Source organism: Comamonadaceae bacterium OTU4NAUVB1 (assembly GCA_024372625.1).
Classification (GTDB): domain Bacteria; phylum Pseudomonadota; class Gammaproteobacteria; order Burkholderiales; family Burkholderiaceae_C; genus Variovorax.
On the sequence record CP099605.1, the window covers coordinates 2,102,634 to 2,158,467 of the forward strand.

Annotated in this window: 57 protein-coding genes (2 of these 57 only partly in view); 37 read left to right on the plus strand and 20 right to left on the minus strand. The window is 69.9% G+C overall.

The features are described 5' to 3' along the window. On the plus strand, nt 1-3 hold the end of the coding sequence (locus NF681_13345; GenBank protein ID UST53303.1) for an OBAP family protein. 900 nt of this gene lie to the left of the window's left edge; 3 of the gene's 903 nt are visible here — the last part of the coding sequence; its start codon lies beyond the left edge, outside the window; it ends in the stop codon at nt 1-3. Between the two features lie 450 nt (nt 4-453). Beyond that, entirely contained in the window at nt 454-1,722 is a 1,269-nt protein-coding gene (locus NF681_13350) for a DUF6402 family protein (protein UST53304.1), read from the plus strand. A gap of 917 nt (nt 1,723-2,639) precedes the next feature. On the opposite strand, the gene NF681_13355 is transcribed toward NF681_13350, so the two are convergent. The 4 genes from NF681_13355 to NF681_13370 all read right to left on the minus strand — a co-directional run bounded on the left by NF681_13355 (nt 2,640) and on the right by NF681_13370 (nt 6,485). Continuing rightward, nucleotides 2,640-3,038, minus strand: coding sequence for a hypothetical protein (locus NF681_13355; GenBank protein ID UST53305.1), 399 nt, complete (start codon nt 3,036-3,038; stop codon nt 2,640-2,642). Between the two features lie 847 nt (nt 3,039-3,885). Continuing rightward, the gene (locus NF681_13360) at nt 3,886-4,293 is read right to left on the minus strand and encodes a hypothetical protein (GenBank protein UST53306.1); all 408 of its coding nucleotides are present in this window, start codon (nt 4,291-4,293) and stop codon (nt 3,886-3,888) included. Nucleotides 4,294-4,653: 360 nt separating this feature from the next. Further along, nucleotides 4,654-5,799 carry a glycosyltransferase gene (locus NF681_13365; GenBank protein UST53307.1) on the minus strand — a complete coding sequence of 382 codons (1,146 nt, stop codon included), beginning with the start codon at nt 5,797-5,799 and terminating at the stop codon, nt 4,654-4,656. Further along, nucleotides 5,799-6,485, minus strand: coding sequence for a sugar transferase (locus NF681_13370; GenBank protein ID UST53308.1), 687 nt, complete (start codon nt 6,483-6,485; stop codon nt 5,799-5,801). The genes NF681_13365 and NF681_13370 overlap by 1 nt, the downstream gene beginning before the upstream one ends. 219 nt (nt 6,486-6,704) lie before the next feature. Between NF681_13370 and NF681_13375 the strand changes: the two genes are divergently transcribed. The 3 genes from NF681_13375 to NF681_13385 are packed head-to-tail and all read left to right on the plus strand — an operon-like array spanning nt 6,705 to nt 8,818. Continuing rightward, complete coding sequence (locus NF681_13375) at nt 6,705-7,859, plus strand: glutathione-dependent formaldehyde dehydrogenase (GenBank protein UST53309.1); 1,155 nt, start codon at nt 6,705-6,707, stop codon at nt 7,857-7,859. An 18-nt stretch (nt 7,860-7,877) separates the two neighbouring features. Next, a complete protein-coding gene (locus NF681_13380) occupies nt 7,878-8,372 on the plus strand; it encodes a hypothetical protein (protein UST53310.1) in 495 nt (164 codons plus the stop codon). 47 nt (nt 8,373-8,419) lie between these two features. Beyond that, nucleotides 8,420-8,818, plus strand: coding sequence for a hypothetical protein (locus NF681_13385; GenBank protein UST53311.1), 399 nt, complete (start codon nt 8,420-8,422; stop codon nt 8,816-8,818). A gap of 65 nt (nt 8,819-8,883) precedes the next feature. Here NF681_13385 and NF681_13390 read toward each other — a convergent pair whose 3' ends face one another. From NF681_13390 to NF681_13405, 4 genes are all read right to left on the minus strand, one after another. Further along, nucleotides 8,884-9,609 (minus strand): RNA polymerase sigma factor FliA, encoded by a 726-nt coding sequence (locus NF681_13390; protein ID UST55773.1) that lies wholly within the window; start codon nt 9,607-9,609, stop codon nt 8,884-8,886. Between the two features lie 65 nt (nt 9,610-9,674). Further along, on the minus strand, nt 9,675-11,519 hold the full coding sequence (locus NF681_13395) for a flagellar biosynthesis protein FlhF (protein UST53312.1): 1,845 nt from the start codon (nt 11,517-11,519) through the stop codon (nt 9,675-9,677). Beyond that, complete coding sequence (gene flhA / locus NF681_13400) at nt 11,516-13,597, minus strand: flagellar biosynthesis protein FlhA (GenBank protein ID UST53313.1); 2,082 nt, start codon at nt 13,595-13,597, stop codon at nt 11,516-11,518. The genes NF681_13395 and flhA overlap by 4 nt, the downstream gene beginning before the upstream one ends. After that, on the minus strand, nt 13,594-14,742 hold the full coding sequence (locus NF681_13405) for an EscU/YscU/HrcU family type III secretion system export apparatus switch protein (protein ID UST53314.1): 1,149 nt from the start codon (nt 14,740-14,742) through the stop codon (nt 13,594-13,596). The genes flhA and NF681_13405 overlap by 4 nt, the downstream gene beginning before the upstream one ends. 220 nt (nt 14,743-14,962) lie before the next feature. Between NF681_13405 and NF681_13410 the strand changes: the two genes are divergently transcribed. After that, a complete protein-coding gene (locus tag NF681_13410; protein UST53315.1) occupies nt 14,963-15,535 on the plus strand; it encodes a PAAR domain-containing protein in 573 nt (190 codons plus the stop codon). 74 nt (nt 15,536-15,609) lie between these two features. Here the strand turns inward: NF681_13410 and motB are convergent, their stop codons facing one another. The 4 genes from motB to flhD form a co-directional block, all read right to left on the minus strand. Next, nucleotides 15,610-16,644: a flagellar motor protein MotB gene (motB, locus tag NF681_13415; protein ID UST53316.1), complete on the minus strand. Its 1,035-nt coding sequence runs from the start codon at nt 16,642-16,644 to the stop codon at nt 15,610-15,612. 15 nt (nt 16,645-16,659) lie between these two features. After that, nucleotides 16,660-17,517 (minus strand): flagellar motor stator protein MotA, encoded by an 858-nt coding sequence (motA, locus tag NF681_13420; GenBank protein UST53317.1) that lies wholly within the window; start codon nt 17,515-17,517, stop codon nt 16,660-16,662. 143 nt (nt 17,518-17,660) lie between these two features. After that, on the minus strand, nt 17,661-18,200 hold the full coding sequence (flhC, locus tag NF681_13425) for a flagellar transcriptional regulator FlhC (protein UST53318.1): 540 nt from the start codon (nt 18,198-18,200) through the stop codon (nt 17,661-17,663). 40 nt (nt 18,201-18,240) lie between these two features. Then, a complete protein-coding gene (flhD, locus tag NF681_13430) occupies nt 18,241-18,573 on the minus strand; it encodes a flagellar transcriptional regulator FlhD (protein UST53319.1) in 333 nt (110 codons plus the stop codon). Between the two features lie 611 nt (nt 18,574-19,184). Between flhD and NF681_13435 the strand changes: the two genes are divergently transcribed. From NF681_13435 to NF681_13450, 4 genes are all read left to right on the plus strand, one after another. Further along, nucleotides 19,185-20,345, plus strand: coding sequence for a flagellin (locus NF681_13435; GenBank protein ID UST53320.1), 1,161 nt, complete (start codon nt 19,185-19,187; stop codon nt 20,343-20,345). Nucleotides 20,346-20,499: 154 nt separating this feature from the next. Continuing rightward, nucleotides 20,500-21,996 (plus strand): flagellar filament capping protein FliD, encoded by a 1,497-nt coding sequence (fliD, locus tag NF681_13440; GenBank protein ID UST53321.1) that lies wholly within the window; start codon nt 20,500-20,502, stop codon nt 21,994-21,996. Between the two features lie 65 nt (nt 21,997-22,061). Beyond that, complete coding sequence (gene fliS, locus NF681_13445; GenBank protein UST53322.1) at nt 22,062-22,475, plus strand: flagellar export chaperone FliS; 414 nt, start codon at nt 22,062-22,064, stop codon at nt 22,473-22,475. A 44-nt stretch (nt 22,476-22,519) separates the two neighbouring features. Beyond that, nucleotides 22,520-22,819 (plus strand): flagellar protein FliT, encoded by a 300-nt coding sequence (locus NF681_13450; protein UST53323.1) that lies wholly within the window; start codon nt 22,520-22,522, stop codon nt 22,817-22,819. A 40-nt stretch (nt 22,820-22,859) separates the two neighbouring features. Here NF681_13450 and NF681_13455 read toward each other — a convergent pair whose 3' ends face one another. After that, nucleotides 22,860-23,936, minus strand: a complete 1,077-nt coding sequence (locus tag NF681_13455) for a tartrate dehydrogenase (GenBank protein UST53324.1) — start codon at nt 23,934-23,936, stop codon at nt 22,860-22,862. 119 nt (nt 23,937-24,055) lie between these two features. On the opposite strand from NF681_13455, the gene NF681_13460 reads away from it, so the two are divergent. After that, nucleotides 24,056-24,979, plus strand: a complete 924-nt coding sequence (locus NF681_13460; GenBank protein UST53325.1) for a LysR substrate-binding domain-containing protein — start codon at nt 24,056-24,058, stop codon at nt 24,977-24,979. Nucleotides 24,980-24,986: 7 nt separating this feature from the next. Here the strand turns inward: NF681_13460 and fliE are convergent, their stop codons facing one another. Continuing rightward, a complete protein-coding gene (gene fliE / locus NF681_13465) occupies nt 24,987-25,292 on the minus strand; it encodes a flagellar hook-basal body complex protein FliE (GenBank protein ID UST53326.1) in 306 nt (101 codons plus the stop codon). A gap of 152 nt (nt 25,293-25,444) precedes the next feature. Between fliE and fliF the strand changes: the two genes are divergently transcribed. The 13 genes from fliF (at nt 25,445) to fliR (ending at nt 37,030) form a co-directional block, all read left to right on the plus strand. Then, nucleotides 25,445-27,283 (plus strand): flagellar M-ring protein FliF, encoded by a 1,839-nt coding sequence (fliF, locus tag NF681_13470; GenBank protein ID UST53327.1) that lies wholly within the window; start codon nt 25,445-25,447, stop codon nt 27,281-27,283. Nucleotides 27,284-27,295: 12 nt separating this feature from the next. Continuing rightward, nucleotides 27,296-28,288 (plus strand): flagellar motor switch protein FliG, encoded by a 993-nt coding sequence (gene fliG / locus NF681_13475; GenBank protein UST53328.1) that lies wholly within the window; start codon nt 27,296-27,298, stop codon nt 28,286-28,288. A 10-nt stretch (nt 28,289-28,298) separates the two neighbouring features. Then, nucleotides 28,299-29,036, plus strand: coding sequence for a flagellar assembly protein FliH (locus tag NF681_13480; GenBank protein ID UST53329.1), 738 nt, complete (start codon nt 28,299-28,301; stop codon nt 29,034-29,036). Continuing rightward, on the plus strand, nt 29,026-30,417 hold the full coding sequence (gene fliI, locus NF681_13485) for a flagellar protein export ATPase FliI (protein ID UST53330.1): 1,392 nt from the start codon (nt 29,026-29,028) through the stop codon (nt 30,415-30,417). The genes NF681_13480 and fliI overlap by 11 nt, the downstream gene beginning before the upstream one ends. 41 nt (nt 30,418-30,458) lie before the next feature. Next, entirely contained in the window at nt 30,459-30,923 is a 465-nt protein-coding gene (locus tag NF681_13490; protein ID UST53331.1) for a flagellar export protein FliJ, read from the plus strand. Then, nucleotides 30,920-32,551 carry a flagellar hook-length control protein FliK gene (locus tag NF681_13495; GenBank protein UST53332.1) on the plus strand — a complete coding sequence of 544 codons (1,632 nt, stop codon included), beginning with the start codon at nt 30,920-30,922 and terminating at the stop codon, nt 32,549-32,551. Before NF681_13490 ends, NF681_13495 begins: the two co-directional genes overlap by 4 nt. A gap of 197 nt (nt 32,552-32,748) precedes the next feature. Beyond that, the gene (locus NF681_13500) at nt 32,749-33,360 is read left to right on the plus strand and encodes a flagellar basal body-associated FliL family protein (GenBank protein ID UST53333.1); all 612 of its coding nucleotides are present in this window, start codon (nt 32,749-32,751) and stop codon (nt 33,358-33,360) included. Continuing rightward, nucleotides 33,357-34,361 (plus strand): flagellar motor switch protein FliM, encoded by a 1,005-nt coding sequence (fliM, locus tag NF681_13505; GenBank protein ID UST53334.1) that lies wholly within the window; start codon nt 33,357-33,359, stop codon nt 34,359-34,361. The genes NF681_13500 and fliM overlap by 4 nt, the downstream gene beginning before the upstream one ends. Further along, nucleotides 34,351-34,737: a flagellar motor switch protein FliN gene (fliN, locus tag NF681_13510; protein UST53335.1), complete on the plus strand. Its 387-nt coding sequence runs from the start codon at nt 34,351-34,353 to the stop codon at nt 34,735-34,737. Before fliM ends, fliN begins: the two co-directional genes overlap by 11 nt. A gap of 132 nt (nt 34,738-34,869) precedes the next feature. Continuing rightward, complete coding sequence (locus tag NF681_13515; GenBank protein ID UST53336.1) at nt 34,870-35,193, plus strand: flagellar biosynthetic protein FliO; 324 nt, start codon at nt 34,870-34,872, stop codon at nt 35,191-35,193. Nucleotides 35,194-35,269: 76 nt separating this feature from the next. Beyond that, on the plus strand, nt 35,270-35,980 hold the full coding sequence (fliP, locus tag NF681_13520; GenBank protein ID UST55774.1) for a flagellar type III secretion system pore protein FliP: 711 nt from the start codon (nt 35,270-35,272) through the stop codon (nt 35,978-35,980). Then, nucleotides 35,977-36,246 carry a flagellar biosynthesis protein FliQ gene (gene fliQ, locus NF681_13525; GenBank protein UST53337.1) on the plus strand — a complete coding sequence of 90 codons (270 nt, stop codon included), beginning with the start codon at nt 35,977-35,979 and terminating at the stop codon, nt 36,244-36,246. The genes fliP and fliQ overlap by 4 nt, the downstream gene beginning before the upstream one ends. Before the next feature lie 13 nt (nt 36,247-36,259). Continuing rightward, on the plus strand, nt 36,260-37,030 hold the full coding sequence (gene fliR / locus NF681_13530; protein UST53338.1) for a flagellar biosynthetic protein FliR: 771 nt from the start codon (nt 36,260-36,262) through the stop codon (nt 37,028-37,030). Here the strand turns inward: fliR and NF681_13535 are convergent. The 3 genes from NF681_13535 to NF681_13545 all read right to left on the minus strand — a co-directional run bounded on the left by NF681_13535 (nt 37,014) and on the right by NF681_13545 (nt 39,252). After that, on the minus strand, nt 37,014-37,253 hold the full coding sequence (locus NF681_13535; GenBank protein UST53339.1) for a hypothetical protein: 240 nt from the start codon (nt 37,251-37,253) through the stop codon (nt 37,014-37,016). The two genes, fliR and NF681_13535, sit on opposite strands and share 17 nt — an antisense overlap. A 120-nt stretch (nt 37,254-37,373) precedes the next feature. Continuing rightward, nucleotides 37,374-37,760 (minus strand): VOC family protein, encoded by a 387-nt coding sequence (locus tag NF681_13540; GenBank protein ID UST53340.1) that lies wholly within the window; start codon nt 37,758-37,760, stop codon nt 37,374-37,376. A gap of 118 nt (nt 37,761-37,878) precedes the next feature. Beyond that, nucleotides 37,879-39,252, minus strand: a complete 1,374-nt coding sequence (locus NF681_13545; protein ID UST53341.1) for a PLP-dependent aminotransferase family protein — start codon at nt 39,250-39,252, stop codon at nt 37,879-37,881. 256 nt (nt 39,253-39,508) lie between these two features. Between NF681_13545 and NF681_13550 the strand changes: the two genes are divergently transcribed. The 5 genes from NF681_13550 to NF681_13570 are packed head-to-tail and all read left to right on the plus strand — an operon-like array spanning nt 39,509 to nt 42,875. After that, nucleotides 39,509-39,883 (plus strand): RidA family protein, encoded by a 375-nt coding sequence (locus tag NF681_13550; GenBank protein ID UST55775.1) that lies wholly within the window; start codon nt 39,509-39,511, stop codon nt 39,881-39,883. A 47-nt stretch (nt 39,884-39,930) separates the two neighbouring features. After that, nucleotides 39,931-40,770: a transporter substrate-binding domain-containing protein gene (locus tag NF681_13555; protein UST53342.1), complete on the plus strand. Its 840-nt coding sequence runs from the start codon at nt 39,931-39,933 to the stop codon at nt 40,768-40,770. 24 nt (nt 40,771-40,794) lie between these two features. Further along, nucleotides 40,795-41,448, plus strand: a complete 654-nt coding sequence (locus NF681_13560; protein UST53343.1) for an amino acid ABC transporter permease — start codon at nt 40,795-40,797, stop codon at nt 41,446-41,448. Then, a complete protein-coding gene (locus NF681_13565) occupies nt 41,445-42,092 on the plus strand; it encodes an ABC transporter permease subunit (protein UST53344.1) in 648 nt (215 codons plus the stop codon). Before NF681_13560 ends, NF681_13565 begins: the two co-directional genes overlap by 4 nt. A 3-nt stretch (nt 42,093-42,095) precedes the next feature. Further along, nucleotides 42,096-42,875: an amino acid ABC transporter ATP-binding protein gene (locus NF681_13570; protein UST53345.1), complete on the plus strand. Its 780-nt coding sequence runs from the start codon at nt 42,096-42,098 to the stop codon at nt 42,873-42,875. A 76-nt stretch (nt 42,876-42,951) separates the two neighbouring features. Here the strand turns inward: NF681_13570 and NF681_13575 are convergent, their stop codons facing one another. Together NF681_13575 and NF681_13580 are read right to left on the minus strand one after the other, a co-directional pair. Continuing rightward, complete coding sequence (locus NF681_13575) at nt 42,952-43,587, minus strand: response regulator transcription factor (protein ID UST53346.1); 636 nt, start codon at nt 43,585-43,587, stop codon at nt 42,952-42,954. Further along, entirely contained in the window at nt 43,584-44,381 is a 798-nt protein-coding gene (locus NF681_13580; GenBank protein ID UST53347.1) for a histidine kinase, read from the minus strand. The genes NF681_13575 and NF681_13580 overlap by 4 nt, the downstream gene beginning before the upstream one ends. Nucleotides 44,382-44,679: 298 nt before the next feature. On the opposite strand from NF681_13580, the gene NF681_13585 reads away from it, so the two are divergent. The 6 genes from NF681_13585 (at nt 44,680) to NF681_13610 (ending at nt 52,037) form a co-directional block, all read left to right on the plus strand. Next, nucleotides 44,680-46,155, plus strand: coding sequence for a HAMP domain-containing histidine kinase (locus NF681_13585; protein ID UST53348.1), 1,476 nt, complete (start codon nt 44,680-44,682; stop codon nt 46,153-46,155). Next, nucleotides 46,140-47,522, plus strand: coding sequence for a sigma-54 dependent transcriptional regulator (locus NF681_13590; GenBank protein UST53349.1), 1,383 nt, complete (start codon nt 46,140-46,142; stop codon nt 47,520-47,522). The genes NF681_13585 and NF681_13590 overlap by 16 nt, the downstream gene beginning before the upstream one ends. A 151-nt stretch (nt 47,523-47,673) precedes the next feature. After that, nucleotides 47,674-48,852, plus strand: coding sequence for an SLC13 family permease (locus tag NF681_13595; GenBank protein UST53350.1), 1,179 nt, complete (start codon nt 47,674-47,676; stop codon nt 48,850-48,852). Between the two features lie 202 nt (nt 48,853-49,054). Further along, the gene (locus tag NF681_13600) at nt 49,055-49,993 is read left to right on the plus strand and encodes a hypothetical protein (protein UST53351.1); all 939 of its coding nucleotides are present in this window, start codon (nt 49,055-49,057) and stop codon (nt 49,991-49,993) included. Between the two features lie 117 nt (nt 49,994-50,110). Beyond that, a complete protein-coding gene (locus NF681_13605) occupies nt 50,111-50,749 on the plus strand; it encodes a hypothetical protein (protein ID UST53352.1) in 639 nt (212 codons plus the stop codon). Nucleotides 50,750-50,765: 16 nt separating this feature from the next. Further along, nucleotides 50,766-52,037: an MFS transporter gene (locus NF681_13610; GenBank protein UST53353.1), complete on the plus strand. Its 1,272-nt coding sequence runs from the start codon at nt 50,766-50,768 to the stop codon at nt 52,035-52,037. Here the strand turns inward: NF681_13610 and NF681_13615 are convergent. Then, nucleotides 52,028-54,211: an EAL domain-containing protein gene (locus NF681_13615; GenBank protein ID UST53354.1), complete on the minus strand. Its 2,184-nt coding sequence runs from the start codon at nt 54,209-54,211 to the stop codon at nt 52,028-52,030. The genes NF681_13610 and NF681_13615 overlap by 10 nt on opposite strands. Before the next feature lie 164 nt (nt 54,212-54,375). Between NF681_13615 and NF681_13620 the strand changes: the two genes are divergently transcribed. Beyond that, nucleotides 54,376-55,368: a tripartite tricarboxylate transporter substrate binding protein gene (locus NF681_13620; GenBank protein UST53355.1), complete on the plus strand. Its 993-nt coding sequence runs from the start codon at nt 54,376-54,378 to the stop codon at nt 55,366-55,368. 86 nt (nt 55,369-55,454) lie between these two features. Continuing rightward, on the plus strand, nt 55,455-55,834 hold the 5' end (the start) of the coding sequence (locus tag NF681_13625) for an FAD-dependent oxidoreductase (protein ID UST53356.1). It continues 973 nt past the right edge of the window; 380 of the gene's 1,353 nt are visible here — the first part of the coding sequence; the start codon lies at nt 55,455-55,457; the stop codon falls past the right edge of the window.

A 55,834-nucleotide genomic window follows, 5' to 3' on the forward strand; every position in this document is an offset into this window, starting at 1 on the left:
TGACACGCCTGCGGGTGTCTTGACGCCCGGCACCCGGTGGGGCACCGGGATCGGCACGGCCACCCGCCCTCGCCATCGCCATCCCCATCGCGAGCAGGTGCGCGGCGGCGCATCTGAAGAACGCCAACCGCATCGGACGCATCGACGCCGATCCGTCGGGCCCGCGGTTCGGCTCGACCCCGCGAAGTCGCCGGTGCGGCGTTCATTTGCTCCTGGCATCGGATCGTCGGGCGACGTCGCTTCCTGATCGGTCGGATCCGGAATCGATCGTTCGGCCCGAGCGGCTGAAAGCCGAGTTTTTGAACAATCACGTCATCCGGCCGGGGCCCGGGTCCTGCGCTTGGCAAACTCGTTCGGCCGAACCGGACTCGCCTGCGCACCGTTTTGCCGAACGCCAGCGGTGATGCCTTCGCCACCCGGACGGCTTCCGATAACACCCCATCAAACCGCCCCATGACCGAACGCATCCCTTACGCCAGGAAAGAATTCAAAGGCAATTTCTCGATTCATCAGGAATGGAGGATCTTCGATGGCCCGCAGGGTTGCACGCCCTTGGCCATCGATGGCTTCGGTCTGCGGATGGACCGGCTTCCCCCGCCCCTGCCGGTTTCCGTGCCCCCGCCCGATCCGACGATGGCGCCGCCGAGTCACTCCGAGCATCCGGCGCACGTCGAAGCATCGAAGGGATTCAAGGGTTGGCTGGAAAAAGCCGCAGCCAGACCCGCGCCACCCTCCACGCCCGAAAAAGGTCCCGTATTGGTCGAGGCCTTCAAGGAGATCAAGGAATGGGTGAATGCGTCCAACGCGAACGACAAGCCGAAGGCGCAACCGTTCGACATGCTGGACATTCCTCAGGGAATGGCGGCGATGGGCTTTTCAAAGGGAAGGATCCTTGCGGAGCGCTGGTTCAACGGACGGGCGTTCTTTGGGCCGACGAAGGCAGAAGAATTGAATGGAGCTATTTATCCAGAAGATATGATCGACAACAAAACGATCAAAACCTCTTGGTTACTCGGTTTCAAAGATATGGAAGAAAAATACGATGACTTGGAAAAAATCCTGATCTATTCACCAGCCGCAAGAAAAATTGCCAAAAAATGTCTCGCAGGATTCATTTTAAACAATCCTAGATTTAATGGGACTTTGCTCACGAAACAGTACTGCAATGGAGATATACAAAAACTGCATCATCAATTTCAATTTCAAAGAAACATGATTACCGATCTGGATACACTGAAGAATCTTGCACCCACCGATTTGACGGCATCACTTGGAAGTTTTAGTTTTCTTGCCGCAATTGCAAGCGCAGATATAGCGACAAAGGTCTACAACAGATACATATCTCCTTCAAACACACTTCACTGCACTCAATCAACAGCCACAATAACTCATATATGGATTTATGCGAAGGACAGCTATTCTTTTCAAGACGACGACAACACATCGCAATATCTTGGCCACTGGAATAAAAGCGGCCTGATTGTCCTGCCGGCAGCAGCAGCCACCGCAAAAATAGGCAATCTTTTGAAAAATTATACGAAGCTTGGAAGAAAACTCAGCTTTGAGGCTGGCGACGCAGACATCGTGTCAATCCGACCGACTCTAGAGATACGCCGACTGATGGAAACAGAAATTTATACCTCGATAAGAAACAAAAATTATATTGATTGGAGAAAGAAGCACAACCGCGGAGGAGACTTCGTCATCTATTCAGACCTTTAAAAAATAGAACTTGACGAACCCATTTCGATCTCCTTGGACGAAATATGCATTTGAACTTTTTCTTTAGATATAAATTATCAGCAATACTAGTTGTTATTGCTTGCATGGCCGCGCTGTGTTATTTATTTATTCCGATAGACTACAAATATAGCCAATGCAAAGAATGTACAAAGAGATTTCAAGGCGGAGTCCGCTATTTTCACGGCATTGAGTATTACCTAGAAGTGTGCAATGTCGGGTCCTTTGAAAATGCAAACTTCATGATTTTGAAAGTCTTCGATGCAGAAAGAAAACTCTTGGCTCGCAAAGCATTCACCGACGATTCGCACATCCCCTTTCCAATGGAGTTTGAATTTTCGGATGATGGATTTACATACTTCACCTCAAAGGACCTGAGAACCTATGACTTCGATGAGTTGTTTGTCTCCTTTCCACCCACACAGTGGGACAAGTTCAAAGCCAATTACACGAATTTGGATTGAACGTCTCTTGTCAGGAAGATCGCGCCCGACGTGAAATTTGCGAGTGAGATGTCGATCACGCTCGATCACCTGCAAATTGAATGAACCGACAGAAAGAGAACTAAATACATCCATAAGAAATAAATAATCATGTTGAATGGCGCAGCAAGCAAGATCTGGACGGTTATTTGGTTATTTATTCTTATTTGAAAAGAATCGAACTCGATACTTAAATTCACGTTCAGTTGGACGAAACATGTCGCTGAAATTGGCCTTGATCATCAAGATGGTGATCTTCTTTCCTATTCTCAACGGCGTGCTGTCTTTCTTTTTTACCTCTAAGAAGTTTGAGCCCGTTCAGTACGAAGCACATACAAAACAATGCAAAGGCGGAAAGCATGTTTTCAAGGGCACCGAGTACTTCATGGAAGCGTGCACCATGGGCTCATAAGACGTTCAAGAATTCTTGCTTTTCAGAGTTTTGATTGTCGAAAAGAAAATCTTTTGATTTGAAGAGAATTCAGCATCAATCTTTATATCTACATGCCGTTTAAAATCAAGATCTCGGAAAACGGGTTCAGCCGTTTCAATTCTCCGGATTTCACCACCGTGGAATTCGAGGAGATATTTATCGAAATGCCACCCACATGGCGGGATCAATTCCAAGCCAATCACACGAGCCTGAACTGATCTGCCATGATCGGGTTGACTCAAGGATAAAGCAGGAAAATTTATGTTTGGTGAATCAATCATTGCAAACCAGAGTTTGCTTTCGAAGTCGCCCTGACGCCGGCGGTGACAACGGAACTGATTGGTTCGTGAGAATTTTTCTCGAGTGGAGGCTTTTGGTAACATTGCTCTTTGAATTTCTACAAAAGTTGAACTCGACCGCCCGATCCACCTCGATTTGGAAGAAGCATGTTTTTGAAATCTTCATCTTTTCTCAAATTGGCAATCTTCTTTTCTGCATTTTTTATGCTGGTGTCTCTTTTATTTCCCCAAAATCTGAAACCTAGAAAATGTCAAGAATACACCAAGGAATTCAGTGGGGGAAATCATTCTTTCAAAGGAATTGATTATTTCATAGAAATTTGCAACATAGGAATGTACGAAAACGCGGATTTTTTGCTTCTCAGCGTTTACGACTCAAACAGAAATGATCTTTTGGTTCAGAGAAAATTCAACGACAATTTGTATGCCCAATCCATCTTTAAAATCAAATTTTTTGACAATGGATTCAAATACTACAACGCTTCAGACCTCACCAAAGTTCAATATGATGAAATATTCGTCGAGGTTCCACCGAATTGGTGGGAAAAGTTCAAAGCGAATCACATGAATCCAAATTGAACCATCAAGATTGACTTTTTGAGGATCGGGGCTGGATTGAAGTGTCACATTATTTTTTCATCAAGACACGAATGGACTGGCGATCCCGCTCGTCGTGCAGAAAAATTTGAATTCTGCAAGGCGGCATGAAGCAAGAGTTAGTTTAAAGATGGCATCAAGAAACATTTTTCTTTTCGAACTTTTGCAAAGATGCAGCGATTGAAAAACAGGTATCTGCACCACCAGCAAAAACTACGCCAAATGCCTCAAAGAGTATGACGGGTGCAGAAATCCAGTCATTTATTTCAATCTGGAGATAATATGGCTTGACAATCCAATTGATGCCGAATCGAGAACAATGTAATTGAAATTTTCACCATTTACTAAAAAAGCAACGGTCCTGCTTTTCTTGCTCTACGGGCTGCTGCCGTTCTTTTTCAACTATATAAAATCTGAGCCCGATCGATGCGAAGAATATACAAAGAAATACAATGGTGGAAAGCATTCTTTCAAGGGCTCTGAGTATTTTATAGAAGTGTGCAACATGGGCACATATGAAAATCAAAAATTCTTGATCTTCAGAATCTTCGATTTTCAGAAACAAAATCTTTTGATCTGAAGAGAATTCAGCATCAATCTTTATATCTACATTTCGTTCGAAATCAAGATCTTCAAAAACGGTTTCAGCTATTTCGATTCTTCGGATTTCACCACTGCGCAGTTCGAAGAAATATTTGTCGAAATGCCACCCACATGGTGGGACAAGTTCGAAGCCAATCACACGAATCTGGATTCAATGCTTTTTGTCAGCGGAATCGCGTCCGATTCGATCGCGCGAGCGATGTCCCGGCAGCGGTGCACAGACGACAGGATCGATGCGGTGTCCAACGCCGCCGGACACCGCGGCCTGCCACATCCCGCCACCCTGGGAGGCACGTCGAGCCGCTGGCCGACGATGCGCAGTCCCGCCGGAGCGACGGCAGCGTTCGGGGCGATTGGCGAGTCCGGCACCGGCCTCGCGCTGGGGACTGCGGTCTTCAGCCAGGGATCGTGCCGGCGCAGTCGCCAAGTACGGTCGTGGCGGGTCTTGGCACGACGTGACGTGACGTGACGTCCGATGCGGCTGCGGCTGCGCGAGAACTCACCCGGGCCGCGCCGGCTGCGCGGACGATGGCTGCGGTCCGGACGGGACGTACGCGTCCAGCAGGCTGGCGCGGAAGCGCGCCGGCCCGAAGCGCGCGCGGGCCTGGTCGCGGGCCGCGTCGCCCATCGCCTTGCGCAGCGCCGGCTCGTCGATCAGCCGCGCCACCGCGCCGACCATCTCTCCGACCGAGCGGCACAGCAGGCCGGTCCTGCCGTGCTCGACCACCTGGCGATGGCGCGGGCAGTCCAGGACGACGCCGGGCAGGCCCGCCGCCATGGCCTGGATCAGGGACATCGGGTGGCCGCGCGGTCGCCACGGAGCGACGTACAGCCAGCCCCGCGCCAGCGCGTCGACGTGGTGCTCCGGCCCGATGCCGGTGCTGCGGATGCCGGCGGCCTCGAAGCGGCTCGCCAGGCACCGCCCCATGTCGCCGATCCAGGTGAACGCGATGTTCAGTTCCCGGGCGCCCAGCAGCACCGCGATCTGCGAGAGCACCTCGACCGGCGGCGTGCCGCGGTGCGCGCCGCCGCTGAGCACCAGTGGGTGGGACGCCTCCTCGCGCGGGACCTCCAGGAAGCGGCCGTTCACCGGACGCTCGACCAGGTGGCGGCTGCCGCCCCAGCCCCCCGGGACGGCGGACTCGGCGCGGGAGGTGAGGATGGCGACGCTGCGGACCGGGTGGATCAGGGCGCGCGCCATGGCGAGGACCAGCCAGTCCACCGCGCGCGCCGCTCCCGGGACGCCGCAGCCGGGCGACGCGCCACCGCCGTGCGGCGAATAGAAGACCGTGGCGCGCGGCGCGCACCGCCGCAGGGCCACGGCGCCGATGGCGCAGGACGCGAGACCGTGGAAATGGAGCGTGGCCGGACGGCGCTCGACGATCTCCCTGCGGCAGGCCTCGTAGAACGCCCGGTGCCGCGTCCGGCCGTCTCCTTCGCCGTCGCCGTCGCCGTCGCCCCGCACCAGCACCACGCGGGCATGCCGCTGAAGCCCCGGCAGGTGCCCGCGGGCCGCCGCGTCGTCGAGCAGGATCACCGACTGGGACTGCCCCAGCGACGCGAGTTCCCGCGTCGCGGGGCCCAGGAAGCCGTGCACCGCGTCGTTCGACGCGAACACCACGTGCAGCACGCCGGCGGGCGTCATCAGCGGGCCCCCTTCCTGCGCAGCACGATCCCGACCGTCCTGAACAGGATGGCCAGGTCGCGGACCATCGACCGGCTCTCGACATAGCGCCGGTCCAGCGCGACGCGCTCCTCGTAGGAGGTGTCGTTGCGGCCGCTGACCTGCCACAGGCCGGTCATGCCGGGCCGGACGCTGACGTAGTGCCAGCGGCTGCCGCCGTACTTCTCGAGTTCGGCCACCGTCACCGGACGCGGACCGACCAGGCGCATGTCGCCCCGGACGACGTTGAACAGCTGGGGCAGTTCGTCCAGGCTGGTGCGGCGCAGGAAGTCGCCCACCGCCGTGACGCGCGGGTCGCGGGTCAGCTTGCGGTCGCGTTCCCACTCCATCGCGGCGTGCGGATCGCGCGCGAGCAGCGCGGCCAGCACCGCGTCCGCGTCCCGGCGCATGGATCGGAACTTCAGGCAACGGAAGAGCCCGCCGTTCCTGCCGACGCGGTAATGGCCGAAGAGGATCGGCGCGCCGTCCGCGCGCCAGACCAGGGCCGCGACGGTCACCAGCACCGGCGTCAGCAGCACCAGCAGGACGCCGGCGAGCAGCCGGTCGAACCCCGCGCCGAGCGCGTCCGCGACGACCTCCGTTCGCCGCCCCGACCTGCCCGCGCCGACCCGCGCCTGCGCGGAGATGAAAAGCGCCACGTTCGACATGCTGACCTTCCCTTCGTTGAGTCCGATGGCTGCGACCGGAATCCAGTTTGGCGTCGGGGTCGGGCGACGCCTGCGCGCCATCGTCTGAAAGCCGGTTACGTCATGCCGCGCGGCGCCGTAGCGTCACGACTGACAGAGACAGCACGCCTCGACGCACGCCAGGGGTTTCGGCGGAGGAATTGAGTGATCCCACCAGGCCAATTTTTGCGAAGGATCCGAATGCTTGCCTTGAACTACCGGGGACCCTACCGGGTGCGTGTCTCGGAAAAACCCGACCCCGTCATCGAACACCCCAACGACGCCATCGTCCAGGTGCTGCGCGCCTGCATCTGCGGCTCCGACCTGCACCTCTACCACGGGCTGGTGCCCGACACGCGCGTGGGCACCACCTTCGGTCACGAGTTCGTCGGCACCGTGGTGGACGTCGGCAACTCGGTGCGCAACCTCAAGCGCGGCGACCGGGTGATCGTGCCTTTCAACGTCTTCTGCGGCAGCTGCTATTTCTGTCGCCGCGAGCTGTACGGCAACTGCCACAACACCAACCCGCAGGCCACCGCCGTCGGCGGCATCTACGGCTACTCGCACACCGCTGGCGGCTTCGACGGCGGGCAGGCGCAATTCGTGCGCGTGCCCTTCGCCGACGTCGGACCGACCCGCATTCCCGACGAGCTGCTGCTGGAGGACGCGGTGATGCTCACCGACGCCTTCCCCACCGGCTACCAGGCCGCCGAGATGGGCGGCATCCGCGAGGGCGACACCGTGGTGGTCTTCGGCGCCGGCCCGGTGGGCATCTTCGCGGCGAAGTCGGCCTGGCTGATGGGCGCCGGACGGGTGATCGTGGTCGATCACCTGGAGTACCGGCTGGCCTTCGTGCGGCAGTTCGCACAGTGCGAGACCATCGACTTCAAGTCGGTCGACGACATGGCCGTGCACATCAAGAAGATGACCGACGGGCTGGGCGCCGACGTCTGCATCGACTGCGTCGGCTGCGAGGCCGCGGGCAGCGCCATCCAGCACCTCACGGGCGTGAAGCTGAAGCTGCAGGGCGGCGCCGCCACCGTCCTGCACTGGGCCATCAACTCGGTGCGCAAGGGCGGCACGGTGTCGATCGTGGGCGTCTACGGCCCGACCTTCAACGCGGTGCCCATCGGCAACGCGGTCAACAAGGGCCTGACGCTGCGGATGAACCAGGCCAGCGTGAAGCGCCATCTGCCCCGCCTGATCGAGCACATCCAGGCCGGCCGCGTCGAGCCGCACAAGGTCATCACGCACCGCCTGCCGCTCGAGGAGGCGGCCGACGCCTACCACCTGTTCTCCAGCAAGCTCGACGGCTGCATCAAGCCGATCCTGATTCCCCCCGGCATCACCGTCTGACGCGCCAGGAACCCACCCATGGACACACCGCACGAAAAATTCGCCCACATCAAGGGCTGGGGCGCCGACCTGGACCCCGCCGACCGTCCCGCCTATCCCAAGGAGCGGACCCCGCCCCGGCTCGACCCGCCAGTGCGCTGGGAAGAGCCCGAGCCGCAGACCCGCCACGTCGAGGTGCTGCTGTCCAAGGAGCGGGACGCGATGACGCCCGTCTTCGGCAGCCCGCAGCCACCGCGCGGCGTGAGCGGGAGCGTGCGCCGCTTCGCCTTCGGCTACAGCGAGAACGACCTGCGCCACTGGCTGCTGCTGCTGCTGGCCGACCGGATCGACGTCGGCGAGGGCCTGGTCGAGGACCTGTCCCGGGGCCACGTCCCGCGCATCTACGCGGAGATGGGCGGGCGCGCCGAACTCGCGCACAACCCCATGGGCGCGGCGAAGAAGGCCCTGACCGTCGCGGCGGTGCTCGGCGTCGTCTACCTCGTCGCGCGACGCCGCACGACGCCCGGACGCTGACCCGGGCGACCACCCTTTCGGACCCACCCCACAGAAGGAGACTTCCCATGACCAACCTCGGCCCCGCCGGCGGTGCCGGTGCCCCGGCCTTCCCCTTCCCGACCACCGACAACCACGACGAGAACGCCTCGCCGGCCCTGGCGCCCCGGGTGGAACCCCCCACCGAGGACGCGCTGGACCACGGCATCGAGGAATCGTTTCCGGCCAGCGATCCGGTGTCGGTCAGCGTCACGGCCAAGCTGCCCGCCGCGCCCGCGGCGTCGGGTTCGGCCGTCGCCACGGCCGTCGCGCCGACCGCCCCGGGCGACGACGCGCCGGCCGGCACGCCGGGCACCGGCGAGAGCCTGTGCCGGGAGTGCGGCGGCAGCGGACGCACCGGCGACGGCGCGACGTGCCCGGCCTGCGAAGGCACGGGCAAGGTCAACGTGGGCATCGGCGGGGGCTGACCCCCGCCCGCGAATGAAAGCGGGGATGGGCGCGCGGCCGTACGGTGCCGTGCGCAGGCGCGGGACTAGTGGGCGCGCATCTTCGAGCGCAGCCGCGCGATCGACTGGCTGTGCAGTTGGCAGACGCGCGACTCGGTCACGCCCAGCACGGCGGCAATCTCCTTGAGGTTCATGTCCTGCTCGTAGTACATGCCCATGATGAAGCGCTCGCGCTCGGGCAGCGTGTCGATGGCGGCGACCAGCGCGGTGCGCAGGCGCTGGTCCTTCAGCAGGCTCATCGGATCGGCCTCGTTGTCGGCCACGGTGGCGTGGCGCTCCAGGAAGCTGTCGTCGTTCTCGCCCTGTCCTCCGCCCATGTCCTCCAGATAGACCAGCTGCGCGCCGCGCACCCGGCCGAGCAGGCCCTGGTATTCGGCCAGCGGCAGGCCGAGTTCGGCGGCGATCTCGGACTCGACCGGGGCGCGGCCCAAGCGATGCTCCAGCCGCGTGACGGCCCGCTCGATGTCCTTCTGGCTCTTGCGCGATCCGCGCGACAGCCAGTCGCCTTCGCGCAACTCGTCGAGCATCGCGCCACGGATGCGCTGGGTGGCGAAGGTCTCGAACTGCACGCCCTGGCTGGGCTCGTAGCGCGACAGCGCCTCGGCCAGGCCGATCATGCCGACCTGGATCAGGTCGTCGACCTCCACGTTCGGCGGCAGCTTGGCGATCATGTGGTGCGCGAGCCGCTGCACCAGCGGCACGTACTGCTTGATCTGGGCGTCGCGGCCGAGCTGACCGGTGGCCGTGTACATCGGGGCGGAGAAGGTGCCTGCGTGCATGGGGTGTCTGGGGTTCCGGGTTGCGGAGCGCTCGGGCCTCAGAGGGCGCAGGCGGCGGGCGAGAAGTAGAAGTCCATGTCGGCGGCGACCGGGTCGGTGGAGGTGCGATGCGCCGCGCGCATCGACAGGTCCACCAGTTCGCGCGCGTCCGCGGCCTTCCAGTCCTCGGGCACGCGCTGGCCGTCGGTCACGCCGCGCAGCGTCATGCGGTGGCGCATCAGCACGTCCAGCGCCGGCCCGATCTTGGCCGCCTCGTCGATCTTGGAGAGCACCGCCTGGTGCGTGCCGTCGGCCGTGAAGGCGGTGGCGATCTCGTCGAGCGTGTCGCCGTGCGCGCCGGCGTTGAGCACCAGCACGCGCCGGATGCCCGGGAGGTCGATCAGGTCCAGCAGTGCCTGGCGCTGCGGGTCGCGCGGCGCGATGCCGGCCGTGTCAATCAGCACCAGGCGCTTGCCCGCCAGCAGGCTGAGCATCTCCTGCAGTTCGACCTGGTCGTGCGCCTGGTGGGCGACGATGCCCAGTTCGCGGCCGAAGGCGCGTAGCTGTTCGTGCGCGCCGGCGCGCTGGACGTCCAGCGTGACCAGCCCGACGCTGCCCGCGCCCCAGCGCGCCACGCACTGCGAGGCCAGCTTGGCGATGGTGGTGGTCTTGCCCACGCCCGTCGCGCCGATGAGGGCGAAGGTGCCGCCCTCCTCCACGATCGACGGCGCATCGGCGTCGATGCCCAGGCGCCGCTCCAGCGTCTCCCGCATGGCCGCCACGGCGTCGCCGGTGTCGTCGGCGTGATCGATGAAGGCCAGCGGCTCGAGCACCTCGCGCGCCAGGGCCGGCGAATAGCCCGCGCGCACCAGCTTGAGCATGAGGTTCGAATGGACCGGATCGCGGCGTGCGCTGCCCAGCCAAGCGAGCGTGTTGAAGCGCTCCTCCATCAGGCGCTTCATCGCGTCGAGTTCGGCCATCAGGACCCGCGTCGCGGCCGCGCCCACGCCGCTGGCACCGCCCCGGGCGGCCGGCGACGGCGTGGCACGCACGGTGATCGGCGCGATCGCCGGCGCGGGCGCCTCGATCGGCACCGGCTCGAAGGCGGTGGCCGCGACGGGCGCCGCCACGGGCGCCGACGGCTCCACCGCCACCGGTGCCATCCAATCGGCCGACGGGGCCGGGGCCGGGGCGAATTCGGATGCCGGCTCTGGCTGGAACCAGCTCACCGGCGTCTGTGCCTGTGCCTGTGCCTGCGTTTGTGCCGGGGTCGGCGCGGCGGCGGGCGCGGCGAAGAACGACGGATCGTTGAACTGCGGGGACGCCGGCTGCGCCTGCGTCTGCTGGGCCTGCGTCAGCCGGTACTGCGGCTGGGGTTGCGGCTGCGGCTGGGGTTGCGGCACGGTGCCCCGGGCCTGCACCGGCGCGGCCACCGGCGCCGGGGCCGGCGCGGTGCCGTGGGTCTCGGTCTGGCGGCGCAGCATGCGCTCGCGCACGTAATCCTGGAACGACAGCGTGCTCATGGCCAGTTGCTCGACATCGGCCTGAACCACTTCCTCGGTGGTGGCGCCGGGGCCGGTTGCGACCAGCGCGTAGGGCGTGGGCGCGGCGTTGGACAGGCGCCGTTCGGCCTCGACGGGCGAGGCGGCCTGCCACGACGGCGCGAGCGGCTTCGGGGCCGGGGCTGGCTGCTGCGACGGCGCGTGGGCATGGACATGGGCACCGGATTGCGGCTGCGACTGCGGCACGCCCAGGGGCGACAGCGCCTCCTCGGTCGACGCCATCACCTCGACGCCGGTGCCGGTCTGCCGGTTCGACAGGATCAGCGTCGCGTCGCCGAAGGCGGCGCGGGCCAGGGCCAGCGCTTCGCGGGCGGTGGGGGCGTGAAAGCGTTGGATGTTCATGCGTTGGCTCCTCGCAGGATCGGACCGATGCGGATCGTGTGGGTTTCGGGAATCTCGCTGTGCGCCAGCACCTGCAGGCGGGGTGCGGCGCGCTTGACCAGGCGGGCGATGGCGCCGCGGATGCCGTCGGGCACCAGCAGGCAGGCCGGCACGCCGCGCTCTTCCTGCTTGAGCGCGACCTCGGCGGCGGTGCGCGTGAAGACCTCGGCCACGCCGGGGTCGAGCGCCGGAGCGTGGGGGTTGCCCAGGGCCTGCATCAGCAGCCGCTCGAAGCCCGGCTCGATGGCGATCACGTCGAGCTCCTTCACCGGGCCGTAGATCTGCTGCACGATGGCCGGGGCCAGGGCGGTGCGCACGCGGCGCACCAGCTCGGCGGGGTCGGCGTTGGCGCCGGCGTGCTCGGCCAGCGTCTCGACGATGGTGCGGATGTCGCGGATGTTCACGGATTCTTCCAGCAGCAGTTGCAGCACCTTCTGGAACGAGGCGAGCGACACCAGCTTGGGTACCACTTCCTCGATCAGCTTCGGCGCCAGTTTGCTCACGTGTTCGACCAGTTGTTGGGTTTCCGTGCGGCTCAGCAACTTCGCGGCCTGCACTTGCATCAAATGTGACAGGTGGGTGGCCATCACGGTCTCCGAATCAACGACCGTGAAACCGCCCATTTGTGCGGCTTCCTTCTGCCGCTCCTCGATCCAGTGGGCCGGCAGGCCGAAGGCCGGATCGGTGGTGGCGGTGCCCAGCAGCGGCATCGTGATGCCGCCCGGGTTGATGGCGAGGTACATGCCGGGGAAGGCCTCGCCCTCGGCCACCACCACGCCGCGCAGGGTCACGCGGTAGCCGCTGGGCTTGAGCTCGAGGTTGTCGCGCACGTGCACGGCCGGCGGCAGGAAACCGACCTCCTGGGCGAACTTGCGCCGCACGCCCTTGATGCGCGTGAGCAGGTCGCCCTGGCGGTCCTTGTCGACCAGCGCGATCAGCCGGTAGCCCAGCTCCAGGCCCAGCGGATCGACCGGCAGCAGGTCGTCCCAGGTCGCCTCGGCGTCGGCCGCGGGCGCGCCGGCGGCGGCCTCCGGCGCCACGGCGGCCGGACGCTTGTGGCTGGCCCAGGCGCCATAGCCCAGCAGCGCGGCCATGCCCAGGAACACCACGTGCGGCATGCCCGGGATCACGCCCAGCAGCCCCAGGATGCCGGCCGTGAGGCCCAGCACGCGCGGCGAGGTCAGCAGCTGGGAGATGATCTGCTTGCCCACGTCGTCCTCGCGGCCCACGCGCGAGACCACCATCGCCGCGGCCACCGAGATCAGCAGGCCCGGGATCTGCGCCACCAGCGCGTCGCCCACGGCCAGCAGGATGTACGTGTCGGCCGCCTTGCCCGCCGACAGGCCGTGCTGCAGCACGCCGATGGCGAAGCCCCCGACGATGCTGATGATCAGGATCAGGATGCCGGCGATGGCGTCGCCGCGCACGAACTTCGAGGCACCGTCCATGGAGCCGAAGAAGTTCGCCTCCTCGGCCACCTCCAGGCGCCGGCGGCGGGCCTCCTTCTCGTCGATGTTGCCCGAGCTCAGGTCGGCGTCGACCGCCATCTGCTTGCCGGGCATGGCGTCGAGCGTGAAGCGTGCCGACACCTCGGCGATGCGCTCGGAGCCCTTGGTCACCACCACGAAGTTGATCACCACCAGGATCGCGAAGACGATCAGGCCGACGGCGAAGTTGCCGCCGATGAGGAAGTGGCCGAAGGCCTCGATCACCGCGCCGGCCGCGCCCGGGCCGGTGTGGCCCTCCAGCAGCACGACGCGCGTGGAGGCGACGTTGAGCGACAGGCGCATCAGCGTGGTGAGCAGCAGCACGCTCGGGAAGGCCGCGAAGTCCAGCGGCCGCACCATGTAGGCCGCCACCATCATCACCATCAGCGCGACGGCGATGTTCAGCGTGAAGAACACGTCGAGCATCGCCGGCGGGATCGGCAGCACCATCAGCGCCAGGATCGAGATCACCAGCAGCGGCGCGGCCGCGCGCTGGACCACGCCACCGTGGGTGCCCATCCATTGGCGGGCCGAAGCGATGTTCTGGATCATGGGGTGGCGGTCTTCTTGTGGAGCGGGTCGAGTTCGGGCGGCACGAACGGCTCGGGCACCGAAGCGGGCATGGGGCCTTCGCCGCGCAGCGCGGCCTTCAGGCGATAGACATAGGCCAGCACCTGGGCCACGGCCGTGTAGAGGCTCGAGGGGATGGCCTGGTCGATCTCGGCATGGGCGAACAGCGCGCGCGCGAGCATCGGCGACTGCACCACCGGAATCCGGTGCTCGGTGGCGATGTCGCGGATGCGCATGGCCAGCAGGTCGGCGCCCTTGGAGATCACCTGGGGCGCGCTCATGGTCTGGTCGTCGTAGCGCACCGCCACGGCGAAGTGCGTCGGGTTCATCAGGATGAAGTCGGCCTTGGGCACGGCGCCGATGCTCGCGCGCTGCGAGATCTCGCGCGCGGCGCTGCGCTGGCGGCCCTTGGTGTGGGGATCGCCCTCGGACTCCTTGTGCTCCTGCTTGACGTCCTCGTGCGACATCTTCAGCTTGGCGCGGTGGAAGAAGCCCTGCAGCGGCACGTCGACCACCGCCGCGCTCAGCACCACCAGCAGCATCAGCCCCATGCCCGAGACCAGCCAGTCGCCCAGCGTGCGCAGGGCCGCGGGCGCGGGCTGCGTCATCATCTGCGTGACCGTGCCGATCGAGCCGCTGAGGAACATCCAGCCCGTCATGCCCAGCAGCGCCGACATGAACACCAGCTTGGCGACGTTGAAGAGCTGCTGCTTGGAGAACAGGTTGGTGAAGCCCGAGAGCGGGTTGAGCCGGCTGAAGTCGGGCGTGATGGCCTTCGCGCTGGCCACCCAGCCGCCCGCGGCGATCGTGCTGGCCACGGCGGCGAACAGCACGATGGCGGCGAAGACCGAGCACACCAGAAGCCCGAAGCCCACCAGCTTCACCAGCCGCACGAGCATCTGGGCCGGGTCCGACACGGTGGCGGCATCGAAGACCAGCGCCTGCGCGAGCGCGGTGCGCATCGCCTCGAAACCCGTGGGCGCCAGCAGCATCAGCGCGACCGCGCCGGTGCCCACCACCGCCAGGTGCGACAGGTCGCGCGACCGCGCGACCTGGCCGTCCTTGCGGGCTTTGTCGAGCTTGCGCTGGCTGGCGGGAAGGTTGCGGTCCTGGCTGGTGGATGACATGGCGAGGCGGTGTGCGTTGCCAGGAATTGTCCGCAGCCGGGGGGAAATCTAAAGGCGGATCAGAGGGGGAAAACGGCGCCTTTCGGCGGGGCTGGCGCACCTTCTTTCCTTGCCATTCACCCCCTGGGAATACGAACACGGACGTCGAGATTTTTCACATTCGCGCTCGGGTCGACCCCACCATTCGCCCTTTTTTCCGAATCGAGAAACGGGGTGACTCATGGAATGGCAACGGGCTTTCGTCGGTGATGGGGATGCCACCACGGCGGGTGGTGAGGTCAAGGCGCGGGCACAGGCATTTCCCGTCACCCTCGGCAACGACCCCAGGCACGCGTGTTTCGAGGGCGACCCCGTCTGGTGCCCGATCTGCAAACACACGGGCGTCACCCGGTGCGTGCCGCCGTTTCGCCCGCACACCGGCCCCGACGGCCGGCAGGCCAACCTCGACGGCGACCTGTGCGTCTGCCGGTGCCCGGTTCCACCGCGCCTGGTGGCACGCTCCCGCGACGTCACGATGCGCTTCGCGGCCCACGAGATCGTCAACATGCCCGGGGCCTCCGGCTGGATGACCTACGCGGGACACACCGAGCCGTCGAGCCGGTACGACAAGTTCTTCCAGATCCACGACGCAGCCACGGGCCGACCGGTGGACGGCTTCGCCTACGGCATCAAGGCCCACGACGACGAGCACCACGACGAACATATGCCGGCCTGCGACTTCGGACGACTCGAACACGTCACTTTTCCAAAACAAAGGCTGCCTCCTTCCGGTGAGCAGTCGGGTCCTGAATGATCGGCAGGCTTCGAAGGCGACCCAAGGCATCCTGTTCGTCATCGGGCGTGCGCCCTGACCCGTCCGCTGCCGCCTCAGCGCTGAGCCGCCTCGGTCGCCGCCACCTTGGCCGCGCGAACGGGCTCGCGAGTCGGGCTCGCCGGCTCGCGCGCCGCGCCCTTGCTTGGCGCCGCCTTGTCCTGCGCCTTCATCTGGTCCGTGATCGCCTTCACCGCGTCGTTGCCTTCCATCGCCGGGCCGCCGCCCATCAGGCGCGACTCGCCCTCGCGCGTGAGCACGGTGATGCTGATGCGGCGGTTCACGGGCGCGAGCCTGTTGTCCTTGTCGAGCAGGTCGCTCGCGGCCACGCCGACCACGCGCACCAGCTTGTCGTCGGGCATGCCCGAGGCCACCAGTTCGCGCCGCGAGGCGTTGGCCCGGTCGGCCGACAGTTCCCAGTTGCCATAGCCCCGGTCGCCGTTGCCATAGGGCGCGGCGTCGGTGTGGCCGGCCAGGCTGACGCGGTTCTCGATGCCGTTCAACGCGGTGCCGATGTCCTGCAGGATGGTCCGCATGTAGGGCTTCACCAGCGCGCTGCCGCTGTCGAACATGGGGCGGTTCTGGTCGTCGACGATCTGGATCTCCAGGCCGTCGATCGACATCTGCAGCCGGATCTGCGAGCGGTACTCGCGCAGCTTGGGGTTGTTCTCGATCAGGTCCTCGATCTTCGCGCGCAGCGTGGCCATGCGCTTGGCGTCCTGCTGGCGGGCCAGCTCGGCCTGGCCGGGCTCGGCGGGCTTGGACTTGGCCTCGCCCTGCGCGCTCTTGATCTCCCCGTGCGTGCGCGAGAGGTCCTTGCCCCCGCCGGTGACGATGCTGGAGCTGCTGCCCGAACCCGGGCCGCCCGACATCTCCACCTTCAGCGGCGCATGGAAGTACGACGCGATGCCCTGCAGGTCGCCCTTGGCGGTCGAGCCCAGCAGCCACATCAGCAGGAAGAACGCCATCATGGCCGTCACGAAGTCGGCGTACGCGATCTTCCAGGCGCCGCCGTGGTGCGCGTGCGCCGACTTCTTCACGCGCTTGATGATGATCGGCTGGAGCTTCTTCGCCCCCTGTGCACTGGCCATGTCAGCTTCCTTGTGTCACTTCTTCTTCACGTAGGTCTCCAGCTCGCTGAAGCTGGGACGTTCCGTGGAGAACAGCACCTTGCGCCCGAACTCGATCGCGGTGGTGGGGTTGTAGCCCTGCATGCTGGCCAGCAGCGTGGTCTTGATGCACTGCAGTTCCTTGGAACCGTCCTCGACCTTCTGCTCCAGCAGCCCGCCCAGCGGCTCCACGATGCCGTAGGCCAGCAGGATGCCCAGGAAGGTGCCCACCAGCGCCGAGCCGATCATGCCGCCGAGCACCGCCGGCGGCTGGCCCACCGAGCCCATGGTGTTGACCACGCCCAGCACCGCCGCCACGATGCCGAAGGCCGGCAGGCCGCCCGCGAGCCGCGCGATGGCCGCCACCGGCGCGTGCGCCTCCGAATGGTGGGTGTCGATCTCGCTGTCCATCAGCGCCTCGATCTCGTGGGCGTTGAGGTTGCCCGAGACCATCATGCGCAGGTAGTCGGTGGTGAACTCGACGACGTGGTGGTCGCCCGCGAGCTTGGGGTACTTCTGGAAGATCGGCGAGTCCTGCGGGGTCTCCACGTCCTTCTCGATCGACATCAGGCCGTCCTTGCGCGCCTTCTGCAGGATGTCGTAGAGCAGCGCCATCAGGTCCAGGTAGCGCGCCTTGGTGTACTTGGAGCCCTTGAAGGCGCTGGGCAGCAGCTTCAGGGTGCTCTTGAGCACCTTGGGCTGGTTGTTCACGACGAAGGCGCCGATGGCCCCTCCCCCGATCACCATCAGCTCGATGGGCAGCGCGTGGAGCACGACGCCGATGTTGCCGCCGTGGATGATGTAGCCACCGAAGATGCAGCCGATCGCGACGAGATAACCAATGATGACGAACATGGAGTGAGGGCCCGGCTTTCTTCTTCAGTAGGCTTGTATTGGGCCGCGACACGGGGCCCGACGGTCCATGAATAAGGGCCCGCGAAGGGCCCTTGTTCCGGTCTTAGGTAGCGCGCGCTCACCGCTGCGCCCGCTCCGCGCGGCTATTGCAGCTGGATGCTGCCCGCGGCCGCGCCCTTGCCCGCGCGCGCCGGCGGCACGCACAGGCCGCAGGCGAAGTGGCGCGCGTTCTCGTAGGGCTCGGTGACGAACTGGCCGCCGCACTTGCAGCACTTGGTCATGGCCAGCATCTGGTTCTCCATGAAGCGCACCAGGCGCCAGGCCCGCGTGATCGACAGCTGCGCGTCGAGTCCGCACACGCCGACCTGCTCGGTGTAGAGCTGGTAGGCCTTGATCAGCGCGTCGATGCCCTCGAGCGTGCTGGTCTTGGCGAGGTAGGTGTAGATGTTGTGGAACAGCGAGGCGTGGATGTTGGGCTGCCACGTCAGGAACCAGTCGGTGGAGAACGGCAGCTGGCCCTTCGAAGGCGACTTGCCCGCCACTTCCTTGTAGAGGCGCAGGAGCCGCTCGTAGGAGAGTTCGGTCTCGCTCTCCAGGACCTGGAGCCGGGCACCCATCTCGATCAGGCTGACCGCCCGTTCGATCTGACGCGATTCACCGACGATGCTTTTGTGGGCGGGCATGAGTGACAGGCTCCTTCGGAAAAACGAGACGGGCGGCGATTCAGAGCGAGGCTTCGGCGAAGCGGCTGGACATGAGCAGGTTCGCGTGGAGCATGGCGGTGGACTCGTTGGTGGTGCGCGCGGGGAGGTTGTGCTGGGTCAGCAGGTTCCACACCATGTCGTCGTCGGCGCGGAAGCGGCACAGCAGCATGTTGCTGGAGGCGAGCTTCATGATCTGGGAGGGCGACAGGGTGGCGATGAGGTCGGCCGATTCCTCCGAGATCCCGAGGCGGAACAGCGCCTGGGCCTTGTCCTGGCGGATCAGGCTCTGGGACAGCATGAGGTAGGTGAGGTTGGCTTCCTTGATCTCCGTCAGCATCTGTTCGCTCGTCATCTGGTGCCTTTCGCGGACCGCGGTCCTGTCGTTCGATGAGGCGATTGTGGACGGCGCAACAAAAACTTTAATAGGCAAAAAACCGTTAACCGGGACCGGTTCTCCGACACGACGGCAAGGCAAATTCCTACATCCAAGGTACTCACGTAAAACAAATGGATTCAGAAATTCGATTTCTATCGGATCAACAAAATCGACTTGTGTAACCTTTCCTACTCGTTACAGTTTGAAATACGGAATTTCTAAATCTTTCGCCTACGCCCTCGAAAAGACGTCGGGAGCCCTCGGCAACCCCATCTTTTTTGTAACAGCGCATGAGATTCAGCCCAAAATCGTTGTTTTTAGTCGACGAAAATGCCAACTTTTGCTCATTTGAGACTTTGTCCGACACCGCGTTCCACGCCCTGCGCGCTTGGCGATCGCGCTTATCGATCCCCGGGGCGGTTTCTTGAGGGTCAAAAAGAAAAATAAAAAGCCTAAAGACTCCGGCCCGACCGCCCGAAAACCACACATCGGGCCTCACAGCGAGGTTTGACCGGTAAGCCAGTGTCAGTGACTGGCGATGACATTGGCAGCGATGCCGTAACTCAACACCCTCAAGGAATCTGATCATGCCTTCCGTCATTAATACGAACATCAACTCGCTCAACGCCCAGCGCAACCTCGGCGCCAGCCAGAACTCGCTGACCACGTCGATGCAGCGCCTGTCCTCCGGCATGCGCATCAACAGCGCCAAGGACGACGCCGCCGGCCTCGCCATCTCCGAGCGCATGACCGCCCAGATCAAGGGCCTGACGCAAGCCGGCCGCAACGCCAACGACGGCATCTCGCTGGCGCAGACCGCCGAAAGCGCCCTGGGCACCATCAGCACCAACCTGCAGCGCGTCCGCGAGATCGCCGTGCAGTCCCGCAACGCCACCAACTCCAGCGACGACCGCGCCGCCCTGCAGAAGGAAGTGGTCCAGCTGAAGGCGGAAATCGGCCGCGTGGCCAGCCAGACCTCCTTCAACGGCAACAAGCTGCTCGACGGCAGCTTCAGCGCCCAGGCCTTCCAGGTGGGCGCGAACCAGGGCGACACCATCACGATCGCCAGCCTGGCCAACGCCAACGTGAACCAACTGGGCTCCTGGACCAGCGTCGACGCCTACACCGCCACCACGACGGGCGTGGCCCCGGCCGCCTTCGGCGGCATCACGGCCAACGCGTTCAGCATCAACGGCGTGAGCATCGGCGCCGTGAACGCCGGCACCGACGTCGCCACCCAGGGCGCCAACGTCGCCGCCGCGATCAACAAGAAGAGCTCGGAATCCGGTGTGGTCGCGACGGCCGCCGCCTCGGGCGCCATCACGCTGACCTCCAACGGCAGCTCGCCGATCACCGTGGCCGGCACCGTGACCAACACCGGCCTGACCGTCGGCTCGACGGCCGCCACCATCACCACCGCCGGCACCGCGCAGACCGGTTTCGCCGGCCTGTCGGTGGACACGGTCGACGGCGCCGACAACGCCATCCTGGCCATGGACGCCGCGCTGAAGTCGGTCAACTCATCGCGCGCCGACCTGGGCGCCATCCAGAACCGCTTCGAATCGGTGGTCTCCAACCTCGCCAGCTCGGCCGAGAACCTGACCGCCTCGCGCAGCCGGATCACGGACGCCGACTTCGCGGCCGAAACCGCTAACCTGTCGCGCTCGCAGATCCTGCAGCAGGCCGGCACGGCGATGGTGGCCCAGGCCAACCAGCTGCCCCAGGGCGTGCTGTCGCTGCTGCGCTGATCCCGGCCGCAAAGACGACAACAGGGGGCTCTTCAGGGTCTTCCTGAAGGGTTTGCCCCCAGGCGGCGAACGGAGAATTCCGTTCGCCGCCTTTTGCATGACGCATCCGTGGCGTGCGTGAGCGCCACCTTCGGACAAGCAGAGGAGAAAGACCATGGCAACCATCTCATCGGCCGGCATCGGCAGCGGCCTGGACGTCGACAGCATCGTGACCAAGCTCATGGCCGTGGAAAAGCGGCCGTTGACCTCGCTGCAGACCAAGGCCAGCACCCTCGACAGCAAGATCTCGGCCTTCGGCTCCATCAAGTCGCAACTGTCCTCCCTGTCCGACGCGGCCGGGGCGCTGGCCAAGGCCGCGATCTGGGACGGCAAGACGGCCGCCACGGGCAACGCCGCGGCCATCTCGGCCTCCCTCACCGGCACGGCCAACGCCTCCATCAGTTCGTTCGAGATCTCGGTCTCGACGCTGGCGCGCGCGCAGACCGCGGCGTCGGCGGCCGTCAGCCCGCCGGGTTCTCCGGTGGGCAGCGGCAGCCTGTCGATCGCGCTGGGCGCGTGGAGCGGCGGGCCGACCCCCGCGTTCACGCAGGGCGCGGCGGCGGCGATCAAGGTCGACGTGACGGCCACCGACACCCTGGGCAGCATCGCCACCAAGATCAACGCGTCGGGCGCCGGCGTCTCGGCCACGGTCCTGAAGGACGCCTCGGGCGAGCGGCTGATGATGCGCTCGACCGCCACCGGAGAGGCGGCCGGCTTCCGCATCCAGGCCACCGACGACGGCGGCGCCGCGGGCGCCCCCGGACTGGGCCTGCTGGCCTTCGACGATCCGGCCGGCGGCAAGGGCATGGCCGCGGGCAAGGTGCAGTACGGCGAGGACGCCAAGGCCACCATCAACGGCATCGACATCACCTCGCCCACCAACACCCTGGTCGACAACGTGCCCGGGCTGTCGCTCACGCTCTCGCAGGTCACCACCGCGCCGGTGAAGGTCGACGTGACGTCCGACACCAGCGCCATGCGCACCGCGATCAAGACCTTCGTGACCGCCTACAACGCCACCAACGACATGTTCGCCGCGGCGACCAAGTACGACCCCACCACCAAGACCGCCGCCCTGCTCCAGGGCGACGGCACCACGCGTGGACTGCAGAACGCCCTGCGCGGCATGGTGGGCGCGGCCTCGGGCGGCGGCGCCATCACGCAGCTGTCGGACCTGGGCATCGAGGTGAGCAAGGACAAGACCGGCAAGCTGGTGGTCGACGACGCCAAGCTCACCAAGGCGCTCGCCGATCCGGCGGCGGTCCGGCAGTTCTTCTCCGGCATCGCCGCGCCGGGCGCGACGACGGCCGGCGCGACCGCGGGCGGCGCCGCCGTCCCCGCCAGCGACGCGACGGCCGGCTTCGCCAGCCGCTTCTCCACCTTCGCGCAGGAGGCCATCGGCACCAGCGGCACGCTCGGCAGCAAGACCGAATCGCTGCAGCTGCAGAAGACCGCCAACGACAAGGACCAGGACCGGGTGAACACGCGCCTGACGCTGACCGAGACGCGCCTGCGCAAGCAGTACGCCTCGCTCGACACCACCGTCTCGTCGCTGACGGCGCTCAACACCTACATCACGCAACAAATCGCACAGTGGAACAAGTCGAACTGAAACGGGCCTTGAGTTCCCGCACCGGCTGCCGATAACAAAAGCAAGAACTGCAAAGGACACGCGCCATGTACACACCTCCCAGCCTCCGCGCCGCCTCGGCCTACAAGACCGTCGGCGCCCAGTCGAGCGTCGATGGCGCCGACGCCCATCAGCTCATCGTGCTGCTGTTCGACGGCCTGCTGCAGGCCGTCAACGCGGCGCGCGGCGCGCTCTCGCGCGGCGACGTGGCGACCAAGGGCGCGCAGATCCAGCGCGCGGTGCGCTTTCTGGAGGAAGGCCTCAAGGGCGGGTTGGACGACAAGCGCGGCGGCGAGCTGGCCCAGCGCCTGCGCGCCCTCTACGACTACTGCATCCAGCGCCTGACGCAGGGCAACGTGCGCAACGACGTCGGCGCCCTGGCCGAGGTGGTCGCGCTGATCACGCCGGTGGCCGACGGCTGGAAGGAAATGGGCCGCCAGCGCAGCGCGCAACCCGCGTGAGCGCCGTCGCCATGTCCATGCAGCCCCACCGAATCGAGTCCCCCATGCAAGAACGTCTGCTCGACTACTACACCGCCATCGAGGAGGCCAGCAGCCAGATGCTGCGCGCCGCCCGTCGCGAGGACTGGGACGCCGTGGTGCGCTGCGAGGGCGTGTGCGTGGTGCTCATCGAGCAGCTGCGCTACAAGGCCCGCTCGGAGGACCTGCCGCGCGAGGATCGCGCCGAGAAGATGCGCGTGATGCAGCGCATCCTGCGCCACGACGCGGAGATCCGCACGCTGGCCGAGCCCTGGCTGTCGCAGTTCGACCAGCTGCTCGAACCGCGCGCGCAGCAGGTCCACTGACCCCGGGCCCGCGGGCGCGCCCTGCCCGCTCCGCGGTCCTTCAGCCCCCGGCCACGATCGCCGCGATCGCCTGGCCCACTTCCGTCGTCGAGGCCTCGCCGCCCAGGTCGCGCGTGCGCGGACCCCGGGCCAGCACCTGCTCGATGGCCGCCACGATCGCGTCGTGCGCCGGCCGGCAGCCCAGGAAATCCAGCATCAGCGCGCCCGACCAGATCATGGCGATCGGGTTGGCGATGTTCTGGCCGTAGATGTCCGGCGCTGAGCCGTGCACGGGCTCGAACAGCGACGGGAAATTCCGCTCCGGGTTCAGGTTGGCCGAGGGCGCCAGGCCGATGGTGCCGGTGGTCGCCGGCCCCAGGTCCGAGAGGATGTCGCCGAACAGGTTGCTCGCCACCACGACGTCGAAGCGCTGGGGCTGCATGACGAAGCGCGCGGTCAGGATGTCGATGTGCTGCTTGTCGGTCGTGACCTCCGGGTAGTCCCGTCCCACCGCGTCGGCGCGGCCGTCCCACCAGGGCATGCTGATGGCGATGCCGTTGCTCTTGGTGGCCACGGTCAGGTGCTTGCGCGGGCGCGACTTCGCCAGTTCGTAGGCGTACTTCAGCACGCGGTCGGTGCCGTGCCGCGAGAACACCGATTCCTGGATCACGATCTCGCGCTCGGTGCCCGCGTACATCACGCCCCCGAGGTTGGTGTACTCGCCCTCGGTGTTCTCGCGCACCACGAAGTAGTCGATGTCCCCGGGCTTGCGGCCGGCCAGCGGACACGGCACGCCCTCGAACAGGCGCACCGGCCGCAGGTTGATGTACTGGTCGAACTCGCGGCGGAACTTCAGCAGCGACCCCCACAGCGACACGTGGTCGGGCACGGTGGCGGGCCAGCCGACGGCGCCGAAGTAGATCGCGTCCATCGGCTGGAGTTGCGCCTTCCAGTCGTCCGGCATCATCTGGCCGTGCCTGGCGTGGTAGTCGCAGCTGGCCCAGTCGATGGGCTTGAGGTTCAGGGTCAGCTCGAAGCGCTTCGCGGCGGCCTCGAGCACGCGGACGCCCTCGGGAATGACTTCCTTGCCGATGCCGTCGCCGGGGATGAGTGCGATGTCGAAGGGGCGGTTGCTCATGGGTGCGGGTCTCCTGGAGTCGGATGGGGGGTGGATGGGAAGGGCTGGAAGGCCTCCAGTGTCGTGAATTCACGCTCGCCCTACCATCGGGTGTTTCGTCAATCGATCGTGCACGCCGCGTGAACAACACCCCCGCCACCGAGGACCTGCGCGTCTTCGTCGCCGTCACCCGCCAGACCAGCTTCCGTGCCGCCGCGCAGGCGCTGGGCGTGTCGCCGGCCTACGTGACCAAGCGCATCCGGGTGCTGGAGACCCAGCTGGCGACCCGGCTGCTGCACCGCACGACGCGGCGCGTGACCATCACCGAGGAAGGCGAGCGCGTCTATGCCTGGGCGCTGCGCGTGCTCGACGACCTCGACAGCCTGGTCGAGGAGGTGGCCGCCGCGCGGCGCGCCCCGCGCGGCCTGCTGCGCGTGAGCGGCAGCTTCGGTTTCGGCCGCCAGGTGGTGGCGCCGGCGCTGGCGCGGATGATCGCCGCGCACCCGACGATGGCGGTGCGCCTGGAGCTGTTCGACCACCTCATCGACATCGCCGACGGCGGCTTCGACCTGGACGTGCGCGTGGGCGACGACATCGCGCCGCAGTTCATCGCGCGCCGGCTCGCGGCCAACCACCGGGTGCTGTGCGCGGCGCCCGACTACCTCGCGCGGCGCGGCGCCCCGCAGGCGCTGGCCGACCTGGCCGCGCACGACTGCCTGGTGATCCGCGAGCGCGACCACCCGTTCGGCGTCTGGAAGCTGGCCGCCGCCGGCGGGGGCACGCAGACCGTGAAGGTGACCGGGCCGATGTCCACCAACCACGGCGAGATCGCCGTGCAGTGGGCGGTCGACGGCCGGGGCATCGTGCTGCGCTCGATCTGGCAGGTCGGCGCGCTGCTGCGCGACGGCCGCCTGGCGCGCGTGCTGCCGGACTACCGGCAGGAGGCCAACGTCTGGGCGGTCTACCCGACGCGCCTGGCGCAGTCGGCCAAGGTGCGGGTGTGCGTGGAATTCCTGGAGCGGTCGTTCGCGGGGATCGACGGCGGCACCGCGACGCGCTCCTGAAGCCGCCTCACACCTGCATGTTCATGATGTCGCTGTAGGCCTGCACCATCCGGTTGCGCACGTGCAGCGTGGCCTGGAAGCCGATCTGCGACTTCTGGATGGCGAGCATGGTCTCCTCCAGGCCGACCTTCGGATTCTCCATCTGCACTTCGCGCTGCATGGAGGTGGCCTGGGTCTGGGCGCTGCTGACGGCGCCGAGGGCGCCCCGCAGGGCGCCGGCGAAGCCACCCTCCGGGGCGGCCTCGACCGCGCGCGAGGCGTCGGCGGAGCGGGCGACGAGGGGGACGGTGACGGGTGCGAGACGGAGTTCCATGGCACCGATGCTAGGGGCGCGGGCACCGATCGATCCCCGGGAAATGACGGTGAAAGGTGCGCTTTATCGGGCTTATGGCGGCGCCGGGCGGATCGAATAATCGCTGCCAGTGGAAGGCAACCGGGCCGTCCGCCGCCTTACCGATTGCCACCATGTCCGCTGTCGCCGATCTGCCTGCCGCCTCTTTCTCCAACGCCGCGCCGGCGCCCGCCTGGGGCGGCCGCCTCGCGACGATGGACCGTCGCAAGCGCATGCGCCTCGCGCTGGGCGCGGTCGTGCTGGTGGCCGTGGCCATCGCCGCGGTCGTGCTCGGACGCCAGCCCGACTGGCGCGTGCTGTTCGCCAACCTGAGCGACAAGGACGGCGGCGCCGTCGTCGCCCAGCTCGCGACGATGAACATCCCCTACAAGTACTCCGACGGCGGCGGCGCGGTCATGGTGCCGGCCGACAAGGTCCACGACGTGCGCCTGCGCCTGGCCTCCCAGGGCCTGCCCAAGGGATCGGTCGCGGGCTTCGAGCTGATGGAGAACAGCCGCTTCGGCATGACGCAGTTCCAGGAGAAGCTCAACTTCCAGCGCGGGCTGGAGGGCGAGCTCACGCGCTCGATCCAGGCCCTGGGCTCGGTGCAGAGCGCCCGCGTCCACCTGGCGCTGCCCAGCCAGAACGGCTTCTTCCGCGAGCAGCAGAAACCCTCGGCCTCGGTGCTGCTGAGCCTCTACCCCGGCCGCGCCCTGGAGCGCGCCCAGATCGCCGGCATCGTCCACCTGGTGGCCTCCAGCGTGCCCGAACTCGCCCCCACGGCCGTCAGCGTGCTCGACGACAGCGGCAAGCTGCTGTCGGACAGCGGCGCCGCCGGCGACGCGGCCGGCGCGGTGGACGGACAGCAGCTGCAATACCGCCAGCAGCTCGAACAGCTCTACACCCGCCGCATCCTGGACATCCTGGAGCCGGTGGTGGGCCGCCAGAACGTGAAGGCGCAGGTCACGGCCGACGTCGACTTCTCGCAGACCGAGGCCACCTCCGAGGAGCACCGCCCCAACCTCACGGCCGATGCCAGCGCGGTGCGCAGCCAGCAGACGGTGGAGACCACCGGGGCCGCCGCGGCCGGTGGCGCCGGCGCGGGCGGCGTGCCCGGCGCGACCACCAACCAGCCGCCCGGCCCCTCGACCGCCCCGGTCAACGGCGCCGCCGCCCCGCTCGCGCCCGCCGCCGCGACGGCGGCCACGGCCGGCGCCGCCGCGGCCACCGCCGCCAAGCCCCCGGGCAAGCGCGAATCCATCACCAACTACGAGGTCGACAAGACGGTCAAGACCGTGCGCGGCGCCACCGGCCAGATCCGCCGCCTGAGCGCCGCCGTGGTGGTCAACTACCAGAACATCGCCGACGCCCAGGGCAAGAGCAGCCCGACCGCGCTGTCGCCCCAGCAGATCGAGCAGATGACCGCGCTGGTGCGCGAGACCATCGGCTTCAGCAAGGACCGTGGCGACTCGGTCAACCTGATGAACGCGCCCTTCCTGGTCGACGCGACGTCCCAGGCGCCGGAACTGCCGCTGTGGAAGAAGCCCGAGACCCTGGAGCTGGTGCGCAGCCTGGCCTGGCCGATCGGCCTGGCGGTGATCGGCACGATCGTGCTGTTCGGCATGGTGCGCCCCGGCCTGAAGGCGATGGCGGTGGTGCCGCAGCCCGCCGCGCTGCCCTCCCCCGGCGCCCTCGGCGCGCTGGCCGCGCCCGGCGCCACGCTGGACACCCTGCTGTCCGAGGAACCCCTGCGCCCGGCGCTGGCCGCTTCCGCCGGCGGCGCCACGGGCATCGGCATGGGGGTCGGCGCGAGTGCCGCGGCGCTGCCCACGCCGGCGCCGCCCGAGGTGGTGCCCGAGCAGGCCCGCCTGGAGGGCGCCCGCCAGATGGCGCGTGACAACCCCGGCGCGGTGGCCAACATCGTCAAGGGCTGGGTCAACGGCGACGCCGCCGCGTCCCCGGCCGGCGCCTGATCGGTCATGGCCATGGACGAACAGGGACTCAGCGACGCGGCGATCCTGCTGATGTCGCTCGGCGAGGAGGAAGCCGGCCAGGTGCTGCGCCACCTCTCGCCACGTGAAGTGCAGAAGATCGGCGAGACCATCGCCAAGACGCGCGCCGTCTCGCGCGAGCGCCTGGGGCAGGTGGCCGACCGCTTCGTCACCGCCACGGCCGGACAGAGCCTGTTCGCCGCCGACACCAGCGACTACGTGCGCGCGGTGATGCAGCGCGCGCTGGGCACGGAGAAGGCCGCGATCCTGGTCGACCGCATCCTGCAGACCGCCGACCTCACCGGCATCGAGAACCTGAAGTGGATGGACGCCGCCTCGGTGGCCGAGGTGCTGAAGGTGGAGCACCCGCAGATCGTCGCGGCGATCCTGGTGCACCTGGAGCCCGAGCACGCCTCGGCCATCCTGGTGGCGCTGCCCGAGGCGCTGCGCGCGGAGGTGCTGCTGCGCGTGGCCACGCTCGAGGGCATCCAGCCCGCCGCGCTGGAGGACCTCAACGAGGTGATGTTCCGCGTGCTGGCCGGCGGCGGCAAGATCAAGAAGGCGTCGCTCGGCGGCGCCAAGACCGCCGCCGGGATGATCAACATGCTCGGCGCGGGCGTGGACACCCAGGCGATCGACGCCATCCGCATGCACGACCCGGACCTGGCCCAGCAGATCGCCGACCTGATGTTCGTCTTCGACGACGTCATGAAGCTCGACGACAAGGCGCTGCAGCTGGTGCTCAAGGAAGTTGCCTCGGAGACGCTCATCGTCGCCCTCAAGGGCGCCGCTCCGGCGCTGCGCGACAAGTTCCTGGCCAACATGTCCTCGCGCGCGGCCGAATCGCTGCGCGAGGACCTGGAGTCGCGCGGCCCGATGCGGCTGTCGGAGGTCGAGGCCCAGCAGAAGGAGATCCTGAAGGCGGTGCGCCGCCTGGCCGACGACGGCCAGATCACCCTGGGCGGCGGCGGCGGCGGTTTCGTCTGAAGGGGCACCCATGAAGACCGCCCTCATCCCCAGCGAGGACATCGCCGGTTTCTCGCGCTGGCGCTTCGAGCGCGTCGGCAGCCCGGCCGTTCCCGCGCACGATCCGCGCGAGGCCGAGTCGGCCCACCAGCAGGCGCTGTGGCAGGCACGCCAGGACGCCCTGGCCGAAGGCCGCGCGACCGGCCGCGCCGAGGCCCTGGCCGAGGCGCAGGCCCACATGGCGGACTACTTCGCCACCCATGGCCAGGAGACGGCGGCGCGCCTGGCCGCCGTCGTCGCGGCGGCCGAGGACGGCCTGGCGCAGGCCCAGCAGGACATCGCGCGCGGCACCCTGGAGATCGCCTGCGCCCTGGCGCGCCAGGTGCTGCGCCACGAGATGGCGACCCAGCCCCGGGCCCTGGAGTCCGTCGTGCGCGAGGCCCTGGGCCTGCTCATGGCCGACGGCCGCAACGCCGTCGTGCGGCTGTCGCCGGTCGACTTCGAATCGCTCGACGTCCACCTGCGCGCCGAGTTCGCCGGGCAGGCCGTCGGCGTCGTCGCCGATGCGGCGCTGGCGCCGGGCGACTGCCGGGTCGAGTGCGCCGGCGCCGTGATCGACGGCGGCATGGCCACGCGCTGGGCGCGCGCGGTCGCCAGCCTGGGGCTGGACATGCCGTGGCAGCCGCACCCCGTCGCGGTCGCCGCGCCGGTGCCGATGCCGATGCCGGCGCCCTCACCGCTCTCCACGGAGCACGACCATGGCGCCTGAACGCGCGGCCTGGCAGCGCTACATGGCCGACGCGCGCGCGCGCGTCGAGCGCGCCCCCGGGCTGGAGGTGCACGGCACGCTCACGCGGCTGGCCGGGCTGGTGCTGGAGGCCACGGGCATCCGCACGCCGGTGGGCTCGCAGTGCCTGATCCACCAGGCGCACCAGTCGCCGGTGCTCGCCGAGGTGGTGGGCTTCTCCGGCGACCGCGCCTTCCTGATGCCAGCGGGCGACGTGCACGGCCTGTCCAGCGGCGCCGGCGTGGTGCCCGCGGCGCCCTACGTGCCGCTGCCGCGCCTGGGCGAGCCCGAGCACGACGTCGCCATCAGCATCGGCGCGCTGCGCCTGCCGCTGGGCGCCGGGCTGCTCGGCCGCGTGGTCGATCCGCAGGGCCGGCCGATGGACCACCAGGGCCCGGTCACCGACGTCAAGGCCGAGCCGATGGACCGCCGCCCGATCAACGCCATGGACCGCGACCCGGTGCGCGAGCCGCTGGACACCGGCGTGCGCGCCATCAACGCCCTGCTCACCGTCGGGCGCGGCCAGCGCATCGGCCTGTTCGCCGGCTCGGGCGTGGGCAAGAGCGTGCTGCTGGGGATGATGGCGCGCTACACCGAGGCCGACGTGATCGTGGTCGGCCTGATCGGCGAGCGCGGGCGCGAGGTCAAGGAATTCATCGAGGACATCCTGGGCGCCGAGGGCCGCGCGCGCTCGGTGGTGGTGGCCGCGCCGGCCGACGCGCCGCCGCTGCTGCGCATGCAGGGCGCGGCCTACGCCACGGCCATCGCCGAGCACTTCCGCGACAAGGGCCAGCACGTGCTGCTGCTGATGGATTCGCTCACGCGCTACGCCATGGCGCAGCGCGAGATCGCCCTGGCCATCGGCGAGCCGCCGGCCACCAAGGGCTATCCGCCGTCGTGCTTCGCCAAGCTGCCGCAGCTGGTGGAGCGCAGCGGCAACGGCCTCAACGGGGTCGGCTCGATCACCGCCTTCTACACCGTCCTGTCCGAGGGCGACGACCAGCAGGACCCGATCGCCGACGCCGCGCGCGCCATCCTCGACGGCCACATCGTGCTGTCGCGCGGACTGGCCGAGGAGGCGCATTTCCCGGCCATCGACATCGAGCAGTCGGCCTCGCGCGTGATGCACAACGTCGTCTCGCAGGCGCACATGGCCGCCGCGCGCGAGTTCCGCGCCACCTACTCGCGCTACCGCAAGAGCCGCGATCTCGTGCGCCTGGGCGTGTACGTGGCCGGCAGCGATCCGGCGCTCGACCAGGCGATCCGCCGCCAGCCGGCCATGAGCGCCTTCCTGCAGCAGGCCATGCACGAGGGCGCGCCCTTCGCGCCCAGCCTCGAGCACATGGCGACCACCCTGGCCTGAGCGGCCCGGCCCCCTTTTCCCCCGACCCGGAGCACATCCCCATGACCCGAACGAACGGCCTCGAACTCGCGCTCCAGCAGGCGCTCGAACGGCGCGACGCCGCCGCGCGGGTGGTGGCGCAGGCCCGCCAGGGCTGGAGCGCCGCGTGCGCCCAGCTCGAGCAGCTGGAGACCTATGCCGGCGAATGCACCGACCGCTGGGCCGCCAAGCAGGTCGGCTGCATGCCGGAGATCATGCGTCACCACTACCAGTTCATGGCCCGCCTGACGCACGCCATCGTGATGCAGACGGGCATCGTGGGCGATGCGCTGGCCGGGGTCGAGCGCGCGGCCGGCGCCCTGCGCGAGAACGAATCGCGCCTGGAGAGCCTGCGCCAGCTCAATGCGACGCGCCTGCGCGACGCGCAGGCGCTGCAGGACCGGCGCGAACAGAAGCAGTCCGACGAGAGCGCCTCGCTGCAGTACCGGCGCCTGGTCGAGATGCGCATGAGCGAGGGCGTGCGATGAGGGCCGCCGAATCGACCGGCGGCGTCCTGTCGGCACTGGGCGTGGCGGCGCCGCGCGCGCCGGAGCGTGGCGCGGCGGACGGCCGCGCCTTCGACGGCGGCTTCCGCTCGGCGCTCGCCGCGGCCGCGCCGCCGCCACCCCCGCCCCCACCCCCGTCGCGCGAGAAGGCCGCCGCGCCCGCCCGCGAACCGGCCCCGGGCCCGGGCCGCGCCGAGGCCCGCCCGCCCCGCCCGGACGCCGCGCCCGGCAACGCCGCCGCGCCGTCCGGCGCCGAGGCCCGGGCCACCGCCCGCGCCGGCGCCGAGCGTGGCGACGACCCGGCCCGCGACGCACGCGAACCCGGCCACGGCGCGGCGCCGGACGCCACCGCGCCCGAGGCCACGGCCACGACGCCCGGCGCGTCCGGCGCGCCGGACGCGCGCGAGGCGCCGGCGATCGACAACGCCCTGCTGCTGGCGCAGAGCGGCCTGGTGCCCACGCTGGCCCCGCCGGTGGCGCCCGCGACGCTCGCGGTTGCGGCCGGATCGCCGCGGGCCACCGACGGCGCCGGCCTGCCGGTGATCGGCGATGCGGCCGGCGGCGCCGACGGCACGGGACGCTTCGTCCCGGCGCCCGGCGCGTCGCCACGACCGGGCTTCGCGCCCGCTACGGCCGAGGCGGCCATCGCGGCCGATGCCGCCGGCGTCGCCGGCGCGGCGGCCGGCACGGTCGCGTCCCTCGGCTGGCGTCCGGCCACGGCGCGCGGCGCGGGCGCCGGAGCGGACGCCACCGGCGCCGTCGCGGACGATCCCGCCCGGGCGCGCGGGGGCGCCGCCACCGCGCTCGCGGGCGCCGCGACGGTGTCGCTGCAGACCCCGGGCGCGGCCCGTGCAGCGGCCGTGGAGCACACCCCCACCACCCTGCTGCAGCAGCGCGCCGTGGCCCAGGAGGCCGCCACCGGCGCGGCCTCGATCGCCACGGCGGGCGCGACCGCGACGACCGGGTCGGCGGGCGCGACGGCGACGATCGACGCGGCGCTCGCCGCCGGCGTCGCGCTGGCGCCTGCCCAGGCCGCGCCGCGCCGCGCCGAACGCGCCGGCGGCGCGCCGGGCGAAGCCGACGGCGGCGCGGCCGGCGCCTTCTTCGGCGGCGGCACGGGCCCCACCGGCGCCGCGACGACGCCGTCGGCGGGCGCGGCCGGTGCCTCGGCGGCGCCGACGGCGGCCGGTGCGTCCGGCGAGCTGCTCGACCGGTTCGGCTGGTGGATGGCGCAGAAGACGCAGAGCGCCGAACTCACGGTCGACGTGGGCGGCCAGCCGGTGTCGGTCAGCGTCAAGGTGCAGGGCAACGAGGCGCAGGTGGTGTTCCGCAGCGACGCGCCCGAGGCCCGCCAGGCGCTGGCGCAGACCCTGCCGCAGCTGCGCGAGATGCTCGGCGGCGAGGGCATGGTGCTGGCCGACGCGTCGGTGGGCGGCCGGGGCGCGGGCGGGGACGCCTCCGCTGGCGGCGGGCGCGACGGCGACGCGCGCGCCACGGCCGCCGCGCTCCCGGGCGGCGACGGCGCCCGCGCGGCCGCGCCGCTCGCGGCCGCGCCGGCCACCGCCCCGCGCGGCGCGGGCGGGCGGCGCTCGCTCGACCTCTACGTCTGAGCGTGCCCTCGCTTCGCGACCCCGCGAAGCGGGCGGCCAAGGCATCGTAAAGCGCTGTTTTCCCGGTCCTTTTCACGCCCTTGGTCCCGGGCGATCGCTCGAATAATCGTTCCCATGCCGACGGCACCGCGCCCTTGCGCGAACGCCTGCCGCGGCGTCGATCCGACGAACGAACGAACGAAAGCCAAGGAAACACCGTGTCCGCCAAACCCGCCGATCCCGCCACGGCCACCGACAAGCCCGCGGGCAAAGGAAAGAAGGGCCTCGTCATCGCCCTGGTCGCCGTCCTGGTGCTGGCCGCCGGTGGCGGTGGTGGCGCCTGGTACTTCCTCAAACAGAAGGGCCACGACACCGCCGCCAAGGACGAGCAGCCCGCCCACGAGGAGGAGCCCCAAGCCAAGCCCGGCGCCGCGCCGGTCTACCTGGCGCTGGAGAACATGGTGCTCAACCTCGCCGACCCCGGTGGCGAGCGTGTCGCGCAGGTCGGCATCACGCTGGAGGTGGAGAGCGACAAGACGGTCGAGAAGATCAAGGTGCTGATGCCCAAGGTACGCAGCGGCGTGCTGATGCTGGTCTCCCAGCGCACCTCCGACGAGCTGCTCAAGCGCGACGGCAAGGAGAAGCTCGCCCTGGACATCCGCGCCGAGGTCTCCGAGGTGCTCGGCTACGAGGTCGAATCCTCGCGCAGCGTCAAGGCCAAGGCCAAGGGCGACGACGCGGAGGACGAGGATCCGCCGCCGCGCCGCAGGAAGCGCGCCGCCTACAGCCCGGTGCAGGGCGTGCTGTTCTCCGCCTTCATCGTCCAATGACCGACACCGCCGCCCTCGACGATGCAGTGGCCGCGCCGCCGGCCGCCGCGCCCGTGGCGCCGGGCGACGACGCGGTGGCGCGCATGGCCGCGGCGGCCGTGCGCGACCACGACCTCTCGGTGGCCGACCGCATGGTGCGCCGCCCGATGCCCACGCTGGACATCGTCAACCAGCGCTTCCTGCGCCACCTGCGCGTGGGCGTGTTCCAGTTCCTGCGCCGCAGCGCCGAGATCTCGATCGCGCCGGTCGAGATCGCGACCTACGCCGAGTTCGTCGGCGCGCTGCCCCAGCCCACCAACTACAACGTCGTCTCGCTGCAGCCGCTGCGCGGCAACGGCCTGGTGGTGTGCGAGGCGGCGCTGATCTCCGCGCTGGTCGATGCGCTCTACGGCGGCGCCTGCCGGCTGCAGACGGTGATGGAGGGGCGCGACTTCTCGCCCACCGAACTGCGCGTGATCCAGCGCCTGGTGGGCATCGTCTGCGGCGAATACAACAAGGCCTGGAAAGAGATCTACCCGCTCGAGCTGGCCTACCAGCGCAGCGAGACGCACGTCCAGTTCCTCAACGTCGCGGCGCCGGCCGACAAGCTGGTGGTGACCACGCTGCGTTTCGCGATCGGCGACTTCGAGGGCGCGGTGCGCATCGCCATGCCCTACGCCGTGCTCGACCCGATCCGCGACGTGCTCTACGGCGCGCAGCAGGCCCAGGCACTGGCCGAGGACCGGCGCTGGGTGACGCTGCTCACGCGCGAGATCCAGGCCGCCGAGGTCACGCTGGTGGCCGAACTGGCGCAGCCCGAACTCACCATCGGCCAGCTGCTGGCGATGAAGCCGGGCGACTTCATCCCGTTCGACCGCTCCCCGCGCGTCGTCGCCTCGGTGGACAACACGCCGGTCTTCGCCTGCCACTACGGCACCCACAACGCGCACTACGCGCTGCGCATCGACGAATGCCTTCGCGGGGACGACCCGCACTGGCTTGGAGGAAACCATGTCCGCTGAACAACAGACCGCCTTCGAGGCCCCCGCCGACGAAGGCGCCGGCTGGGCCGAGGCGCTCGACGCCGGGGCGCCCGCCGGCCCCACCGCCGCGGCCGACGCGCAGGCGCCGCTGCACGACATCCAGCGCGTGCTGGACATCCCGGTGCAGCTCACGGTCGAGCTCGGGCGCAAGAAGGTGCCGATCAAGCACGTGCTGCAGCTCGGCCAGGGCTCCATCGTCGAGCTCGACACGCTCGCCGGCGAGCCGATGGACGTGCTGGTCAACGGCTACCTGGTGGCCCAGGGCGAGGTGGTGGTGGTGAACAACAAGTTCGGCATCCGCCTGACCGACGTCGTCACGCCCTCGGAACGCCTGCGCCGCGTGAACCGTGGCTAGACGTGGCTCTCCCCCAGTCTTCGCGCACTGGCGTGTCGCTTCGCCAACCCCCTTCCGGGGGCAACACCGGCGGCCCGGCGGAGCCGGTTCCACGGTGTTCCCGGATGGGGACGCTGCAGGTTCAGGAATGAAATGACCCAAAGCCTCGTCACCGTCGTCCTGTTCGTCCTGGCGATCCTGTCGATCCCGTTCCTGCTCAAGCGCTGGCAGGAGAAGCGCGGCGGGTTGCTGCCCGGCGCGCTGGCGGCCGGGTCGAACGCGAAGCTGGTCTCGGCCGTCGCCGTCGGGCCGCAGCAGCGCGTCGTCACGGTTGAGGTCGGCCCCGAGGGCGCGCGCACCCAGCTGGTGCTGGGCGTGACGGCGCAGTCCATCACCTGCCTGCACACGCTGGACGTCCCGGGCCCCGCGTCCCCCTTTTCCTCCTCCCCGCATGGAACCGAAGCACCGCATGCCTGACCGGACCGCCCCGCCGCGCCGCCGCGCGACCGCCCTGGCCGGCACCGTCGCCAGCGGCGGCGCCCTGCTCGCGCTGATGCTGCTCGCGCCGGCCGCGCAGGCCCAGGAGGCCGGCGGCCAGCTGCCGCTGCTCATCGGCCAGGGCGCCGGCGGCACCAATTTCTCCGTGCCGGTGCAGACATTGCTGTTCTTCACGGCGCTGTCGTTCCTGCCGGCCATCGTGCTGATGATGACGGGCTTCACCCGCATCGTGATCGTGCTGTCGCTGATGCGCCAGGCGCTGGGCACGCAGTCGGCGCCGCCCAACCAGGTGGTGATCGGGCTGTCGCTGTTCCTGACGTTCTTCGTCATGGGCCCGACGCTCGACCGCGTCTACGCCGAGGCCTACAAGCCCTACACCGAGAACACGCTGAGCTTCGAGGGCGCCATCGCCAAGGCCGAGGCGCCGATGCGCGACTTCATGCTCAAGCAGACCCGCCAGTCCGACTTCGCGCTGTTCGCCCGCCTGGCCCAGCTGCCCGCCGGCACCACCGCCCAGACCGCGCCGATGCGCGTGCTGATCCCGGCCTTCGCCACCAGCGAGCTGAAGACGGCGTTCCAGATCGGCTTCATGATCTTCATCCCGTTCCTGGTGATCGACATCGTGGTCTCCAGCGTGCTGATGTCGCTGGGCATGATGATGCTGTCGCCGGTGCTGGTGGCGCTGCCGTTCAAGCTGATGCTGTTCGTGCTGGCCGACGGCTGGAACCTGCTGATCGGCTCGCTCGCCGCGAGCTTCGCGCGATGAATCCGGAGACCGTCGTCACGATGGGCGGCGACGCCCTGGCGATGCTGCTGACGGTGTCGATGCCGGTGCTGCTCACGGTGCTAGCCGTCGGCCTGGTGGTGAGCATCTTCCAGGCCGTCACGCAGATCAACGAGCAGACGCTGGCCTTCGTGCCCAAGCTCATCGCCGCCGTGGCCGTGCTGGTCATCGCCGGGCCGTGGATGCTGGAGACGCTGGTGGACTACATCCGGCGCGTCATCGAGTCGATCCCGCAGATGGTCCTGTGAGGACGCCGGCGCCGTGCTGACCTTCACCGAAGCCCAGCTCATGGCCTGGGTCGGCCCCGTGCTGTGGCCCTTCCTGCGCGTGCTGGGGCTGTTCACCACCGCGCCGATCTTCTCCTCGCGCGCCTTCCCGGTGCGCGCCCGCGTCGGGCTGGCCTTCATGGTGGCGCTGTGCGCGCAGGCCACGCTCGGGGCGCAGCCGGTGATCGGCATCGACGGCGTCGCCGGCATCGGCACGCTGGTCCAGCAGGTGGGCATCGGCATGACGATCGGCTTCGCGGTGCGGCTGATCTTCGCGACCATCGAACTCGCCGGCGAACTCGTCGGCCTGCAGATGGGCCTGAACTTCGCCGCCTTCTTCGATCCGATGAGCAACGCCCAGGTCAGCGCGGTCTCGCGCTTCTTCGGCAACATCGCGGTGCTGCTGTTCATCGCCGTCAACGGCCACCTCACGGTGCTGATGGCCGTGATCCGCAGCTTCGACGCCTTCCCCGTGGACGGCAGCATCCTGCAGACGCTGGCGCGGCTGCGCATGCACGAACTCGGTGCCGACCTGTTCGCCAGCGCCCTGTGGATCGCCCTGCCGATGATCGGCCTGCTGCTGTTCGTGAACCTGGTGCTGGGCGTGATCTCGCGCGTCGCCCCGCAGATGAACATCTACGCCATCGGCTTCCCGGTGACCCTGACCACCGGTCTCGCCGGCATCGCCCTGGTGCTGCCGATGATGGAGCAGCCGCTGCTCATGGCGATGGAGCGGATGCTGTCGCTGTTCATGGGCGGGCGCTAGCCGCGGGGGGAAAGAGCCGCACCATCCGGCGTCCCGCGGGCGTCACGCGCGTCACGGTCGCGGAAGGACGGCGCCAGCCGTCGGCCGTGCGCACGGCCTTCTCCATGCGGGCCTCGACATGCCCGCCGAGCACGAGGATGTGCACCGCGTCGACGAGGTCGCCGCCCTCCACGACCATCGGCAGGTTCCTGGCGGCCAGGATTCGGAGCAGGGAGGAAGCCATGGCGCCATTGTCCCGGGCGAACCGGCCGTCCGCCCGCCGCGCCCCGCGCGGTGATCCGGCGCGGCGTGCGCAACGTCACGTTCGCGCCGGGTTCGTCGCCCCGGCGGGCGGGCCCCGCGGTCAGCGGAAGATCGCGCAGAGCTTGTTGCCGTCGGGATCGCGCACGTAGGCCAGGTGCATGGGTCCCATGCCGCCGTCGCGCGGGCCGGGCGGCTGCTCGATGGACGTGCCGCCGTGGGCGAGCGCGACGTCGTGGAAGCGCTGCAGTTGCTCGGGCGAGCTGCACTTGAACCCGATGGTGCCGCCGTTGGCCGGGGTCGCCGCCGCGCCGTCGATCGGCTGGCTGACGCCGAAACTGTTGCCGGCATGCCGCCAGAAGAGGCGCACGTGGCCCGACGCGGCCGTGTTGCGCACGCCCTCGCCGGCGCCGAGCACGCCCAGCACGGCGTCGTAGAAGCGTTTGGACCGTTCGATGTCGTTCGAGCCGACCATGACGTGATTGAACATGAGCTTGTGTCTCCGTGGGTTGTGGGAAGGTTCGCGGCCCGCAGTATCGCGGGAGTCGCCGCTCGTGCCCCGCCCGACCCGCCACTGACCCGCCGCTTACCCGCCGCTCGCTCGCCGATCACCCGTCGCGCAGTGCCTTCAGTCCGGCCAGCGCGCGGCGCAGGCCGTCCCGGTCCGGCGCGGCGTTGTGGCAGATCCGCACCATGCCGTCGCCCGTCAGTGGCGTGACCTCGAACAGGTCGTAGGGGGTGACGCCGATGCCGGCCTGCTCGGCCGCGCGCGCGAAGCTCGGCGCGGTCCAGCGCGGCCCGGTCCGCAGGCCGAAATAGAACGAGCCGGGGTGGCTGACGCGGTCCGCCGGCGGGAAGCATTCGTCCACGAGGGCCTGGCGGGCGCGGGTCTCCGCCCGGATCGCCCGGGCGATCCGCGGCAGGGCACCGGCGTTCATCAGGCGCTGCGCCACGGCGGCGTTGAGCGGCGAGGCCATCAGGGTCGTCGCGCGCAGGGCGACGCCGAGCGCCTGCCCGAAGCGCCCCGCCGCGGCCACGTAGCCGATCCGCAGGCCGGGCCCGGCCAGCTTGGAAAGACCGGTGACGTGGACCACCCGCTCCGGCGCCAGGGACGCGAGCGGCGGCAGGGGGTCGTCCAGCATGAAGCCGTAGACGTCGTCCTCGACCACGACCAGGTCGTGCCGACGGCAGACCTCCAGGATCGCGTGCCGGCGCTCCAGGCCCATGGTGGCGGTGCTGGGGTTGTGCAGCGTGGGGCAGCAGAACAGCACCTTGGCGCCCGAGCGGCGCGCGGCCAGGTCCAGCGCCTCGGGCCGCAGCCCCTCGTGGTCCATGCGCACCCCGACCAGGTTGCGGCCCAGCATCGCGGCCGCCGACTTGATGCCGTAGAAGGTCAGTTCCTCCGCCAGCACCATGTCGCCCGGCCGCGTCAGCGCGCCGAGCGCCATCAGCAGGCCGTGCTGAGCGCCACAGGTGATCGTGACCTCCTGCGCGGACACCGCCATCCCCATCCCGGCCAGCCAGCGCGCCGCCGCCGTCCGGTGGTCGGCCCGCCCCGCGTCGACCTGGGTGGCCAGCAGGCGGTCGACCCCGGGCCCGGGCACCAGCTCGGCCAGGACGAGGTCCGCGCCGGCCAGGTCGGGCGTGCGTTCCGGGAAGTTGTGCGACAGGTCGATGAAGCCCGGCGGCCGTGACTGCTCCCACAGCGATGGCGGGCTGTCGATCGACGCCGACGGCAGGGTGAGGAAGGTGCCGCGCCCCACTTCCCCCCGGGCCAGACCGGCCTGGCACAGGGCGTCGAACGCCCGCGTGACGGTGCCCAGGTTGAGGCCGAGCATGCGCGCGAACTCGCGCTGCGGCGGCAGTCGCTCCCCGACCTTGAGCGAGCCGTTCATCAATCCCGCGCGCACCCCTTCGACGATGGCCTTGTAGCGCGGTCCGCCCATGACGTCGATGGCCAGCATCCAGGGCGGCCGGCGCATGCCGTCCGGTCCTTTGGCAATGTACCCCTCAATGTATCGATCCATAAAGAATTGCCCCAATTCGAACCGCGATCCGCCCCTCGACAAGGCGCACCAAAACAGCCAGCAACGCAAATTGCCCCGATTTTTCAATGTAAATCAGGACATATTGTATTGATCTCTCATTGGCATGGCGATTGCAATCGCTGCTGCGATCCAACTCCGCCATCGTGCAGGTCGACGCATGCAGACACCCGAGAAAGCCATCCTTTTCCACATGATTCCGGACGGGCCCCGACCCGTCGCGCCGTTCAGCCACGCCACCGAGAGCGACGGCTTCGTCTTCGTGACGGGCCAGATGCCCGACACACCGGCCGCCCCGGGCCGGCTGCCCGAGGGCATCCGGGCGCAGACCCTCAACGTGATGGCGAACCTGCGCGCCGTGCTGGCCGGCCTCGGCCTGGGCTTCGAGCACGTCGTGGTCGCGCGGGCCTACCTGACGCGCTTCCAGGACGACTACGCGGCGTTCAACGACACCTACCGCGACTTCTTTCCGGCGGGCGAACTGCCGGCCCGCACCTGCGTCGGCGTCACCGGACTGGCCTACGACGCGCGGGTCGAAATCGACCTCGTCGCGCGCCGACCGGCCTGAACCGCGTTCCTCGTCCCTCCCCCGCATCGACCACCCAAGGAAACCCCATGTCTCTCCATTCGATCCCCACCCGTGCGTTCGCCACCCTCGCCACCGCGCTGGCCCTGCTGGCCGGTGCCGGCGGCGCGAGTTCGGCGACGCTGGAGGAAATCAAGGCCAGGGGCGTGATGACCGTCGCGACCGAGGACGACTACAAGCCGTTCGAGTTCGTCGTCGACGGCAAGCCGATGGGCCTCGACCACGACCTGCTGGCGCTCTACCGCAAGCAGGTGACCTGGAAGGTCGAGCAGCAGATCATTCCCTGGTCGGGCCTGCTGCCGGGCGTGACGACCGGCAAGTACGACGTGGCCCTCACCGCCGTGGTGGTGACGGCCGAGCGCGCCAGGCGCCTGGACTTCACCATGCCCATCGCGGACGCCACGCAGTACTACGCCGCCCGCGCCGACGACGTCTCGATCCGCTCGGTGGCCGACCTCGACGGCAAGACGGTCGGCGTCCAGGCCGGTGGCGGTTCCTTCGCGGCGCTCGCCAACCTGCGCAAGCTGCTCGCGGCCAGCGGCGGCGGCGTGGGACGCGTCGTGCAGTACGGCTCGTTCCCCGAGGCCTACCAGGACCTCGCGAACGGACGCGTCGACTACGTGGTCAACGGCGTCGTCAACCTGACCAGCCTCGTCAAGGAACAGCCGCAGCGCTTCAAGCTGGGCAGCGCCGTCGGCGTTCCGACGTATGCGGCCTGGGCCGTGGCCAAGGGCAACACCACCGTGCTGGCGCAGCTCGACGGCTTCATGGCGAAGGCGCGGGCCGACGGGTCGCTCCATGCCCTGCAGGAGAAGTGGCTCGGCCGGGCGTTCAAGGACCTGCCGACCACCGCGCCGCTGGGCGAATGAGGGCGCGGGCGAGCACCCGTCACCATGACGACGACCTCCTTCCTGACCCTGCTCCACGGCGCCGGCATCACCGTGGCGCTGTCGCTCGCCGCCATCGCCGCCGGCCTGCCCCTGGGCCTGCTGATGGCGCTGGCCCGCTGGCGGCGCGTGCCGGTCGTGGCCACGCTGGTCGCCGCCTACGTCGGCCTCATGCGGCCGACGCCCATGATCACGCTGTGCCTGTTCGTGTTCTTCCTGCTCCCGGTGACCGGGCTGGACCTGCCGCCCATGCTGGCGGCGATGCTGGCCCTGGCGCTGAACACGGCGGCCTTCAACTGCGAGATCTGGCGCGCCGGCCTGGCTTCCATCCCGCGTGAGCAGTTCGAGGCGGCGGCCGCGTTCGGCATGTCCGACGGCCAGGCGTTGCACCGCATCGTGCTGCCCCAGCTCTGGCGTTCCAGCCTGGGGCCGCTGGTCAGCGAGATGACGCTGCTGCTCAAGGTGACGCCGGCCGTCTCGGTGATCGGCATCGTGGACATCACGCGGGCCGCCAGCCGCATCGGCGCCCAGACCTACGAGCCCCTGCCCGCGTTCATCGCCGCCACCCTGCTCTACACCGTCCTCGTGGCCGTGGTCGTGCGGGGCCAGCGCGGGCTCGAGCGCCGGATCGCGCGACGCTACGGGTACGCCGCGCCATGAGCGGGCTCGACGCGATCTGGGAGGCCCGGGACCTCTTCGCGGCGGGGGCGTGGACGACCCTCGCCCTGGTGGGTCTGTGCCTCGCGACGAGCGTGCCCCTGGCGCTGCTGGCCGGCGCGGTGCTCGGCGAGGGCCCGCGCGCACTGGCCAACGCCGCCCGCCTGGTGGCCGACGGCATGCGCTGCGTGCCCTTCCTGCTGTTCGCCTACCTCGTCTATTACGGGCTGCCCGCGCTGGGCGTCAGGCTGGAGCCGTTCGCCGCGGGGCTCCTGAGCCTGGTGGTCTACAACACGGCCTATTTCTTCGAGATCTTCCGCAGCCAGGCGCAGACGCTGCCGCCGGAAACCCTGCTGGCGGCCGATGCCTTCGGCTTCTCGCGGCGCAAGCGCTACCAGCGCATCGTGCTGCCGCAACTGCTCGGCGCGGCCGCGCCGATGCTGGGCAACCAGGCCATCATGGTCATGAAGGACAGCGCGCTGCTGATGGTCATCACCCTCCAGGACATCACGTTCGCGGCCAACTTCGTCAGTGCGAACGCGTTCGCGCCCTTCGCACCGTTCGTGCTGGCCATGGCGCTGTACTGGTTCATCTCCCTCGGCATCGACCTGGCCGCGCGCCGGGCCGGCCGGCAACTCCCAAGGTAGGCAATGAAGCATCCCGACCCGCCATCGGCGGCGATTTCCGTGCGCGGCCTCTGCAAGGACTACGACGGCGTCGAGGTCCTGCGCGACATCGGTTTCGACGTGGCGCCCGGCACCACGACCTGCCTGCTCGGCCCCAGCGGCTCGGGCAAGTCGACCCTCCTGCGCTGCCTGAACTGGCTGGAGGTTCCGGCCCGGGGCACGGTCCGGATCGGCGGCGAGCGGATGGGCCGCGTGGACGAGGGCGGGGCGAGCCGTCCGATGTCGCGCCGGGAACTGGCCACGGCGCGCGGCAGGATCGGCACGGTGTTCCAGAACTTCGCCCTGTGGCCGCACCTGACGGTGCTGGAGAACGTCATGGAGGCGCCGGTCCACGTGCATGGCCGCTCGCCGGCCGAGGCGCGCGAGCAGGCCGTGCTGCTGCTCGACCGGGTGGGCCTGTCGACCAAGGCGCACGAGTATCCCCACCGGCTCTCCGGCGGACAGAAACAGCGCGTGGCGATCAGCCGGGCCCTGGCCATCCGGCCCCGGGTGCTGCTGTTCGACGAACCGACCAGCGCGCTGGACCCCGAGATGGTCGGCGAGGTCCTGGAGGTGATGCGCCAGCTGGCGGCGACGGGACTCACGATGATGGTGGTCACCCACGAGATGGGTTTCGCCCGGGACGTCGCCGACAACGTCATGTTCCTCGACGGCGGCAAGCTCGTCGAGATGGCCACGCCGGACCACTTCTTCCAGCGGCCCCGGACCGAGCGGGCGAAGCGGTTCCTGGCGCGCCACGCGTGATCGCGGGCCGCCGCCCCACCCGCCGGGCCGTCCGCCGGGCCGTCCGCCGGGCCGTCCGCGCAGCCGCCGGGCGCGCTCAGACCAGCTGGTTGCGGATCGCGTAGACCGTGACGGCCGCGTTGTTGGGCAGGTTGAGCTTCTCCAGCACGCGCGAGCGGTAGACGCTGACGGTCTTGGGGCTGAGCTTGAGCTCCTCGGCGATGTCCGACAGGCGCTTGCCCGAGGCGATCATCGTCAGCGTCTGCAGTTCGCGGTCGGAGAGCACCGAATGCGCCAGGGTGCTGTCCTGCGCCGGGCGCGACACCGTCTCGGCCAGCATCTGCGCCATCTCCGGCGTGACGTACTTGCGGCCCTGCGCCACCAGGCGCGTGGCCATCACCAGTTCGGCCGGATCGCCGCTCTTGCTGACATAGCCCTGGGCGCCCGCCTTCAGGCAGCGGATGGCGTACTGCTCCTCCGGAAACATCGACACCACCAGCACCCGCACCGTCGATTCGGCATCGGCCAGCGCCGCCAGCACCTCCAGCCCGCCCCGCCCCGGCAGCGCCAGGTCGAGCAGCAGGACGTCGCAGTGGACGTGGCGCAGCAGTTCGCGCACGTCCGCGTAGCTCGACGCCTCGCCCGTCACCCGCAGGTCGACGGCCTCCTGAAGCGTCTGGCGGATGCCGCGACGCACCAGCGCATGGTCGTCGCATATCACCACATCGATCATCCGGGTCTCCCGTGCACGCCTTGCGCGTCGTCTTCGTTGTCGTGGCCGCCGTCGCCGTCAGCCTCGCCGCCTCCCGGCCCGCCGCGCACGGGCACCGTCATGCGCACCGCCGTGCCGTGTCCCGGCCGGCTGTCGATGGCGAAGCGTCCGCCCGCCGAGCGCGCGCGCTCGGCCAGCCCGCGCAGGCCGAAGCCCCCGGCGCCGCGCGGGTCGTCGGCGCCGCGCGGCGTCCGCGCCGCGCCGAGGTCGAAACCCCGGCCGTCGTCGCGCACCGCCAGCCACGCCGCGTCGCCCTCGCGCCCGCACGCGACGGTCGCCGCGCCGGCCCGCGCATGGCGCGCGACGTTGGCGAGCGCCTCCTGCGCGGTCCGGTAGAGCGCCAGGCGCGTGGACGCGGACAGCGCCGCGTCCAGGCCGGGCGCGATCTCCAGCGCCACCGGCAGCCCGTGGCGCCGTCCGACGTCCCGTGTCAGCGCGCGCAGCGCCGCCGCCAGGCCCTCCGACAGGTCGGGCGGATACAGGTCGTGCACCACGCGCTGCGTCGCGGCCATCGCCTGGCGCAGGGCCGCGTGCGCGGAGGCGACGTGCGCCGCCGCGTCGGCGTGGCCCGGATGGCGCGCCACCCACGACAGGTCGAAATGCGCCGCGCCGAGGGCACCGCCGATGTCGTCGTGGATCTCGCGCGCCAGCGCGCGGCGTTGGGCTTCCAGCAGGTCCTGGACGGCACCGGTGGCGCCGTCGTCCAGGACCGCCGCCGCCGTCGGCATGGCGGCGGGAGGGCATGAGGTGGTCACGGAAGGGAGTCGCTGCATCGTGGCGGATGATAGGTGACAAATGTTACCAACCTTGTCCGGAACGGTGTCGTAAGCAGGCGCCCACCTCCCGGCCCGGCCCGGCCGGCCCGTGGCCGCGCATCCGTGCCGGCCGGCCGGCGGCCGCGTGGAGGCCGGGTTCGCCGGCCTTCCCGGGGCGAAGGCTGACGGTCCGGCCGCGGGGCCTCGGCTATGTTGCGGCTCCATCCGGCACGGACACCCGCCCGTGCGGACGGCAGCACGACAACCACGAGAACGCCGCACCGGCATCCAACGCTCCATGAGATCCCTGCGCGGCCAACTGGTCTTCTTCTGGCTGCTGCTGCTGGGCGTGTGCGTGGCGCTGGCCATCGTGATGATCACGCTCTATCGCAGCAGCGTGGGCGTGCAGATCGCCACCGCGAGCGCCGCCGCCGAGCGCGCCTGCGGCGAGATCGCCACGCGCTACGCGCGCTCCCTGCCCGCCCCGCCGCCCGAGCGGGCGCAGCTCGACCTGCTGCAGGTGCTGCTGCAGCTGGTGCTGCTGGAGGCGCCACGGGTGGAGGGCGGCGTCTGGCAGGCGGCCGACGGCCTGATCGCCTATGCGTACCCGACCTACGAGGGCGGTGGCGCCAAGCGCGACATCCCCGCCGCCGAGCAGCCGCTGATCGTCGAGATCGCGCGGCAGGCGGCCCGCATGCAGCGCACGCGGACCGACGTGGTGCGCGGCAGCCGCGAGGCGCTGGTCGTGACGGCCTGTCCGCTGAGCGCGCCCGGCGGCGACCTGGCCGCCTGGACCATGACGCGCACCCACGCCGGCGCGCTCGACGCCCAGGCCAGCGTGCGCGCCGGCATCGTCGCCCTGATGGCGGCGGTGATCGCCTCCGGGCTCTGGCTGGGCCTGATCCTGCGGCGCGGCCTGCGCCACGTGCAGCGGCTCGAGGCGAGCCTGGCGCAGGCCGAGGGCGACGTCGTGCCGGTGCTGGAGGCGACCGGCGTGCGCGAACTCGACCGCATCGTCGAGGGCTTCAACCGCCATCGCCTGCGCTTCGAGGAAGCGCGCGCGACCCTGCGCGAGGCGGCCCGCCAGCGCGGCCGCGACCAGCGCCTGGCCGCACTCGGCCGCATGACCGGCAGCATCGCCCACGAGATCCGCAACCCGATCGCCGCGATGCGGCTGAAGGCGGAGAACGCCCTGGCCGGCGCGCCGGCACGCCAGCCCGACGCCCTGCGCGCCATCGTCGGGCAGATCGACCGGCTCGAGGGCCTGGTGCAGAGCCTGCTGGGCCTGGTGCAGCCCCTGGCGCTGGCGCCGCGTGAGGTCGCGCTGGCGGCCTGGCTCGACGAACGCGCGGCGTCGGTCGAGGCGCGCGCGGCGGGCGCGGGCGTGGCGCTCGTCGTGCGGCGCGACGGCCCGGTCTCGGCCGTGTTCGACCCGGTGCACGCGGCGCGCGCGATCGACAACCTGCTCGACAACGCGGTGCGCCACACGCCCCGGGGCGGGCGCGTCACCCTGGCCGCCCTGCGCGACGAACCCGCCGTGGCGGGCCGCGCGCCGGCGCCGCTGCGCCTGCGCGTGGACGACACCGGGTCCGGCGTGGACGAGGCCGTCCAGGCGCAGCTCTTCGAGCCCTTCGCCACCGGCCGCGCCGACGGCACCGGGCTGGGCCTGGCACTCGCCCGCGAGGTGGCGCTGGCCCACGGCGGCGACCTGCGCCACGTCGCGCTCGACCCCGGCAGCCGGTTCGAACTGGAGCTTCCATGGCGCGCCTGCTGATCGTCGACGACGACACGGCCTTTCGCGAGACGCTGGCCGAGACCCTGCAGGGCCTGGGTCACGACACCGTCGAGGCGGCCGACGGCCGCGCCGCGCTCGACGTGCTGCAGGGTGGAGGGGACGGTGGTGGCACGCGCTTCGACGCCGTCTTCCTCGACCACCGCATGCCGGGCCTGGACGGCCTGCAGACGCTGTCGGCGATGCGCGCCACCCTCGCGCGGGTGCCGCCGGTGATCGTGCTGACGGCCTACGCGAGCGGCGCCAACACCATCGAGGCGATGCGCCTGGGCGCCTTCGACCACCTGGCCAAGCCGATCCGCCGCGACGCCGTGGCCGAGGTGCTGGCGCGCGTCCTGCGCGTGGCCGAGGCGGAAGGATCGCCCGCCCGCCGCGACGGCGGCGAGGACGCCGACGACGCGCCTGGCGAACTCGTCGGCCCCGGCGCGGCGATGCGCGAGGTGCACAAGCGCATCGGCCTGGCCGCGGCCAGCGCGGCGCCGGTGCTGGTGCTGGGCGAGACCGGCACCGGCAAGGAGATGGTGGCGCGCGCGCTGCACCGCCACTCCGACCGCGCCGACGCGCCTTTCGTGGCGATCAACTGCTCGGCCATTCCGAGGGAACTGCTGGAGAGCGAGCTGTTCGGCCACGTGCGCGGCGCCTTCACCGGCGCCACCGGCGAGCGCGACGGGTGCTTCCGCGCGGCCGACGGCGGCGTGCTGCTGCTCGACGAGATCGGCGACATGGCGCTGGACGTGCAGGCCAAGATCCTGCGCGCCCTGCAGGAGGGCGAGGTCACGCCACTGGGCAGCCACCGCACGGTGAAGGTCGACGTGCGGGTGGTCGCGGCCACGCACCGCGACCTCGCCGCCGACGCGCGCGCGGGCCGCTTCCGCCAGGACCTGCTCTACCGGCTGGACGTGCTGTCGATCCGCGTGCCGCCCCTGCGCGAGCGGCGCGACGACATCGTCGCGCTGGCCGGGCATTTCCTGCGGCGGGCGGCCGCGCCGGGGCGGCCCAAGGCGTTGTCCGAGGGCGCGGTGCGGCGGCTGGTCGAACACGACTGGCCGGGCAACGTGCGCGAACTGCGCAACGTCATGGCGCGCTGCCAGGCGCTGGTGCGCCACGACGTGATCGGCGCGGCCGACCTGCCGCTGGACGCCGTCGCGCCGCCGGCCGCGGGCGCCCCCGGCGCGCTCGCGGCGGACTGGCTCGGCGGCGAGCTGCCGGCCACCGTCGAGCGCCTGGAACGCCTGCTGATCGCCGACGCGCTGGCGCGCGCGCACGGCAACCGCGCCGAGGCCGCGCGGCGCCTGGGCATCCACCGGCAGCTGCTCTACCGGAAGATCGCGCAGTACGGCCTCGACTGAGCGGCCGGCGGCCCTGCACCGCGCCGCGCGACCGCGCCCCTTCCGACGCCTTCCGCCCCACGCCTTCTGCGTCCCGCCTTCCGTCCTCCGCCCTCCACCGTCCCCCACCGCTTTCAACCGCTTTCAACCTCCTTCCACCGCGTCCCACCCCATGACCGATTCCGCCGCCGCCCCCACCGCCCGTCCCGGGTCTCCGTCGAACGCCGCCGGGCCCGGCGCCGAGGTTCCGCCCGAGGGCGACGCCCCGCCCGGCGGCAACGGCCTGCTGTGGGTGCTGGTGGCGGTGGCGATCGTCTTCGCCGTGCTGCGCCCGCGCGCGCCGCTCGACTACGTGGGGCTGGTCGACTGGCAGACCGTGGGCGCGCTGGCCGGGCTGCTGGCGATCACGCAGGGCGTGGAGAAGAGCGGCATGCTGCAGGCGACCGCGCAGCGGCTGCTCGCGCGCGTCACCAGCCTGCGCGCCCTGGCGATGCTGCTGGTGGCGGCGGCGGCCGTGCTCTCGGCCCTGGTCACCAACGACGTCAGCCTGTTCCTGCTGGTGCCGCTCACGCGCGTGCTGGCCACCCAGGCGCACCTCCCGCTGGCCCGGCTGGTGGTGCTGGAAGCGCTGGCGGTGAACGCCGGCTCGGCCCTCACGCCGATCGGCAACCCGCAGAACCTCTACCTCTGGCACCGCTCGGGCGACAGCTTCGTCGGCTTCATGGGGATGATGGCGCCGACCGTGGCGATCGTGCTGTTCTGGCTCTTCGTCGCCACCTGGCTGCTGGTGCCGAAGACGGCCGTCGCGCTGCGCGCGGGCACATCGCCGGCCGGCGTGCAGCCCCGGCTGCTGGCGCTCGCCGGCGTGCTGTTCGTGGCCTTCGTCGTCGCGCTGGACCGCCACTGGCTGCTCGCCGGGCTGGGGCTCGTCTTCGGCGCCTTCCTGCTGCTCTACCCGCGCGTGCTGCGCGGGGTGGACTGGGCGCTGCTGGCGATCATCGCGCTGATGTTCGTCGACCTGCGCCAGCTCGGCGAGCTGCCGGTCGTCGCCGCGCTGCTGCACCAGTGGCCGATCGCCGAGGGCTGGCGCGCCTACCTGGCGGCCATCGCCGCCTCGCAGGTCATCAGCAACGTGCCCGCCGCGATCCTGCTCGACGGCCCGGTGCGCGACCTGCCGGCCCTGGCCGCGGGCGTGACGGTCGGCGCGTTCGGCTGCGTGCTGGGCTCGCTGGCCAACCTGATCGCGCTGCGCCTGGCGCGGCTGCCCAACGGGCTGACCGAGTTCCACCGCATCAGCATCCCGTTCCTGCTGGTGTGCGCGGCCTCGGCGGTGTGGCTGCGGATGGGCTGAGCGGTGCCGCCCGGGCGCCGCAGCACCGGGTGCGTGGACGGGCGCCTGGAAAGGCGTGGTGTCCGGAAAGCGGACGCTCCGGTGTCCCGGGTTCATGCAGCGGGCCGTGTCGGGTTTACGCAAGTCGTTGATTCACAAGGCATCGGCGCCTGGCACGACACGTGAGAGTGTGAAGTACGTCACATCCAAAAGGAGTCCCTCCATGCGACCGTCCCTCCGTCCCGCCGCCCTCGCGGCCCTGATCCTCCTGGGTGCCGGCACCCTGGCCCGGACCGCCTTCGCCGACGCCCCCACGCCCGTCACCCCGCCGGCCTCGACGTCGCCGGCCGCCCGCTCGCCGGCCACGACGCCCCCGCCGCCCGCCGGCCCCGCCGAGCGCGCCGGCCGCGCCACGCCACCGGCCGCACCCAGGGCCGACGGGGGCGCGCAGATGCCCGTGCTCACCGGCCGCGTCGAGCGCTGGCTGGTCAATCCCGGCGGCGAGGTCGACGGCCTGCTCTTGACCGACGGCACGCAGGTGGCGTTCCCGCCGCACCTGTCGGCCGCCGCGCAGCGCCTGCTCAAGCCGGGCGACGGCGTGCGCGTGGCCGGCTGGCGCACGCCCGACGCCCCGGTGGTGCGCGCGTCGCGCCTGACGGCGACGGCCAGCGGCCGCAGCCTGGACGACACGCCGCCCGCCGCCGGCGCGACGCCACCGGCACCGCGCGACCCCGGGGCGCTCACCGCGATGAGCGGCAGCGGCCGGGTCGCCCGGCAGCTGCGCACCGGTCGCGGGGACGTCAACGGCGTGATCCTGGACGACGGCCTCATCGTGCGCTTCCCGCCGCACGTCGGCGCCGAGTTCGCACCGGTGCTGCAGCCGGGCGCCACGTTCAGCGCCCGGGGCTGGGGCAGCCGCGGCGCCCAGGGTCGCGCCTTCGAGGCGACGGCCATCGGCACCACCCCGGCCGACCTGCGCGAGGTCTTCGCCGGCCCGAGACGCCGACCCGGCGCGGCGCGCGGCCCCGGCGCCGCCGGCGGTCCGGGCGCCCCGCGCCCCCCGGGCCCTCCGGGCGAGGCGGGCACCCCCGAGGCACGGCCCGCCCCGCCCGTGCCGCCCACGTCGCCCGCCACGTCGCCCATGCCGCCCGCCGGCACCTGAACCGGCGACGCGTCCTCCACCGCGCGTCGCCATCGCCGCTCCCGCCTCCCGATCGGTTCCGTTCCGATCCCCTCGTCGTCGCCCTCTCCTTTCCCTTCCGATCCCCGAAAGTCACCCATGCCACGCACCCTCGATCCCGACCAGACCCGCGATGTCCAGCAGGCGCCCGGCGCCGAGGCCGCCCCGCCCGGCGACGCGCCCCACCGGGACGAGGCCCAAACCGCCGCCACCTTCGACGTGTGGTCCGTCGCGGGCCGCTTCCAGCAGCTGGTCTACAGCCCCTCGGGCGCCATCGAAGGCCTGCTGATCGACACCGACGGCATCCCGACGCAGTTCGTCGTCGACCCGCACGACGCGCCGACCACCGGGCTGCTCGCGGTCCTGGCGTCCGGCCAGCCGCTGGTGCTCGAAGGCATCGACGCCGGCCCGTCGAAGAAGGGCGGGTCGCCGCACACGGTCTACACGCTGGAGCGCCTGGTCTCCGTCGACGGCCGCCCGCCCGAGGCCGCGCCGCCGCACGCGAGCGTCTCCGGCACGGTGGTGCGCCTGAACCACGCCCGCCACGGCGCGCCCAACGGCGTGCTGCTCGACAACGGCGACTTCGTGCACACCCGGCCCGACGGCTTCGAGACGCTGGGCCTGAAGGTCGGCGACACGCTGGAGGCCGAGGGTCCCGCCCGGCCGCTGGCCACCGGCGGCGGCCGCGTGATCGAGGCGCACCGCGCCAACGGCCACGCCCTGGCGCCCCGGCACTGACACCGGGCCACCCCCCATGTCCGCCGCGCGCGACCGCTCGTCCTCCCTGCTGGCACTCACGATGCTGGCCTTCTTCATGGCCGACGTGCGCGACGGGCTCGGCCCGTTCCTCGCGACCTACCTGCAGGAGAACCACGTCCGCCAGGACCTCATCGGCTACACGATGACCGCCGGCGGCCTGGCCGCCGTGGCCATGACGCCGCTCGCCGGCGCCTGGGTCGACCGCTCGACGGCCAAGCGCGCCATGACGGCCGTCTCCGGCGTCGCCGTGCTGGGGGCCAGCGCGCTGGCCTTCACGACGCTGTCGGCGCCGCTGCTGATCGCCTCGCAGATCGTCACCGGCCTCGCGGGCGCGCTGCTGGCGGCGGCGCTCGCGGCGCTGACGCTGGGCCTGGCGCGCTCGGAGGGCTTCAAGCACCAGACCGGCCGCAACGAGGCCTTCAGCCACGCCGGCAACATGATCTCGGCCGTCGGCGCCGGCGCGGTCGCGCACCTCTTCGGCGCGCCGTGGATGCTGGCCGTGATGGGCGCGATGACGCTCGGCGCGCTGCTGGCAGTGCGCACCATCCGCGCCGAGGACATCGACCACGAGGCCGCGCGCGGCGACGAGCCGCAGGACCCGCCGCCCGCGCCCGGGGTCACCGACCCGCAGGGCCACGAACGCATCGGGGCGCTGCTGAAGAACAAGGGGCTGCCGATGTTCGCGCTGACGCTGGCCTTCTTCCACCTGGGCAACGCCGCGATGCTGCCGCTGATCAACCAGCGCCTGGCCGCCACGGTGGCCGACTCGGCGCCATTGCTGTGGACCGGCATCGCCATCGTGGTCGCGCAGCTCACCATGATCCCGGTGGCGCTGTGGGTCTCGCGCAGCAGGCGCTTCGACGTCGCGTGGTTCGTCTACGCCGCCATCCTGGTGCTGCCGCTGCGCGGCGCGCTGGCCTATGCGTTCGCCAGCCAGTGGAACAACATCCCGGTGCAGATCCTCGACGGCCTGGCCGCCGGCGCGATGGGCGTGGCGACGCCGCTGCTGGTGCAGCGCTACACGCGCGGCAGCGGGCGCTTCAACACGGCGCTGGGCTTCGTCATGACGCTGCAGGGTGTGGGCGCGGCGCTCAGCCCGGGCATCGCCAACGTCATCGTCGGCGCGGAGGGCCGCTTCGGCCTCGCCTTCATGTGCCTGGCCGGCGCGGCGGTGGTGGCGCTGCCGGCGTTCTGGCTGGCGCAGCGCGGCGCGGCGGCGGACGCGCCCCCGGGCGGGGTGGCCGGCGCGGCGGCGGCTCAGGCCTGAAGGACGGCCTCGGGCGCGGGCAGCGCGGCGTGCCGGGGCACCGACGGTTCCGGGGCCGGCCGCGACGCGTCGAGCGTCCAGCCCGCCATGTCCAGCGCCGTCATCGGCCGGGCGTAGAGGAAGCCCTGGAACTCGTCGCACCCCAGGGCGGCCAGGATGTCGTGCTGCGCCTGGCGCTCGACGCCCTCGGCCACGACCCGCAGGCCCAGCGCGTGCGCGAGCTGGATCACCGCCTGGACCACCGGCCGCGCGTCGGCGCGCAGGTCGAGGTCGGCGATGAAGCTGCGGTCGATCTTGAGCTGGCGCGCGGGCAGCTGGCGCAGGTAGCTCAGGCTGGAATAGCCGGTGCCGAAATCGTCGATCGACAGGAACACGCCGATGGCCTCCAGGCCCTGGAAGGTGCGCTGCGTGGCCGCGATGTCCTCCATGGCGACCGATTCCGTGATCTCGCACATCAGGCGTTCGGCCGGCACGCCGTGGCGTTGCAGCGCCGCGCCGATGCGCTGGGCCAGCCCGCTCTCGCGCAACTGCAGCACCGACAGGTTGACCGCCACGTTCAGGTGCAGCCCGTCGTCGCGCCACGCCGCGATCTGCCGGCAGGCCTCGTCGATGATCCAGTCGCCCAGGCGCACGATGACGCCGAAGCGCTCGGCCAGGCCGATGAACTCCAGCGGCGCGAGCCGGCCGCGCTGCGGGTGGTTCCAGCGCACCAGGGCCTCCACGCCATCGACCCGGCCGGTGGCGCCATCGACCTTGGGCTGGTAGTACAGCTCGAACTGCCCGAGGTCGACCGCCCGGCGCAGGTCGCTCTGCAGCTCGAGCTGGGTGTTCGCGTCGGTGCCCATGTGCGACTCGAAGATCGCGTAGTTGCCCCCGCCGGTGCGCTTGGCCGCGTACATGGCCGCGTCGGCGTTGGCGATGAGCTTGTCGGCCTCGCCCTCCAGCGGATGGATCACGATGCCGATCGAGCAGGCGATCTGCACCTGCCGGTCCAGCACGTCGAAGGGCTGCGAGAGGCTCGCCAGGATGGCGTTGGCCGCCTGCGCGCAGGCGGCGCTGTCCTGGATGCCTTCGAGCAGCACCAGGAACTCGTCGCCGCCGATGCGCGCGACCGTGTCGCCCTCGCGCGCCAGCGCCCGCAGGCGATCGGCCGTGGCGCTCAGGATGCGGTCGCCGGCGATGTGGCCGAACGTGTCGTTGACCGGCTTGAAGCCGTCGAGGTCGATGAACAGCACGGCGATGCGCTCCTCGATCTGCAGCTGGTTGGCGCGCGCCATGCGCCGCAGCGCGTGGTTCAGGCGGTCCTCGAACAGCACCCGGTTGGGCAGCCCGGTGAGCGCGTCGGTGAAGGCACGCCGCGAGAGTTCCGCGTTGGCCGACTGCAGCCGCGCGTTCGTCTCCTCCAGCGAACTCGACAGGCGCCGCGCCACCACCTGCAGCCGCGCCTCCAGCAGCGACGTGAACAGCGTGCCGCCCAGCAGCAGGCACGCGGCCACCACCACCAGGCCCGTGAGGCCGGAGCCGCTGAGCGCATCGGCGCTCAGGCAGACCGAGCCGACCGGGAAGCTCGCCGCCGCCATGCCGGTGTAGTGCATGCCGCAGACCGCCAGGCCCATCACCAGCGCGGCCAGCAGCTGCACGCCCAGGCGCCGCTCCTGGCGCTGGCGCACCAGCGCGAAGATGCCCATCGCCGCCGCCGAGGTGCCCACCGCGATCACCGCCGACAGCGCGACCGTGCCCCGGTCCCAGACGATGCCCGGGGCCATGTCCAGCGCGGCCATGCCCGCGTAGTGCATGGCGCAGATGCCCGCGCCCATCGCCAGCGAGGCGACGCCCAGGCGCCGGATGCTGAAGTCCCGCCGGCTCGACACCCACAGCGCGATGCTGGAGGCCGCCACCGCCACCGCCCACGAGGCCAGGGTCAGGTTGCCGGCGAAGCCCAGGCGGATCGGCAGCGAGAAGCCCAGCATGCCGACGAAGTGCATCGCCCAGATGCCCGTGCCCATGGCCAGCGAGCCGACCGCCCACCAGACCTTGTCGAGGCGGTCGTCGGAGCGGCGCACGCGCTGGGCCAAGTCCAGCGCGACGAAGGCGGCCAGGGTGGCGATGAGCAGCGAGGTCGCGACGATCCACGGGTCGTGGCTGGTCGGGAGGTAGGGCGAAGGTAAGTTCACAATCGCCGAGGATACCTTTTGTATCCAAATGTCATAGGGAAATCCATGCCGACCGGAAAGATAGTGTGCGGTTGTCTACGATCGCCCTCTTTTCCGTCGACGCGGCGCCGATGACGCACCGGCGCGCGCCGGCGCCCTCCGACCTCGCCACGGACACCTCCCGCATGTCATTTCCTCCCGCTTCACGCCAGCGCCGCGCCGTGCTCGCCAGCGCCCTCCTCGGCCTGGCCGCGCCGGTCCTCGCGCAACCCACCGCCGCGCCCGCCGCCTGGCCGACCCGCCCCGTGCGCATCCTGGTGGGCTTCCCCGGCGGCTCCACGCCCGACATCGCCGCGCGCGTGCTGGCCGAGCCGCTGGCCCGGGCCCTGGGCCAGCCGGTGGTGGTGGACAACAAGCCGGGCGCCTCCGGCAACATCGCGGCCGACGCCGTGGCCAAGGCCACCGACGACCACACCCTGGGCATCGTCATCAACGGCAACCTCACGTCCTCGAAGCTGCTCTATCCCAGGCTGCCCTACGACCCGGCCCGGGACTTCAGCGAGCTGTCGCTGATCGCCACCGCGCCGCTGGTGCTGGTGGCCGCCAACGACGTGCCCGCCGGCAAGGATTTCCTGGCCGCCGCCCGCGCCTCGGGCACGAAGTGGAACTACGGCTCGGTGGGCATCGGCTCGGTCGGCCACCTGGGCATGGAGCTGCTGAAGGACCGCGTGCCCGGCATGGACGCCCAGCACGTGCCGTACGCCGGCAATCCGCAGGTGGTGACGGCCATGATCGGCGGCCAGGTGCAGCTGGCCCTGGTGCCGCCGGCCATCGCCATCCCACAGGTCCGGGCCGGCAAGCTCCGGGCCATCGGCCTGACCAGCGGCCGCAGCACCCTGGCGCCCGACTACGCGCCCCTGACCGAGCTGGGCGTGCGCGACTTCGGCCTGGAGGTGTGGACCGCCCTGCTCGGTCCGGCCGGCCTCTCGCCCGAGGCCCGGGCCCGCGTCACCCGCGAGATCGCCGTCATCATGAAGAACCCCGAGGTGCGCCAGCAGCTCTTCGACCGGGGCTGGCAGCCGGTCGGCACCTCGCCCGAGGGCATGCGCGCGCGCGTGAAGGAAGAGGCGGCGATCATGGGCCGGATCATCCAGGCGCGCGGGATCACGCTGCAGTGAGCGCGAGTGGCCGACGGCGGCTCGTGGAACGGCCGCCCTCGACCGTGTTCGCAATTCGCGAATCCCGAACATGACCCGACATTCCCATGAACCCCACCCACCTCCCTGAACCCGCCCGCCTGCTCCCCGTCTTCGGCGAATACGACGTGGTGGTCGTCGGCGGCGGCCCGGCCGGGCTGGCGGCCGCCGCCAGCGCGGCGCGCCACGGCGCGCGCACCCTGCTGGTCGAGCGCTACGGCTTCCTCGGCGGCATGGGCACCGCCGGCGGCGTGACCAACTTCGCCGGGCTCTACGCCCGCCACGACGGCGCGATGCGGCAGGTGGTGCACGGCGTGGTCGACGAACTGTTCGAGCGACTGGAGGCGCTAGGCGGCCTGAACCGGCCGCAGGACGGCATGCAGGGCCGCATCCGCGTGCGCTCCTACGACACCTCGGCCTACAAGTGCGCGGCCGACGGCCTGCTGCT

Excerpts from the sequence above, each read along its gene's own strand:
- NF681_13350 (UST53304.1), top strand. The coding sequence starts at position 454 with ATGACCGAACGCATCCCTTACGCCAGGAAAGAATTCAAAGGCAATTTC.
- NF681_13355 (UST53305.1), bottom strand. The coding sequence starts at position 3,038 with ATGTTACCAAAAGCCTCCACTCGAGAAAAATTCTCACGAACCAATCAG.
- NF681_13365 (UST53307.1), bottom strand. The coding sequence starts at position 5,799 with ATGACGCCCGCCGGCGTGCTGCACGTGGTGTTCGCGTCGAACGACGCG.
- NF681_13370 (UST53308.1), bottom strand. The coding sequence starts at position 6,485 with ATGTCGAACGTGGCGCTTTTCATCTCCGCGCAGGCGCGGGTCGGCGCG.
- NF681_13375 (UST53309.1), top strand. The coding sequence starts at position 6,705 with ATGCTTGCCTTGAACTACCGGGGACCCTACCGGGTGCGTGTCTCGGAA.
- NF681_13380 (UST53310.1), top strand. The coding sequence starts at position 7,878 with ATGGACACACCGCACGAAAAATTCGCCCACATCAAGGGCTGGGGCGCC.
- NF681_13385 (UST53311.1), top strand. The coding sequence starts at position 8,420 with ATGACCAACCTCGGCCCCGCCGGCGGTGCCGGTGCCCCGGCCTTCCCC.
- NF681_13390 (UST55773.1), bottom strand. The coding sequence starts at position 9,609 with ATGTACACGGCCACCGGTCAGCTCGGCCGCGACGCCCAGATCAAGCAG.
- NF681_13395 (UST53312.1), bottom strand. The coding sequence starts at position 11,519 with ATGAACATCCAACGCTTTCACGCCCCCACCGCCCGCGAAGCGCTGGCC.
- flhA (UST53313.1), bottom strand. The coding sequence starts at position 13,597 with ATGATCCAGAACATCGCTTCGGCCCGCCAATGGATGGGCACCCACGGT.
- NF681_13405 (UST53314.1), bottom strand. The coding sequence starts at position 14,742 with ATGTCATCCACCAGCCAGGACCGCAACCTTCCCGCCAGCCAGCGCAAG.
- NF681_13410 (UST53315.1), top strand. The coding sequence starts at position 14,963 with ATGGAATGGCAACGGGCTTTCGTCGGTGATGGGGATGCCACCACGGCG.
- motB (UST53316.1), bottom strand. The coding sequence starts at position 16,644 with ATGGCCAGTGCACAGGGGGCGAAGAAGCTCCAGCCGATCATCATCAAG.
- motA (UST53317.1), bottom strand. The coding sequence starts at position 17,517 with ATGTTCGTCATCATTGGTTATCTCGTCGCGATCGGCTGCATCTTCGGT.
- flhC (UST53318.1), bottom strand. The coding sequence starts at position 18,200 with ATGCCCGCCCACAAAAGCATCGTCGGTGAATCGCGTCAGATCGAACGG.
- flhD (UST53319.1), bottom strand. The coding sequence starts at position 18,573 with ATGACGAGCGAACAGATGCTGACGGAGATCAAGGAAGCCAACCTCACC.
- NF681_13435 (UST53320.1), top strand. The coding sequence starts at position 19,185 with ATGCCTTCCGTCATTAATACGAACATCAACTCGCTCAACGCCCAGCGC.
- fliD (UST53321.1), top strand. The coding sequence starts at position 20,500 with ATGGCAACCATCTCATCGGCCGGCATCGGCAGCGGCCTGGACGTCGAC.
- fliS (UST53322.1), top strand. The coding sequence starts at position 22,062 with ATGTACACACCTCCCAGCCTCCGCGCCGCCTCGGCCTACAAGACCGTC.
- NF681_13450 (UST53323.1), top strand. The coding sequence starts at position 22,520 with ATGCAAGAACGTCTGCTCGACTACTACACCGCCATCGAGGAGGCCAGC.
- NF681_13455 (UST53324.1), bottom strand. The coding sequence starts at position 23,936 with ATGAGCAACCGCCCCTTCGACATCGCACTCATCCCCGGCGACGGCATC.
- fliE (UST53326.1), bottom strand. The coding sequence starts at position 25,292 with ATGGAACTCCGTCTCGCACCCGTCACCGTCCCCCTCGTCGCCCGCTCC.
- fliF (UST53327.1), top strand. The coding sequence starts at position 25,445 with ATGTCCGCTGTCGCCGATCTGCCTGCCGCCTCTTTCTCCAACGCCGCG.
- fliG (UST53328.1), top strand. The coding sequence starts at position 27,296 with ATGGACGAACAGGGACTCAGCGACGCGGCGATCCTGCTGATGTCGCTC.
- NF681_13480 (UST53329.1), top strand. The coding sequence starts at position 28,299 with ATGAAGACCGCCCTCATCCCCAGCGAGGACATCGCCGGTTTCTCGCGC.
- fliI (UST53330.1), top strand. The coding sequence starts at position 29,026 with ATGGCGCCTGAACGCGCGGCCTGGCAGCGCTACATGGCCGACGCGCGC.
- NF681_13490 (UST53331.1), top strand. The coding sequence starts at position 30,459 with ATGACCCGAACGAACGGCCTCGAACTCGCGCTCCAGCAGGCGCTCGAA.
- NF681_13495 (UST53332.1), top strand. The coding sequence starts at position 30,920 with ATGAGGGCCGCCGAATCGACCGGCGGCGTCCTGTCGGCACTGGGCGTG.
- fliM (UST53334.1), top strand. The coding sequence starts at position 33,357 with ATGACCGACACCGCCGCCCTCGACGATGCAGTGGCCGCGCCGCCGGCC.
- fliN (UST53335.1), top strand. The coding sequence starts at position 34,351 with ATGTCCGCTGAACAACAGACCGCCTTCGAGGCCCCCGCCGACGAAGGC.
- NF681_13515 (UST53336.1), top strand. The coding sequence starts at position 34,870 with ATGACCCAAAGCCTCGTCACCGTCGTCCTGTTCGTCCTGGCGATCCTG.
- fliP (UST55774.1), top strand. The coding sequence starts at position 35,270 with ATGCTGCTCGCGCCGGCCGCGCAGGCCCAGGAGGCCGGCGGCCAGCTG.
- fliQ (UST53337.1), top strand. The coding sequence starts at position 35,977 with ATGAATCCGGAGACCGTCGTCACGATGGGCGGCGACGCCCTGGCGATG.
- NF681_13535 (UST53339.1), bottom strand. The coding sequence starts at position 37,253 with ATGGCTTCCTCCCTGCTCCGAATCCTGGCCGCCAGGAACCTGCCGATG.
- NF681_13540 (UST53340.1), bottom strand. The coding sequence starts at position 37,760 with ATGTTCAATCACGTCATGGTCGGCTCGAACGACATCGAACGGTCCAAA.
- NF681_13545 (UST53341.1), bottom strand. The coding sequence starts at position 39,252 with ATGCGCCGGCCGCCCTGGATGCTGGCCATCGACGTCATGGGCGGACCG.
- NF681_13550 (UST55775.1), top strand. The coding sequence starts at position 39,509 with ATGATTCCGGACGGGCCCCGACCCGTCGCGCCGTTCAGCCACGCCACC.
- NF681_13555 (UST53342.1), top strand. The coding sequence starts at position 39,931 with ATGTCTCTCCATTCGATCCCCACCCGTGCGTTCGCCACCCTCGCCACC.
- NF681_13560 (UST53343.1), top strand. The coding sequence starts at position 40,795 with ATGACGACGACCTCCTTCCTGACCCTGCTCCACGGCGCCGGCATCACC.
- NF681_13565 (UST53344.1), top strand. The coding sequence starts at position 41,445 with ATGAGCGGGCTCGACGCGATCTGGGAGGCCCGGGACCTCTTCGCGGCG.
- NF681_13570 (UST53345.1), top strand. The coding sequence starts at position 42,096 with ATGAAGCATCCCGACCCGCCATCGGCGGCGATTTCCGTGCGCGGCCTC.
- NF681_13575 (UST53346.1), bottom strand. The coding sequence starts at position 43,587 with ATGATCGATGTGGTGATATGCGACGACCATGCGCTGGTGCGTCGCGGC.
- NF681_13585 (UST53348.1), top strand. The coding sequence starts at position 44,680 with ATGAGATCCCTGCGCGGCCAACTGGTCTTCTTCTGGCTGCTGCTGCTG.
- NF681_13590 (UST53349.1), top strand. The coding sequence starts at position 46,140 with ATGGCGCGCCTGCTGATCGTCGACGACGACACGGCCTTTCGCGAGACG.
- NF681_13595 (UST53350.1), top strand. The coding sequence starts at position 47,674 with ATGACCGATTCCGCCGCCGCCCCCACCGCCCGTCCCGGGTCTCCGTCG.
- NF681_13600 (UST53351.1), top strand. The coding sequence starts at position 49,055 with ATGCGACCGTCCCTCCGTCCCGCCGCCCTCGCGGCCCTGATCCTCCTG.
- NF681_13605 (UST53352.1), top strand. The coding sequence starts at position 50,111 with ATGCCACGCACCCTCGATCCCGACCAGACCCGCGATGTCCAGCAGGCG.
- NF681_13610 (UST53353.1), top strand. The coding sequence starts at position 50,766 with ATGTCCGCCGCGCGCGACCGCTCGTCCTCCCTGCTGGCACTCACGATG.
- NF681_13620 (UST53355.1), top strand. The coding sequence starts at position 54,376 with ATGTCATTTCCTCCCGCTTCACGCCAGCGCCGCGCCGTGCTCGCCAGC.